Origin of the sequence: Actinopolyspora mortivallis (assembly GCF_003001495.1) — a bacterium.
Classification (GTDB): Bacteria; Actinomycetota; Actinomycetes; order Mycobacteriales; family Pseudonocardiaceae; genus Actinopolyspora; species Actinopolyspora mortivallis_A.
On record NZ_PVSR01000013.1, the window covers coordinates 1 to 57,671 of the forward strand.

The 57,671-nt window shown below is 66.1% G+C and carries 40 protein-coding genes and 3 pseudogenes (1 of these 43 running past the window's edge); 27 read left to right on the forward strand and 16 right to left on the reverse strand.

Annotated elements, in window-relative coordinates; translation table 11 throughout:
- Positions 1-164: 164 nt before the first annotated feature.
- Positions 165-1,259 carry a monodechloroaminopyrrolnitrin synthase PrnB family protein gene (locus tag CEP50_RS09810; RefSeq protein ID WP_106113642.1) on the forward strand — a complete coding sequence of 365 codons (1,095 nt, stop codon included), beginning with the start codon at positions 165-167 and terminating at the stop codon, positions 1,257-1,259.
- A gap of 4 nt (positions 1,260-1,263) precedes the next feature.
- On the opposite strand, the gene CEP50_RS09815 is transcribed toward CEP50_RS09810, so the two are convergent.
- Positions 1,264-2,073, reverse strand: coding sequence for a class I SAM-dependent methyltransferase (locus CEP50_RS09815; RefSeq protein WP_146134782.1), 810 nt, complete (start codon positions 2,071-2,073; stop codon positions 1,264-1,266).
- A 362-nt stretch (positions 2,074-2,435) separates the two neighbouring features.
- Here CEP50_RS09815 and CEP50_RS09820 point away from each other — a divergent pair, with 362 nt between their 5' ends.
- From CEP50_RS09820 to CEP50_RS09865, 11 genes and pseudogenes are all read left to right on the forward strand, one after another.
- Entirely contained in the window at positions 2,436-2,636 is a 201-nt protein-coding gene (locus CEP50_RS09820; RefSeq protein ID WP_019854062.1) for a (2Fe-2S)-binding protein, read from the forward strand.
- Positions 2,637-2,742: 106 nt separating this feature from the next.
- A complete protein-coding gene (gene bfr / locus CEP50_RS09825; protein ID WP_106113644.1) occupies positions 2,743-3,228 on the forward strand; it encodes a bacterioferritin in 486 nt (161 codons plus the stop codon).
- A gap of 307 nt (positions 3,229-3,535) precedes the next feature.
- On the forward strand, positions 3,536-4,936 hold the full coding sequence (locus tag CEP50_RS09830) for an amino acid permease (RefSeq protein ID WP_258175130.1): 1,401 nt from the start codon (positions 3,536-3,538) through the stop codon (positions 4,934-4,936).
- 425 nt (positions 4,937-5,361) lie between these two features.
- Positions 5,362-5,910: an Hsp20/alpha crystallin family protein gene (locus CEP50_RS09835; protein WP_258175131.1), complete on the forward strand. Its 549-nt coding sequence runs from the start codon at positions 5,362-5,364 to the stop codon at positions 5,908-5,910.
- Between the two features lie 236 nt (positions 5,911-6,146).
- Positions 6,147-7,574 (forward strand): APC family permease, encoded by a 1,428-nt coding sequence (locus tag CEP50_RS09840; RefSeq protein ID WP_106113647.1) that lies wholly within the window; start codon positions 6,147-6,149, stop codon positions 7,572-7,574.
- Between the two features lie 85 nt (positions 7,575-7,659).
- Positions 7,660-8,442: a lipoate--protein ligase family protein gene (locus CEP50_RS09845; protein WP_181188312.1), complete on the forward strand. Its 783-nt coding sequence runs from the start codon at positions 7,660-7,662 to the stop codon at positions 8,440-8,442.
- A 259-nt stretch (positions 8,443-8,701) separates the two neighbouring features.
- Positions 8,702-9,060: pseudogene (locus CEP50_RS09850) on the forward strand (GntR family transcriptional regulator).
- A pseudogene (locus CEP50_RS20895) lies at positions 9,057-9,911 on the forward strand (ATP-binding cassette domain-containing protein); the annotation flags it as partial. The pseudogenes CEP50_RS09850 and CEP50_RS20895, both read left to right, overlap by 4 nt.
- Positions 9,912-9,970: 59 nt before the next feature.
- Positions 9,971-10,213 (forward strand): hypothetical protein, encoded by a 243-nt coding sequence (locus CEP50_RS20335; RefSeq protein WP_219905415.1) that lies wholly within the window; start codon positions 9,971-9,973, stop codon positions 10,211-10,213.
- Complete coding sequence (locus CEP50_RS20340) at positions 10,200-10,343, forward strand: hypothetical protein (RefSeq protein WP_219905416.1); 144 nt, start codon at positions 10,200-10,202, stop codon at positions 10,341-10,343. Before CEP50_RS20335 ends, CEP50_RS20340 begins: the two co-directional genes overlap by 14 nt.
- A 228-nt stretch (positions 10,344-10,571) precedes the next feature.
- Positions 10,572-11,450 (forward strand): SDR family oxidoreductase, encoded by an 879-nt coding sequence (locus CEP50_RS09865; RefSeq protein ID WP_106113649.1) that lies wholly within the window; start codon positions 10,572-10,574, stop codon positions 11,448-11,450.
- A gap of 71 nt (positions 11,451-11,521) precedes the next feature.
- Here CEP50_RS09865 and CEP50_RS09870 read toward each other — a convergent pair whose 3' ends face one another.
- The gene (locus tag CEP50_RS09870) at positions 11,522-12,487 is read right to left on the reverse strand and encodes an exonuclease domain-containing protein (protein ID WP_106113650.1); all 966 of its coding nucleotides are present in this window, start codon (positions 12,485-12,487) and stop codon (positions 11,522-11,524) included.
- Between the two features lie 262 nt (positions 12,488-12,749).
- Positions 12,750-13,442, reverse strand: coding sequence for a glycoside hydrolase family 11 protein (locus CEP50_RS09875; RefSeq protein WP_106113651.1), 693 nt, complete (start codon positions 13,440-13,442; stop codon positions 12,750-12,752).
- Between the two features lie 1,090 nt (positions 13,443-14,532).
- Here CEP50_RS09875 and CEP50_RS09880 point away from each other — a divergent pair.
- The 7 genes from CEP50_RS09880 (at position 14,533) to CEP50_RS09910 (ending at position 36,160) form a co-directional block, all read left to right on the forward strand.
- Positions 14,533-16,191: a PfaD family polyunsaturated fatty acid/polyketide biosynthesis protein gene (locus CEP50_RS09880; RefSeq protein ID WP_106113652.1), complete on the forward strand. Its 1,659-nt coding sequence runs from the start codon at positions 14,533-14,535 to the stop codon at positions 16,189-16,191.
- The gene (locus CEP50_RS09885; protein WP_106113653.1) at positions 16,188-22,172 is read left to right on the forward strand and encodes a type I polyketide synthase; all 5,985 of its coding nucleotides are present in this window, start codon (positions 16,188-16,190) and stop codon (positions 22,170-22,172) included. Before CEP50_RS09880 ends, CEP50_RS09885 begins: the two co-directional genes overlap by 4 nt.
- The gene (locus CEP50_RS09890; RefSeq protein WP_106113654.1) at positions 22,162-28,743 is read left to right on the forward strand and encodes a beta-ketoacyl synthase N-terminal-like domain-containing protein; all 6,582 of its coding nucleotides are present in this window, start codon (positions 22,162-22,164) and stop codon (positions 28,741-28,743) included. The genes CEP50_RS09885 and CEP50_RS09890 overlap by 11 nt, the downstream gene beginning before the upstream one ends.
- Before the next feature lie 118 nt (positions 28,744-28,861).
- Positions 28,862-30,061 carry an aromatic ring-hydroxylating oxygenase subunit alpha gene (locus CEP50_RS09895; protein ID WP_146134783.1) on the forward strand — a complete coding sequence of 400 codons (1,200 nt, stop codon included), beginning with the start codon at positions 28,862-28,864 and terminating at the stop codon, positions 30,059-30,061.
- A 33-nt stretch (positions 30,062-30,094) separates the two neighbouring features.
- On the forward strand, positions 30,095-31,471 hold the full coding sequence (locus tag CEP50_RS09900; RefSeq protein WP_106113656.1) for a cytochrome P450: 1,377 nt from the start codon (positions 30,095-30,097) through the stop codon (positions 31,469-31,471).
- Between the two features lie 320 nt (positions 31,472-31,791).
- Positions 31,792-34,866 carry a non-ribosomal peptide synthetase family protein gene (locus CEP50_RS09905; RefSeq protein WP_181188313.1) on the forward strand — a complete coding sequence of 1,025 codons (3,075 nt, stop codon included), beginning with the start codon at positions 31,792-31,794 and terminating at the stop codon, positions 34,864-34,866.
- Between the two features lie 13 nt (positions 34,867-34,879).
- Positions 34,880-36,160: an FAD-dependent oxidoreductase gene (locus tag CEP50_RS09910; protein WP_106113658.1), complete on the forward strand. Its 1,281-nt coding sequence runs from the start codon at positions 34,880-34,882 to the stop codon at positions 36,158-36,160.
- Positions 36,161-36,221: 61 nt separating this feature from the next.
- On the opposite strand, the gene CEP50_RS09915 is transcribed toward CEP50_RS09910, so the two are convergent.
- The 4 genes from CEP50_RS09915 to CEP50_RS09930 all read right to left on the reverse strand — a co-directional run bounded on the left by CEP50_RS09915 (position 36,222) and on the right by CEP50_RS09930 (position 39,974).
- A complete protein-coding gene (locus tag CEP50_RS09915) occupies positions 36,222-37,193 on the reverse strand; it encodes a zinc-dependent alcohol dehydrogenase family protein (protein WP_258175137.1) in 972 nt (323 codons plus the stop codon).
- Positions 37,194-37,198: 5 nt separating this feature from the next.
- A complete protein-coding gene (locus CEP50_RS09920) occupies positions 37,199-37,969 on the reverse strand; it encodes a HisA/HisF-related TIM barrel protein (protein ID WP_106113660.1) in 771 nt (256 codons plus the stop codon).
- Positions 37,956-39,236 (reverse strand): FAD-dependent oxidoreductase, encoded by a 1,281-nt coding sequence (locus tag CEP50_RS09925; RefSeq protein ID WP_146134784.1) that lies wholly within the window; start codon positions 39,234-39,236, stop codon positions 37,956-37,958. Before CEP50_RS09925 ends, CEP50_RS09920 begins: the two co-directional genes overlap by 14 nt.
- 66 nt (positions 39,237-39,302) lie before the next feature.
- Positions 39,303-39,974, reverse strand: a complete 672-nt coding sequence (locus CEP50_RS09930; RefSeq protein ID WP_146134785.1) for a hypothetical protein — start codon at positions 39,972-39,974, stop codon at positions 39,303-39,305.
- A 418-nt stretch (positions 39,975-40,392) separates the two neighbouring features.
- Between CEP50_RS09930 and CEP50_RS09935 the strand changes: the two genes are divergently transcribed.
- A complete protein-coding gene (locus CEP50_RS09935) occupies positions 40,393-41,313 on the forward strand; it encodes an SAM-dependent methyltransferase (protein WP_106113663.1) in 921 nt (306 codons plus the stop codon).
- A 78-nt stretch (positions 41,314-41,391) separates the two neighbouring features.
- Here CEP50_RS09935 and CEP50_RS09940 read toward each other — a convergent pair whose 3' ends face one another.
- Genes CEP50_RS09940 through CEP50_RS09960 form a run of 5 tightly spaced genes read right to left on the reverse strand, consistent with a single transcriptional unit; the run spans position 41,392 to position 46,031 of the window.
- The gene (locus tag CEP50_RS09940; protein WP_106113664.1) at positions 41,392-42,165 is read right to left on the reverse strand and encodes an anti-sigma factor; all 774 of its coding nucleotides are present in this window, start codon (positions 42,163-42,165) and stop codon (positions 41,392-41,394) included.
- Positions 42,162-42,782 carry an ECF RNA polymerase sigma factor SigK gene (sigK, locus tag CEP50_RS09945; protein WP_106113665.1) on the reverse strand — a complete coding sequence of 207 codons (621 nt, stop codon included), beginning with the start codon at positions 42,780-42,782 and terminating at the stop codon, positions 42,162-42,164. Before sigK ends, CEP50_RS09940 begins: the two co-directional genes overlap by 4 nt.
- 9 nt (positions 42,783-42,791) lie before the next feature.
- The gene (locus CEP50_RS09950) at positions 42,792-44,045 is read right to left on the reverse strand and encodes an SAM-dependent methyltransferase (protein ID WP_181188314.1); all 1,254 of its coding nucleotides are present in this window, start codon (positions 44,043-44,045) and stop codon (positions 42,792-42,794) included.
- On the reverse strand, positions 44,042-44,761 hold the full coding sequence (locus tag CEP50_RS09955; RefSeq protein WP_106113666.1) for a DUF1365 domain-containing protein: 720 nt from the start codon (positions 44,759-44,761) through the stop codon (positions 44,042-44,044). Before CEP50_RS09955 ends, CEP50_RS09950 begins: the two co-directional genes overlap by 4 nt.
- Positions 44,748-46,031 carry an NAD(P)/FAD-dependent oxidoreductase gene (locus tag CEP50_RS09960; protein WP_258175133.1) on the reverse strand — a complete coding sequence of 428 codons (1,284 nt, stop codon included), beginning with the start codon at positions 46,029-46,031 and terminating at the stop codon, positions 44,748-44,750. The genes CEP50_RS09955 and CEP50_RS09960 overlap by 14 nt, the downstream gene beginning before the upstream one ends.
- A 247-nt stretch (positions 46,032-46,278) precedes the next feature.
- Between CEP50_RS09960 and CEP50_RS09965 the strand changes: the two genes are divergently transcribed.
- Entirely contained in the window at positions 46,279-47,559 is a 1,281-nt protein-coding gene (locus CEP50_RS09965) for an SAM-dependent methyltransferase (protein ID WP_106113668.1), read from the forward strand.
- Entirely contained in the window at positions 47,556-48,320 is a 765-nt protein-coding gene (locus tag CEP50_RS09970) for a DUF1295 domain-containing protein (RefSeq protein ID WP_106113669.1), read from the forward strand. Before CEP50_RS09965 ends, CEP50_RS09970 begins: the two co-directional genes overlap by 4 nt.
- A 107-nt stretch (positions 48,321-48,427) precedes the next feature.
- Here CEP50_RS09970 and CEP50_RS09975 read toward each other — a convergent pair whose 3' ends face one another.
- The gene (locus CEP50_RS09975; RefSeq protein ID WP_106113670.1) at positions 48,428-49,231 is read right to left on the reverse strand and encodes an IclR family transcriptional regulator; all 804 of its coding nucleotides are present in this window, start codon (positions 49,229-49,231) and stop codon (positions 48,428-48,430) included.
- A 400-nt stretch (positions 49,232-49,631) separates the two neighbouring features.
- On the opposite strand from CEP50_RS09975, the gene ilvB reads away from it, so the two are divergent.
- Together ilvB and CEP50_RS09985 are read left to right on the forward strand one after the other, a co-directional pair.
- Positions 49,632-51,425, forward strand: coding sequence for a biosynthetic-type acetolactate synthase large subunit (gene ilvB / locus CEP50_RS09980; RefSeq protein ID WP_258175134.1), 1,794 nt, complete (start codon positions 49,632-49,634; stop codon positions 51,423-51,425).
- A 419-nt stretch (positions 51,426-51,844) separates the two neighbouring features.
- Positions 51,845-52,887, forward strand: a pseudogene (locus tag CEP50_RS09985) (alcohol dehydrogenase catalytic domain-containing protein).
- Positions 52,888-52,977: 90 nt separating this feature from the next.
- On the opposite strand, the gene CEP50_RS09990 reads toward CEP50_RS09985, so the two are convergent.
- The gene (locus tag CEP50_RS09990) at positions 52,978-53,427 is read right to left on the reverse strand and encodes a MarR family winged helix-turn-helix transcriptional regulator (protein ID WP_106113671.1); all 450 of its coding nucleotides are present in this window, start codon (positions 53,425-53,427) and stop codon (positions 52,978-52,980) included.
- Positions 53,428-53,525: 98 nt separating this feature from the next.
- On the opposite strand from CEP50_RS09990, the gene CEP50_RS09995 reads away from it, so the two are divergent.
- The 3 genes from CEP50_RS09995 (at position 53,526) to CEP50_RS10005 (ending at position 56,326) form a co-directional block, all read left to right on the forward strand.
- Positions 53,526-54,083 carry a quercetin 2,3-dioxygenase gene (locus CEP50_RS09995; RefSeq protein ID WP_106113672.1) on the forward strand — a complete coding sequence of 186 codons (558 nt, stop codon included), beginning with the start codon at positions 53,526-53,528 and terminating at the stop codon, positions 54,081-54,083.
- On the forward strand, positions 54,080-54,976 hold the full coding sequence (locus CEP50_RS10000) for an alpha/beta hydrolase (protein ID WP_106113673.1): 897 nt from the start codon (positions 54,080-54,082) through the stop codon (positions 54,974-54,976). Before CEP50_RS09995 ends, CEP50_RS10000 begins: the two co-directional genes overlap by 4 nt.
- A gap of 183 nt (positions 54,977-55,159) precedes the next feature.
- A complete protein-coding gene (locus CEP50_RS10005) occupies positions 55,160-56,326 on the forward strand; it encodes a beta-1,3-glucanase family protein (RefSeq protein WP_106113674.1) in 1,167 nt (388 codons plus the stop codon).
- Between the two features lie 48 nt (positions 56,327-56,374).
- On the opposite strand, the gene CEP50_RS10010 is transcribed toward CEP50_RS10005, so the two are convergent.
- Both CEP50_RS10010 and CEP50_RS10015 read right to left on the reverse strand, forming a co-directional pair.
- Entirely contained in the window at positions 56,375-57,568 is a 1,194-nt protein-coding gene (locus CEP50_RS10010; RefSeq protein WP_106113675.1) for an FAD-dependent monooxygenase, read from the reverse strand.
- 2 nt (positions 57,569-57,570) lie between these two features.
- Positions 57,571-57,671, reverse strand: partial view of a TetR/AcrR family transcriptional regulator gene (locus CEP50_RS10015; protein WP_106113691.1) — the end only. Its footprint extends 481 nt past the window's final position; only the last 101 of its 582 coding nucleotides appear in the window; its start codon lies beyond the right edge, outside the window; the stop codon is at positions 57,571-57,573.

The following is a 57,671-nucleotide window of genomic DNA, read 5'->3' on the forward strand; positions in this document are numbered from 1 at the left end:
GGGACGCCTTCCCGCTCCCCACACCCCTCCCCCGGCACCCCCGTTCCTCGCCCGGAAGGACCTCTCCGCCAGAACGTGCCGCTCCGTGACGAACACCACGACGGACCGCTTTTCCGTGTCCGGACACACCTCGGGGTCCGCACCACGCGAGTCGAGGAGACGAGATGAACGCTTCCCCCACAGCCGAATACGGATCGCCGGAACAGCTCGAGGCCACCCGGTCGGCCGACCCGCTGGGAGCCGACGAAGTCTGCTCCCGACTGCCGGAGATGAACGCCGAGGCCGACCTCGCCGCCCTGACGGGCGCTCTGCGGGACCTGCTTCCCGGGTTCGAGCGGGTGGCCGAACTGTCGACCGACGAGTGTCTCGCCGCTGTGCGCGATCTGGGCATGTTGCTGGGCTCCATCAAACGCCACGGCAGCGAACCGGCCGTGCTCGTCCCCGAGGTTCTGCCGGTGCTGCTGGAACTCGGCAGGCGCACCGACATGGTTCCCCGGGACACGGTGTTGCACTACTGCGTGTGGAACCCCGAAGGGACCCGACGGCGGATGTACACCGGTGATCCGCAGGAGTGCACCCTCCAGAACGCCGTGCGCCACGTGTTCCCCCACCTGCACGAGGGACTGCGGCTGTGCGCCGAGCTCAACCGCACCTCGCCGGAGGACGAGCGGTTCGCTCAGCTGGCCACGAGGATCGACGGGAACGTGCACACCATGCTCGAGTCCATCGACACGGTGCTCGCCGAGGTCAGCCCGGTGTTCTTCGCCCGTACGCTGCGCCCCTACTTCGAGGAGATCAGCCTCGGCGGACAGAACTACCTGGGGCCGGCAGCTGCTCAGGTGCCGCTGTGGCTCGTCGACGAGGTGGTGTGGTTGTCCGACCGCGGCATCGCCGAGTACGAGAAGTTCCTGCTCGACTCCGTTCCCTACGGCCTCCCGCTGTGGCGGGAACTGCACGCGGGCTGGCGCCACTCCCCCTCGGCGGTGACCCGGCTGCTGGAGTCCTTCGAGCGGGCGGGGGGTTACGACCGTGCGGGAGAGCGATTACGCGACAGCGCCGCCGCTCTCGCCGGGGTGCTCCGCACGGCCGTCACCTTCCGCGGACGTCACTACCGGATAGCCCGGCAGGCCTACCAGGAGGAGGTGCGGTTGTATCCGCTGGGAAGCGGTGGGGGAAGCATCGACCTGCTGCACCGCGTGTTGCTGCTCACCCGGCAGAACTCCCGGATCGCGGAGGAACGGACGAAGCGGGGCGGCTGAGGGGTCAGCTCCTGGTTCCCCACACCGACACCAGTGGAGCGGAAAGAACGAGGAAGTCGGGCTCTGCGAGGGCTTCCCAGGCCCGGTCGAAGGTCTTCTCGTCGACAGGGGTGTGTTCCAGGATCTGCGTGCGCAGTCTCAGGAAGGTGTGCCGGTAGAACTCCGCGGCAGCGCTGCCACCACGCACCAGTTCCCCGTCCGGTGAGGCGTCGATTCCGGTCATCCCGCGCGCCGCGAGAGCCGCGGGCATCCGGTGCGCGAAGCGGGAGTCGCAACCGTTGCGTGCCAGTACCGCCACCACCGCGTCGTGGACCCGCTGGAAGCGTTCGGCGTCGTCCACGGGAGGGGTCCGCTCGGCGAGCGAGGCCCCTTCGGCGTCGAACTCCGAGAGGATCACCCGTCCTCCCGGAGCGCACAGCTCGACCAGCTGGTCCAGCACCTCCTCCCGTTCGGGAAGGTGCGACAGGGTCATCCGAGCGTGCACCAGGTCGAACCGTTCGGCCGGTGGCGGATCGTTCAGCAGGTCGTGGGTGCGGATCTCCACGGTCTCCGGCAACCGGGCCCGGTCCAGAAAACGCGTGTCGCTGTCGAGGGCGACGACGCGTCCGCTGGGGCCCACGCACTCCGCGAGCATACGGCTGACCGAACCCGCTCCCGCCCCCACGTCCAGGCAGACCTGCCCGGTTCCGACCCCGAGTTTGCGCAGTGCCCGCCAGGAGGCGGGGTCCCAGAGCCCCTCCAAAAAGCCCAGACGTTCGCGTTCGGCGTGCCACTCGGGAGCGAAGGTGTAGCTCTCCCCTGTTGTCGTGTCCATCACCGAGTACGCTAGGGCGACCACGCTGCGAGAGCAACAACCCGAGAACGAACACTCGTCCGAGGGATTTTCCTTGCTCGCTCCGTGCTCCGTCGAGGGATCCGCCCCACGACCTCGATCCGCTGTGTTTCCGGCGACGACGGTCGTTCCCGCCGAACTCGCCGAGATCGGAGTGTGAACCGCCTTACCGGGGGTTGCGATCTTCCCCGAACCTCTCGTTTACTTAGGTAAGGCTAAGCGCAATATCGCGAGGCTTACCTAAGAGGTCCTGGTGGCAGGGTTCCGCCCGCCGGAGCACGCGGCAACGGCCCTTCCACGAGGAACGCCGACGACCCCTGGTGGGACAGTGGAGGTCCGCTGCCGTGTACACGTGCATCTGCGCCGGAGTGACCGAACCCGAAGTCCGTGCGTGCATCCGCTCCGGAGCGGACACCGTCGAACGGATCGGTGACAGCTGCCTGGCGGGCACCGGCTGCGGAACGTGCGTGGAGCAGCTGGAAACCCTGCTGGAGGAACACGCCGAGGACGGCGTCCTCGGCGAGGCACAACCCAGCGGGGTCTGAACTTCCGGACACGCCCGTCACGTTCGCCCTCACACCGCCCCGCCGCCCGTACCGTGTCCCGCGTGCGGCCGGATCCGGCGACCCCACGGCAACGGGCGGAGGAGTCATGCGCGGCGACGAAGAAGTCATCTCGTTGCTCAACGAACAGCTCACCAGCGAACTGACCGCGATCAACCAGTACTTCCTGCACTCGAAGATGCAGGCCAACTGGGGATTCACCAAGCTGGCCGAGCACACGCGCACCGAGTCGTTCGAGGAAATGCGACATGCCGAATGGCTCAGTGACCGCATCCTGTTCCTCGAGGCGCTGCCGAACTACCAGCGGCTGTTCAGCCTGCGGATCGGACAGACCATCAAGGAACAGTTCGAGGCCGACCTCGCGATCGAACGCGAGGTGCTGGAGCGACTCAAACCCGGGATCGCACTGTGCCGGGAGAAGAGCGACATCACCACCGCCAACCTCTTCGAGGGCATCCTGCGCGACGAGGAACACCACATCGACTACCTGGAAACCCAGCTGGAACTGATCGAGACGCTGGGGACCGAGCTGTACCTGAGCCAACTCGTGGAGCGCCCCCCGACGAGCTCCTGACCCGGGGCGCACCGGCCCCCGGAACCCCACCGGGGGCCGACCCCGCTCCCGACGCCTCACCGCACAAGATCCGAAAGCGATGCCGGCTGATCACGCAACGTTTTCCGGGTTCGGGCAAAACAGGTGAACTCCTAGTGTTGCCCAATACCCATAACGTCGTTCACAACGTGTTGACAGCACGGCCGCCGACCCGGACTCGCGAGGCCGTCGAGGAGCATCCGTGGAAGACCAACGCACCCCCGAACCCGCCCACGAGGCAGTCACAGCCGCCCGAACCGGGACGAGCCGCCCAGGGTGGGCCTCCAGGATGGGGCGATGCAAACCGATCGACCAGCTGGCCCGGGAAACGGGCCAGCTGCGGCGTTCGTTGGGGCTGGCCCAGCTCACCATGATCAGTATCGGTGCCACGCTGGGAACCGGGATCTTCGTGGTCCTCGGGGAGGCCGTGCCCAAGGCCGGCCCGGCCGTGGTGCTCTCCTTCCTCCTCGCCGGGGCGACCGCACTGTTCTCCGCCCTGTCCTACGCCGAACTGGCCGGTATGATCCCCGCCTCCGGGTCCTCCTACTCCTACGCCTACGCCACGCTCGGCGAACTGGTCGCCTGGGTCTGCGGCTGGTGCCTGATCCTGGAGTACGGGGTCTCGGTCGCCGCGGTCGCGGTCGGATGGGGGCAGTACCTGAACGAGCTGTTACGGCTCGTCGTGGGAGTCACGATTCCCGACGTGCTCAGCCAACCTCCCGGAGAGGGCGGGGTGATCAACCTGCCCGCCGTCGCGGTGGTGGTTCTGGCCATGTTCCTGCTGTTCGGCGGGGCCAGGGAGAGCGCCCGTGCGAACGCGGTGATGGTCGTGATCAAGGTCCTCACCCTGCTGGTCTTCTGCGCGGTGGCTTTCACCGCCGTGGGCGACGGAAACTTCACCCCGTTCCTCCCTCTGGGCATGGCGGGGGTGAGTGCCGCGGGTGCGACCCTGTTCTTCTCCTACATCGGTTTCGACGCCGCCTCCACCGCCGGCGAGGAGGCCCGTGACGCCAAGCGGGACCTGCCCCGGGCGATCGTGCTGTCACTGCTCGTGGTCACCGCGCTGTACTGTCTGGTCGCCCTGGCCGCGGTGGGGGCCATGCCGTGGACCGCCTTCGACGGCTCCGAGGCCGTGCTCAGCCGGGTGTTGACCCGGGCCACCGGATCCGGGGTGTTCTGGTCGGCGCTGCTGTCGGTCGGGGCGCTGGTGGCCATCGCCAGCGTGGTGCTCGCGGTGATGTACGGACAGACCCGCATCCTGTTCGCCATGTCCCGGGACGGACTCGTTCCCCGGGTGTTCGCCGAGGTGGACCGCAGAACCGGAACTCCCCGCAAGAACGTGCTACTCACCTCACTGGCCGTGGCCGTGCTCTCGGCCGTGGTTCCGCTGGGAGCGCTCGCCGACGCCACCAGCATCGGCACCCTGTTCGCCTTCGGACTGGTCAACATCGCCGTGCTGGTGCTGCGCCGCACCCGCCCCGAGCTGCCCCGCCGTTTCCGGGTGCCCCTGGCACCGTTCACCCCTGTGTTGGGAGCCGGGTTCTGCCTCTACCTGATGTCGAGTCTGGGCGCGGACACCTGGGCGGTGTTCTGCGGCTGGATGGTGCTCGGTCTGTTGTGCTACTTCGGTTACGGAATACGGCACTCCCGCCTGCGGGAGCCGCTCCCGCACGGCTCCTCCACCGACTGACCCGGTGTCACCGGTGGTCCTGGCGTACCGGCGCGGAGCCCCGTGACGAACCGAAAGCGGTTCCCGGTCTCCGCACCGGTTCCCTGCGTTTCCGCCAAGCCCCCCTGCCCTACGAGACGCTGGGGAGGGCATGGTGAAATACGGACACGGAATCCGTTGACAGGGACGAACCCGTTCTCGACACGTACCAGGCCCGTCCACGTGTCTCCGAGGGGAATCCCGTTTCGGGACCGATCGAACGCTCTGTTTTCGTGCGGATCCGGACTCGCCCGGAGAGGGGAACTCGGTGTCGCCGAAACGGCCGAGCGGCTCCCGCTTCCGCGGGTGTCGTCCGGAACGCACTTCCTCCCGTACAGGTCTGTACGGGACTTCGGCTCACAACATTCGAGCTGCCCACACACAGCTCGTCACGCAGGTCCTGGGAGATGGTGGGATTGAGCAATCCGATCCGGCCGTTGGTCGCGTCGCTGGTGCTGCTGCTGCGCGACATGAAACGGGGCACAACGACATTCGAGCGCCCGAAACCCGAAGCACAGGGTCCCGAGGGGACCACCCGAGCCGTACTCGCGGAACGGGAGAACCACCGCGCCGAAAAACTCGGCCAAGCCCGTTCCCAACCCATCCGCCGCAAGCAGCAGTGGCTCATGGGACAGGACCTGCCCGTCGAGAACGCCCTCGGACGTTCCTGGGAGCCGGAAGCGACCACCCGGACGAGACCGGACGAGGCGGAGGTCCGGGTCTGCCTGCCCGGTGTCACGGCGGGGGAGGTCGACGTGAGCCTGCGCCGACGCACCGTACTGACCGTGTCGGGAATCAGCGCCGGCCGGGTGTTCTACCGTGAGGTCCCCCTGCCCTCCGGGGTGGACGAACACGGCGCCACGGCTCGGTTGGAGGACGGGATGCTGCGCGTGCACGTCCCGGGCGGTGCCGATCTCGGGGACCAGCCGTCGAGGCTTCCGGTGGAATCCGGCTGAAGCACTGCGCTGTACTCCCTCGTGATGTGAGAATCGACCGAGCGGACGCACCCCGACGTCCGCTCGGCACTCTCCCGGCCTCCCCGTCGTTCTCGTGGCACGGTTGCCTTTCCCGCACAGGGCTTTGCTCCTCGCACGCGTTGCCGTCCTCCGATCCGGCGATGGTGTGACTCCGGCCGCGACGAGCAGGATTATGGGTGCGTGACATCCGACGGCGGTCCCGCGGTGGGGGCGTGATGGACGAGCACGGAAAAGGCGGGTTCTCCCGCGTCCTCGGAGGACGGGACGTACTCGCGATGGCCTTCGGAGCCATGATCGGTTTCGGGTGGGTCGTCCAGACCGGCGAGTTCCTCACCGACGCGGGAACCCTGGGCGCGGCCGCGGCCTTTCTCGTCGGAGGCCTCGTGGTCGGGCTGGTCGGGCTGACCTACGCGGAACTGGTCTCGGCGATTCCGCGGGCGGGCGGGGAGCACAACTACGTGATGCGTGCGCTGGGGGCGCGTCCCGCTCTCGTCACCTCGTGGATCCTGGTGCTCGGTTACGTCTCGGTGGTGGCCTTCGAAGCCGTGGCACTGCCACGGAGTCTCGGTTATCTGCTCCCCGGGCTGGCCACCGGAGGTCTGTGGTCGGTGGCGGGACAGGAGGTCTTCGCCGGGTGGGCACTTGTGGGTGTCCTCGGGGCGGTGGTCATGACGGGGGTGAACTACCTCGGGATACGCCCCGCCGCCGTGCTCCAGGGCGTCGCTGTGCTGTTCCTGGTCACGGTCGGTGCGAGCCTGCTGCTCGGCGCCGTTCTGGGTGGCGATCCCGCCAATATGCGCCCGTTGCTGTCCTCCGACCTCGCCGGCCCCCTGGGGGTGCTGATGGCCGTTCCCTTCCTGTTCGTGGGATTCGACGTCATCCCGCAGTCGGCCGGGGAGATCGGAGTGCCGTTCCGTCGGATCGGCACACTGCTGTTGCTCGCCACCGGCACGGCCACCGGCTGGTACGTCCTGGTCGTGCTCACCGTGGGAGCCGGCCTGTCCGCCGAGCCCCTCGCCACCTCCGAACTGGCCGCCGGGGACGGGATGCGAGCACTGTGGAACAGCGAAGCCATGGGAACCGTTCTCGTTCTCGGTGGGGTGGCGGGAATCCTGACGAGCTGGAACGGTTTCCTGGTCGGAGCGAGCAGACTGATCCACGCCATGGCGACCTCGGGAATGCTGCCCCGCTGGTTCGCAAGGCTGCACCCGAGGTTTCGCACCCCGAGCAACGCGATCCTGTTCGTCGGTGGTCTGTCCGCGACGGCGCCGCTGTTCGGTGAACGGATGCTGACCTGGTTGATCGACGCGGGAGGTTTCGCCGTCGTCGTCTCCTACGTGATGGTCGCGATCAGCTTTCTGGTCCTGCGCCACCGCGAACCGGGGATGCCCCGCCCCTTCCGGGTCGCACACGGACGAACGGTCGGAGGTCTCGCCACGGTCCTCTCCCTCGGCCTGGCCGTGTTGTTCCTGCCCGGTATGCCCAGCGGGCTGGTGTGGCCCTACGAATGGGTCATCCTTGGTGGCTGGTTGCTGCTCGGTGGTGTGTGGCTGCTGCGTTTCGGCCGCGTGCACGCCGGGCTCCCCCGGCAGGACCGTCCCGACGGGTCATCCCTCTCCCCGCCGGAGCGGCGTCCGGGATGACGGAGCCGGTGGGATCACCAACCCCACGATTCTTCCGACGGGCACGGAGGGGACTGGTGGAGGTGGAGACCTCTAGGATGTGTGCGTGGACCTGCTACGTGGCTCGCTCGGCCCCTCCGGCGGCCAGGCACTGGAAGTCGGACTGGCGCACGCGCTGTTACGCCGGGTGGGGCGAGGTCTGGCCGCCCCGGCCGTCCGGGTGTACCGTCCCACCTCCCCGGTGGTCGCCTTCGGCCGCAGGGACACCCTGCGCCCCGGGTTCCCCGCAGCGCTGCGCGCCGTCCGCGAGGCCGGCTTCACTCCGGTGGTCCGCGCCCCGGGGGGACACGCCGTGGCCTACACGGCGAACTCGGTGATCGTCGACCACGTCGGGCGGGACCCCGGTTTCCTCTCCGGCATGGACGAACGTTTCCGTGGCTACGCCGAGCTGTGGGCGGAGCTGTTGCGGGAACGCGGGGTCGACTCCCGGATCGGAGCGGTTCCGGGCGAGTACTGCCCGGGCGAGCACAGTGTGAACGCCCGACAACGGGTCAAACTCGTCGGAACCGCCCAGCGCATGATCCGGGGCGCCTGGTTGTTCAGTGCCGTCGCCGTCGTCGACGACGCGGAGCTGGTGCGACCGCTGCTGACCGAGGTCTACCGCTGTCTGGAACTGCCCTTCGCTCCGGAGTCGGTGGGGGCGATCCGCGAGGAGGCACCGGGGGTCTCGCCCGAGGAGCTGGAGGAAGCCGTGATCGCGGCCTATTCCGAGCGTTTCGGCCTGGTCGCTGCCCGCTACGGCTCGGGCCTGCTGTCCGAGGCCGAGCAACTGCTCGGTGAGCACCTTCCTCCTCCCGTCTCCGGACGGAGCGAGCAGGAACCGGCCTGACGGCCGTCCCCCGGAAAACGCCACCCGGTCACCACCTTCGTTTCAGCGGACGGCGGCTCTCCGCGCCCGTCCGCCCTCCTTTTCGCCCCGGAGCTCGTTCGGGCGAGCGGATGCACCGGCCGGCTTCTCGCGCCTGCCCGCCCCTCCGTGGTCTCCCAGCGCATGTTATTCCGCACTTGACTTTCAGGCACTCTGGTGACGTGGTTAACCACGTGACTAATGAACCAATTACCTGGTTCTTCCGACGGTGGTGGACGTGATGGACGACGGTCGCCCGTTGTTTCTCAGATAGCCGAACAGATCGAAAGTTCGATCATCGATGGTTCGCTGTCCGAGGAAACACGGGCTCCCTCGACCAACGAGCTCGCCGCCTTCCACCGGATCAACCCGGCCACGGCGGCCAACGGGATCAACAAGTTGGTGACCGACGGGGTGCTCTACAAGAGGAGGGGGATCGGGATGTTCGTTGCGGCAGGAGCGCGCGAACAACTGCTGGAACGACGCAGGCAGGCGTTCGGGGAGAAATTCATCGCTCCGCTGGTCGGGGAAGCCCGCAAGCTGGGCATGGATGCTGAGGACCTGAAGAAAATGATCGACGCCTGGCAGGAGGAGCCATGACAGCGGCGAGCATGCACGGGGTGAACAAGAAGTACGGGAACGTGCTCGCCCTCGATGACGTGTCCCTGGAGTTCGAGGAGAACCGCAGCCACGGCCTATTGGGGCGCAACGGAGCGGGCAAGACGACCATCATGCGCATCCTCACCTGTCAGGAATTCGAGAGCTCGGGGCGGGTGGAGGTGTTTGGACGACCTCCCTACGAGAACGCCCAGGTGCTGGACAAGGTCTGCTTCGTCCGGAAGTCCCGGAAGTACCCGGACATGTTCGCCGTGCACCACGCACTGACAGCGGCGGGACTGCTGTACGCCAACTGGACACCGAGTTCGCCGAGAACCTCGTCGAGGACTTCGAACTCCCCCGGGGACAGCGGATCAGGAAACTGTCCCGCGGACAGCTCACCGCGCTGGGCTTGATCATCGGTCTCGCCTGCCGGACACCACTGACCTTCTTCGACGAACCGTACCTGGGACTGGACGCGGTGGCCCGACAACGTTTCTACGACCACCTGCTGGCCGACTACACGCGTCCCCCGAACCGTCGTGTTGTCCACGCACCTCATCGACGAGGTCAGTGATCTCGTCGAGCACGTCACCCTGGTCTACCGGGGACGAATCCTGCTGGACGAGGACACCGAGGAGCTCCGCGCCAGCGCCGTCACCGTGACCGGTCCCGCCCGGGCGGTCGAGGAGTTCGCCGCCGGCCGCACCGAACTGCACCGGGAACGGCTCGGGGGCTTCCTCCGAGTGACCCTCCGTGGAGCGTTTCCCGGGCACAGCCCGGAGAACCTGCGCGTGGAACCGGTGTCGCTCCAGCAACTGGTCGTACGGACCAGTCAACTCGCCGCCGGGGAACCCGTCTTCGACACCATGAGCGGGAAGGAACCGAACCGACGAACCGCCTGGTCAATATCGTGCGCATTCAGCTGGTCAACAAGTTCGTGGTGCTGGGGATACCGTGCGTGGTGCTCGGGCAGTCGCTCGGCTACGGTGTTCTGCTGTATCTGTTGTCCCTGCTCGAACGAATCACGGAGGAGTGGGGACTGCGGTTGCGGCTCTTCGCCCTGCCGTTCCTGACGCAGGACAGCCCGATCGCGCAGGTTCTGATCTACACCGTTCCGTCTCGGAGGGCTCGCCGTCCTGGTGACCTGGCGTGAGTGGTGGCCCGCCGTGGGGCGTTTCCTCGTGGAACAGCCTCCCCTCGCCCTCCTGGGCGGGTATCCGTTGACGTTGTCCGTGATGGCCGCCGCGGCCGGATATCTGAGCTTCCGGCGTGCCGTTCCCTGATCCCGGATCCGTCCCGGGCGGGGACTTGTGGAGACCACCCACAACACCACCGTCTTCGTACCGGGCGTTTCGTCACACGAAGACCGCCTCGCTGAAGCGGGGGCCACCTCTCCGGGCGAAGACCGACGCCCCCGCCTTCGGAGGGATGCTGACTCCTGTCCCGGAGGAGATACTCCACGGCACCGGGGACGCCGACAGGAACCATCCCCCGGAGGAACGGAGACCGAAATGAGCACGACGGTTCAGGACACATCCGGTTCCGCCACGACTCCGGAGATCGCGGTGACCGGGGTGACCGGGCGACTCGGAGGACGTGTCGCCCGACGACTGGCCGAGAGGGGACTGCGGCAGACCATGCTGGCCCGCTCCCCCGAACGGGCTCCCCGGCTGGTCGGAGCCGAGGCCCGGTACGCCGAGTTCGGTGACCACGGTTCCAGCGTCCGGGCCCTGCGGGGAGCACAGCGCGTCCTGATGGTCTCGGCCTCCGAATCCGCCGAACGGGTGAGTCAGCATCGCTCCTTCGTGGACGCCGCCGTGGAGGCCGGGGTGCGGCACCTGGTGTACGTGTCGTTCCAGGGGGCGGCCCCGGACGCCACCTTCACCCTCGCCCGGGCCCACTGGGAGACGGAACAGCACATCCGCGCCAGCGGACTGGACTTCACGTTCCTGCGCGACAACTTCTACGCGGAGCTGATGCCGGAGCTGGTGGAGGCCGACGACGTACTGCGCGGCCCGGCCGGGGACGGTCGTGTCGCCGTGGTGTCCCTGGAGGACGTGGCCGACGCCGCCGCGGCGGTGCTCACCACACCCGACGAACACCTCGGCAGCACCTACGATCTGACCGGCCCCCGGGCGCTCACTCTCTCCGAGGTCGCGGAGGTGCTGTCGGAGGCAGCCGGTCGCGTGATCACCTACCGTCCCGAAAGCGTGGCGGAGGCCTACCGCTCCCGTGCTTCCCACGGAGTTCCGGAATGGCAGCTCGACGCCTGGGTGTCCACCTACACCGCCATCGCCAACGGTGAGCTCGCGGAGACCAGCCCGGCGGTCCCCCGGCTGACCGGTCATCCGGCCACCCCGCTCGCCACGGTCGTCGCGGGACGGATCTGAAACCGGCGGGGACCACCCTCCGAGGCGGAAACGGTCGGCACATCCGATGTGGGCCGCCCGGAGCGGCACCCTCACCCCGACGTCGGGGTCCGGGCCCGCGCCACGAGTGCGCGGAAGTCCTCCTCACCGAGGATGTCGAGCGACTGCCCCGCCTCACGACGCCGGAGCGCCTTGGTCACCTTGCCGCTGGTGACGCTCTCCGGGGACAGCCCGGTGAAACCGTCCCCCACCACCAGGTGGGTGGTGCGTTTGGTGACGTCCTTGTTCGGCGTCCCACCGCAGGCGGCGACGAGGTTCCAGATCTCCTGGCGGGAGACGCCGAAGGAACCGGTGACCACGACCACCGCTCCGTACAGCGGATGGTCGGGGTCCGCCTCGGGGTTGGGGTCGGGAGTGACCAACTCACCACGGGAACCACCCCAGCCCCTGCCGCCGGAGGCGGCTCGGCAGCCGGTCCAGGTGTCGGTGCCCACGTATCCGAGGCGGGTACCGGTGGCCACGGCGAACTCGTCCAGAGTGGTGCTGCCCTTCCGGGAGACCAGCTCCACGAGGATGCCGGCGCACACTTCGGCGTCCTCCCCCGCCTCGTGGTGTCGCCGCTGGGCGACGTCGAGCTCGGCCGCCACCGTGGGGAGTCGGTGGTTGGGCAGGTGGCGCAGTTCGCGACGCGCCCACACCAGGGTGCAGCCGTAACGCAGGGTGGGCCACAACGCGCCTTCCGCGTCACAGGCCCGCCGCAACGCTCCCGTGTCGAAGGCCGCGTTGTGTGCCACCACGGGCAGCTTCCCGACCACGGAGAGCGCGTCCTCCAGCCGGCTGCGGAAGGAGGGCTGCCCGGCGACGTGGTCGGGAGTGATGCCGTGGATGGCGATGTTGTGGGGGTCGAAGTGGTCGAGCGTCTCCGGGGGCCGGCACAACCAGGAGTGCGTGTCCACCACCCGACCGCCCCGCACCACGGACAGCCCGAACGCGCACACCGAGCCCCGGTCCGCGTTGGCGGTCTCCACGTCGAGCGCGACGAAATCCAGCCCCCGCATGTGCTGTCCCTTCCCTGCCTGCCGACGGCGTCGAGGCGCGCGCTCCCCACCGTGTGCTCGACCGCCCCGGCCACGGGCGTCCGGCACGACAGCCAGGACAAGGTGCCTCGACCTCCGTGAGGAGGATATCGCCTCATTCGACGAGCAGGCCCTCCCTCCGTCGGTTTCCCCGGTACCGGCCCGCGTTCCGGGAGGAGCCCTCGGGCGTCGCACCACGACGACCGGACCGGGCCCCTCCCACCAGGTCCTCCTCCGGTCCGGGTCAGCCGCTCACCGTCATGCCGGAACTCCCGCTGCTCCGGTATCCCTCCGTCGCGAGAATCATGTAGTGGTCGAAGCTGCCCAGCCACATGTCGCTGCGGGCCCAGGCGTCGAAGTGGTTGCCGGTGGTGATCGTCCCGCTCGTTCGCTGCTGACGCCGGACGCTCCAGAACTGGGGAAAGGTCGCGGTGCCTTCGACGGAGGGGGCGTCGTACCTCATCGTCCGATAGATGTCGTACGTTCCTCCGTCACTGAAGACCGTCCCCCTGTGGTCGTCGCCACCGGGGCGATAGGTTCCGTAGCTCTCCACGACGTAGTACTCCACGAGCGGATTCGAGGTCCATCCGTAGAGAGTCAGATATCCGTTTCCGGAGGGGCTGAAATAGCCCGAGTAGTTCACGGTTCTGCGTCCTCCGTTGCTCCACCCCTTTCCGCACACGAAATTGCCGCAGTCGGTCCACGTGGTACTGTAGCTTCCTCCGGAGGACAGGGTCATGGAGACCGAACCACCCCCGTCGGTCCAGAAGGAATAGTAGAATCCGTGGTGTGTTCCCGTCTGGTTCTCCGTGATGGTGGTGTCAGCACGGGCTGTTCCGGGCAGTAGCAGCGCGGAAGCCCCCAGTGCCACTGTGGCGGCACCTCCCATGAAGCTTCTGCGTCCGAACGAGCGCGCGGGAAAATCGTCCGTGTACATATTCTCTCCTCGCCTCTCACGACGGGGACCGGACAACGGCACGGGTCCGGTCATTCGTCCGACGTCCCGGATCAGGCGAACAATCCGTGTGGCCAGCTACCGGAATCCGTCGACGTCGAATGATGCTCGCCACGATCCGGCGAGTTGTCAACGCCTCGGACGAATTTTTCCCCAACCGCTCGCGGCACGAACGGATCCGTCCACCGAGGGAAATACAAAATTGTTCCTGCTCGGTCCGTGCCCACCGCTGAACGGTTTCCGAATCATGTCGCCCACCGGAGAGAAGGGGTATCTCCCCGCCGGGGGAAGCCGTCGCGCGGCACGGGGGCAGGCTGTGGGAGCTCCCTGTTCGGTCGTCCGTCCCCAGTGACGTCGAGACGCGGAGGCACCCACCGCAGCCCCCTCACGGCTGGACAGGAGAACATCCTCCCTCCGAGGAAGAATACTCCGTTCGAGTCTTTCACCAGGACGAACAACACAGACGTACAACACAGACGTAGTCCGGCCATCTCCGCCAACGGACTTCCGTTCCAGCTACCAAGGAGCACGTACTTGTACACAGAGTAATCAATCCCGGAGAAACACCTCACCCTACAAAGGACTCCTCATCCAGGAGGGGAGCGGAGAACCACGCGGCGTATCCGATCAAGAACGAACCCGCCCGCCCGGCTCTCGCCGTCGGCAAGACCGGGCAACAAAAACAGCACCGAAGGAAAACTTCTTCCCCCTCGGGACCATGCCCAGTCCCGACGGAAACGACACCTGGCGGCGTGAAGGACGAGCGGAACAGATTCTCCGCACCGCCTCCTGCCCGAGAAAACACCAAAGGGTCTCACGAACAACGCCGTACGAAGGGAACTGCGGTGACGAGCGACGGGAAGTCGATCATGAGTGGTAACCACCACTTCCCGGCGGTACCGCAAGACGACATCGAAGGATCACGGTTCGCGTTCCGCGAGACGGAACGCGGTTTTGCCACGTCCTGATGCGGACAGCAGACTGCTGAGCAACACAGGGGTGGCGCGAGAAAACAACATTCGTCCACGCACCGTCGACGCGAACGGTCGAGGATGACAAGCACGGAGATCATATGCCGGACAGAACTCTGCTTGAACACACCAACGCTGGAGGGGACTCCACAGGTTCCTCGGCACCGTCCGGAGCGCAGTTCCACCCCTACGGTATCGCCTCAGCCGTCCACCAGATCCGTAGCCCTCTGTCGGCGCTCTGTGACCGATCAGGTCGGCGGGTCGGTGTCCTGACTTCGGCAAGAGAGTCGGACAACGATGCTCACGTCCCCTCCGGTACCCACCTGCTGGGGACCTTGCCCCCGCTCTACCCGGAATGGTTGGGAGATCGCTCCTTTTGTGAAGCACACGGCGTACGCTTCCCCTACATCGCCGGAGAAATGGCCAATGGCATCGCCACCACTCGCCTCGTGATCGAGATGGTCCGGGCGGGGATGCTGGCCTTCTTCGGAGCCGCCGGACTCGGGCCGGCTACCGTGGAACGAGCGATCAAAACTCTGCACGAGGAGCTGGGCCCTCGAGGCCCCTGGGGGGTCAATCTCATCCATTCGCCCTACGAACCAGCTCTGGAGGACGGTGTCGCCGAGATCCTGTTGAAATGGAACGTTCCACGAATCTCCGCATCGGCGTTCACCGCACTCACACCGGCCGTCGTGCGCTGCGCCGCTTCCGGACTGCGCACGGATCGTCAAGGCGAAATCCAACGCCCCAGGAAGGTATTCGCCAAAGTCTCGCATCCTACCGTAGCCGAACGCTTCCTCTCTCCTCCTCCCCGTGACGTACTGCGAACATTGGTCGACCGAGAACAACTCACCCCCACCGAGGCGGAACTGGCCGGAAAGATCCCCGTTGCCGAGGACATCACGGTCGAAGCGGACAGCGGTGGACACACCGACAACCGCCCGATGAGTGCTCTGCTGCCGAGCATACTCGCGATGCGCGACTCCATGACGAGCAGTTTCGGTTACACCGATCCGATTCGTATCGGAGTCGCCGGAGGACTGGGAACTCCCCGTGGAGTGGCCTCGGCGTTCGCTATGGGAGCGGCGTACGTGCTGACCGGAACGATCAATCAGGCTTCCGTGGAATCGGGGCTGTCCGAGGACGGGAAATCCATGTTGGCCGAGGCCGACCTGACCGACGTGACCATGGCCCCTGCTGCGGACATGTTCGAGGCCGGTGTCCAGGTTCAGTTGTTGCGTCGTGGCACACTGTTCGCGGCCCGCGCCAAACAGCTCTACGACACGTACCGCGCCTACAACGGTCTGAACGAAATACCGCAGGCGGAACGGACCGACTTGGAACGGCGGGTTCTGCGCTCCTCTCTCGAGGAAGTGTGGAACGAGGTGGTCCGCTTCTGGCACGAACGCGACCCCGCAGAGTTGCGGCGAGCCGAGAACGATCCCAAACATGCTATGGCACTGACTTTCCGCTGGTACCTCGGGAACTCGAGTCGTTGGGCGATCAAGGGAGACCAGCGGCGACGCAGCGATTACCAAATCTGGTGCGGCCCGGCAATGGGGGCATTCAACCGATGGGTCAGTGGTAGCTGGCTGGACCCACTCCGCAACCGTTCGGTGGTCCAGATCGCCCGCAATCTCCTGGAAGGTGCGGCCGTGGCGACCCGGGCACACCAAATACGCACCTTCGGCGCACCGTTACCCGACTCGGCAGGGAACTACGTTCCCCGTCGACTGGTCGCAGGAAGGAACCATACATGACGGAGCCACGGCAGGTCCCGATCGCTGTTGTTGGGCTCGGCGCGATGCTCCCGGGATCGAAGACACCAGACGGATTCTGGCGAGATGTTGTGAACGGACGTGACCTGATCACCGACGTCCCCTCCACTCACTGGCTGGCCGAGGACTACTTCGACCCCGACCCCGCGGCACCGGAGAAGGTGTACACGCAGCGCGGCGCCTTCTTGGATCCCGTTCCGTTCGATTCACTGCTTCACGGAATACCCCCCGCAGCGCTTCGTGCCACGGATACCAGCCAGTTGCTGGCGATGATGGTCGCCGACCAGACGTTGACCGACGCGTTCAGAGGCCGTCCCCGTCCCGACGGGGAACGAACCAGCGTGGTTCTCGGTACTGCTGCCATGGAACTGCTCTCCACCATGAGCAATCGGTTGCAACGGCCGGTCTGGTACAGGGCGTTACGTGAGAGCGGTCTCGACGAGGCGACCACACAACGGATCTGCGACCGGATCGCCGAACACTATGTCCCCTGGCAGGGTGAAACCTTTCCCGGAGTGCTCAGCAATGTCGTCTCCGGCCGCGTCGCCAACCGATTCGATCTGCACGGGACCAACCACACGGCGGATGCTGCCTGCGCCAGCTCGTTCGCCGCCATGACGAGCGCGATGAACGAACTCGCTCTGGGCCAGTCGGACCTGGCCCTGAGCGGCGGAGTGGACACGCTCAACGACATCGTCATGTACATGTGCTTTGCCGAGACCCGGGCGCTCTCTCGTTCCGGAGACGCACGTCCGTTCGCGGCCCGGGCCGATGGCACGATCCTCGGTGAAGGACTGGTCATGTTCGCGCTCAAAAGACTGGCCGACGCCGAACGGGACGGTGACGAGGTCTACGGCGTACTCAGGGGATTCGGGGCCTCCTCTGACGGAAGCGGCGTGGCCATCTACGAACCACGTTCCTCCGGGCAAACCCTGGCGCTGCGGCGCGCTTACCAGGCCGCCGCCTACTCCCCGGACACGGTGGAGCTGGTCGAGGCCCACGGTACCGGCACCGTCGCCGGGGACGCGGCGGAGGTCAAGGCCCTGCGTGAGGTGTTCGGCGAGTCGACCCGACGAGACCGCCCTTGGTGTGCGTTGGGCTCGGTGAAATCACAGCTTGGTCACACCAAATCAGCAGCGGGAGCCGTGGGCCTGCTCAAGGCACTGCTTGCCGCCCATCACGGCGTTCTCCCTCCCACGATCAAGGTCGACCACCCCAATCCCGCTTTGGAACTGGACGAGAGCCCGCTGTACGTCAACACGCGAGCCCGTCCATGGGTCCGGGGGCAAGATCACCCTCGACGCGCCTCCGTGTCGAGTTTCGGTTTCGGCGGCAGTAATTTCCACCTGACTCTGGAGGAGTACCGGTCCACGGAGCACTCCGCGGCACGTCCCGGAAGGCGCCTACGTGTCATGCCGGCAGAACTGATCCTGCTCAGCGCGGAATCTCCGACGGATCTGATCCGGGACGCGGAGCACGTGGCCTCTCAGGAGCACTCGCTGGCCACGATCGCCCATCGGACGCAGCGTTCTTTTCGCGCCACTGACTCAGCACGGGCCTCAGTGATCGCCACCGATCCGGACGATCTGCGTGCCAAGTTGGGGAGAATCGTGGAGCAGCTCCGGAGATCCCCCTACGAAGCGTTCTCCCATCCCGGTGGTGTGCATTGCGACCCCACTCCCGCCTCCCCCGGGGAGCTCGGCCTGTTGTTCTCCGGTCAGGGCAGTCAATACGTCCACATGGGGGCCGACATCGCGATGACGTTCCCCGAGGCGCTGTCGGTGTGGGACCGTCTGGCATCCGAGCGGGTCGGAGACCAGAGGCTACACGAGGTGGTGTTCCCTCCTGCCGCCTTCACCGAACACGAACGCGAGGCACAGCGAACGCTCCTCACCAGCACCGAATGGGCACAACCGGCGGTAGCCGTCCAAAGCCTCGCGTTGTTGTCCGTGTTGGAGCACCTCGGCCTGAAACCCGCCTGCGTGGGCGGGCACAGTTTCGGGGAGTTGAGCGCGTTGTGCGCGGCCGGAGCGATGAGCGCAGAAACGCTTGTCAACCTGGCCCGGATCCGCGGCGAGTTGATGCGTGACGCGCCGGAACGCTCCGGCGGGATGTGCGCCCTGAAAACTTCGACCGAAACAACTCAGGAAATGATTTCCGGAGAAAATGAGTTGTGGATAGCCAACCACAATTCTCCCGGACAAGTCGTCGTCTCCGGCACGGAGGAAGGACTCGTCGATCTGGAACGCCGTGCTTCCGAACGAAACATCACCACACGCAGACTGGACACGGCGACCGGTTTTCACAGTCCGCTGGTCTCCTCGGCACGAACTCCCTTCCGTCAGGTTCTGGACGAAACGGAACTCACCACCCCGGAAATTCCGGTTCTCAGCAATATCGACGCGGAGCCCTATACCTCCGAGATGGACATGCGCCGGCGTCTCGCGGAACACCTGGTACGGCCCGTACGCTTCGTGGACCAGATCGAAGCGATGTATCGACGCGGGATACGTACCTTCGTCGAGGTGGGAGCGGGGGCGGCGCAGACCGGTCTGATCAAGGAGATCCTCTCCGAACGATCCCACTTGGCCGTCTCTTTGGACCAGCACGGCGGCAACGGAGTGTGGAGCCTGTACGAGGCTCTGGGGAAACTGTCCGTACACGGATTCACCCTGGACTTCGATGTGCTTTGGAAGCACTACGTAATTGACGAGGAACCGATGACACACGACCCGAGACGGACCGCCGAAATCACAGGAACCAACTACGGCAAACCCTATCCCCCCTCGGCGTCTGATCCCGCGAACGGGGAAGGGGCGAACGAATCACCGGCCGGAACAAACCCGGTTGCGGAGCCGGAAACAGCTTCCACAGGGTCGATCACCCCGTCGTCTTCCTGGAACTCGACGGAGCAGGATCCTCCCCTTCCGACCAGACCTCCGTCGCTCGAGGACGCTCCTCCGGCCGACGAGAAGTGGTCGTACGCCCTGCAGGAGATGCAACGCTACACCGCTGAGGTCCATGCCGCGTACCAGCGCTCCGTCGCCGAAAGTCACACCGCGTTCCTACGTTTCGCCGAGAACTCCATAGCACACTTGGCCTCGGCCGCCGGAGCAGGCCCGATCGCGCCCGGCGAGAACCAGGCGCCTCCTTCCGCCCCGGACCCCCTTCCACCCGCCCCTTCGTTCGCGGCACCCGCCCCTCGAACAGGGTCTCCCACGTCCGGGACGGGGACACCGCCCTCTCCGCCGCCCCCTCCGGAGACTCGGGATCCGGTCCGGACAGAGCCGGAACCGGGTCCTCCTGTCCAACAATCCCCGGATCCCGCAGAATCATCCTCCCAAGGGCTGGAAGCGACGTTGATGTCCATCGTGGCTGACAAAACCGGCTATCCAGCCGAGATGTTGGAACCAGAAATGGAACTCACCTCGGATCTCGGGCTGGATTCCATCAAGCGCGTCGAGATCCTTTCCGCCTTGCGTGAGCAGGTCCCCGATCTCCCCGAGGTCGACGCAGCAGAACTCGGCAAGATGCGCTCACTGAGCGATGTCCTGACCACATTGTCCCCGGATGGGGATACGGACAACAACGAACGGATATCATCGTTATCGGCACAGGCCGACATCCGTCCACCACCAAGCTCCGAAAAGACCACGGCCACGAGCACGCTCCAAAAGTACGAATCGACTGAAAAGCCTCTGACACGGTTGGCGCGCCGTGTCACCCCCCGAGAGGCACCGGAACTGTGCCTTCCCGGCCTGCCGCACGGCCCGGTGACGATCCTGCGGGAGGGAGGGGGAATCGCCGAGGCGCTGGCGAGCAGACTCCGGGAGCACGGTGTTCCGGCCACCGTTTCCGATACGGTGCCCACGGACGGTGCCCGTGTGGTCTTCCTCGGAGGATTGACCGAAATCACTTCTGAGGAACAGGCGCTCGCCGTCAACCGCACCGCGTTCCGGATCGCACGTCAGGTCGGAAGCGTCTCGGACGAACCCTCTCCTCTGCTGGTCACCGTGCAGGACACGGGGGGCGATTTCGGAATCGGCGGCGGTGATGCTCTACGCGTCTGGTCCGGGGGCATGGCCGCTCTGACCCGCACCTGCGGTCACGAATGGCCCGGGGCGACCACCAAGGCCATAGACTGCGAACGAGGTCGACGCTCCTCCGAACAGATCGCCGAATCCCTTTGCCGGGAACTGTTGGAGGGAGGATCCGTACACGACGTGGGTCTTCGCTCCGATGACCAACGTTTCGTCCTGGAGGTCGCACCGGTTCCGGGCCCCGGCGAACACGCACGGAATCCGATCACCTCGGACTCGGTCCTCGTGGTCAGCGGCGGTGGGCGCGGAATCACGGCGAAGGCGGCCCGCGCGCTCGCCAGGGCACGAGGACCACGGCTGGCGCTGCTCGGGCACACTCCCTTGGAGGAGGAGCCGGAACGGCTGCGGGAATGCAGCACCGAAACGGAACTCAAACGCGTTCTGCTCGAGGAGAGTGAGCGTTCTCCCACACCAGCCGAGATTCGTGAACGGAGTCGACGGATCATGGCAATGCGGGAGATCCGAACGACCGTAGACGCTCTGCGCGAAGAAGGTATCGAAGTAGATTACTGGGATGTCGACGTCACCGACCACGAGGCCGTCGACGTCGTACTGCGGGACGTACGCCGGCGTTGGGGGCGGATCACAGGCGTCGTACACGGGGCGGGGCGTCTTGCTGACGCCCTGGTCACCGACAAGACGGATGATGTCTTCAACCGGGTTTTCGACACCAAGGTGTCCGGACTGCGCTCTTTGCTCGCCGCCACCGAGCAGGATCCTCTCGAACTGCTGTGCGCTTTCTCCTCAGTAGCCGCCGTGTTCGGCAACAGCGGTCAGAGTGACTACGCGATGGCCAACGAGGTTCTCGGGCATGTTCTGCGTGCCCAGCGACACAGGCGTCCGGAGTGCCGGACCGCCAGCATCGCGTGGGGCCCCTGGGAAGGCGGCATGGTCACCGCTGAACTCTCCGCGCACTTCCACGGACGTGGCATCGAGACGATACCGCCCGAACTCGGTGCTCAGGCGTTCGTCACCGAATGCGAAAGAAGTTCGGAACCAGAACCGATCGTGCTCGCCGACTCCGACAGCGAAGCGTGGTCGGGCGATATGCACCGCGCCTCCGAAGGGGAGGTGCGGATCGATACCGCGGCACACCCGCAGTTGTGGGACCATGCCATCGCGAATCAGCCCGTGCTGCCTCTGGCGTTGGCGGCGGAATGGCTGATGTCCATCGCACACCTCCACAGAAGAGCGGGAGGAACCCAGCTCCGTGAAGTAGCCGTCCTCCAGACTGTTCATTTGGACTCCTCCCCCGAGCAACCACGGTGGATGCGGGTCGGCGCGGAACCAACGGAGCAATCCGGGATCGTCCGAGTCCACCTGACGTCACCGGAAGGAACGCACTGTTACCGAGCCACGGCCGAACCCCTGGAGGGAGAGGAGGAAACCCGACCCCTCCCAACCGATCTGGAAGTTCTCGAAGGAGAAATCTACGACGGCACCGTGCTGTTCCACGGTCCGCGTTTTCGGGTGATTGAGGAGGTTGTCGGAATCGGCCCTACCGGGGCCGTGGGTACGGTGACGAGCGTCAGGAACAGTTCCTGGTCATCTCGCCGGTACCGGACCGAGCCAGCGGGGGTGGACGGCGGCCTACAACTGGCACTCCTGTGGGCCGACCACGTACTCGACCGACCGACCTTGCCCATGTCGGTACGCGTATTCCGGGTACACGGGGAGGACATCCGCGCGGACGGGTACCGCTGCGTGGTCCGACACGTCAGGACCGACACCGACTCGGTGGAATGTGACATTACTCTGTCAGCGAACGGAGACATCTATGCCGAGCTCCTCGGTGTACGTCTCGTGAACAGGCCGGACGTCACGAACGGCAGCTCGTCAACAGGAGAACGTCATGTCCTTTGAACCCGTCGCCATCGTGGGCCAGGGATGTGTGCTGCCCGACGCCACCGATCCCACCGCCCTGTGGGAGAACGTGCGGGAGGGACGGATCAGCCTGTCCCCGGTGCCGGACGATCGGTGGCGCGTACCGAAATCCTCGGTTCTCGCCCCTCCCGACTCACCGGAGGCGATCGACCGGGTCCGGACCGACATCGGTGGGTACGTACACGGTGTCGACGGACTCACCGATCCCACGGGGCTCACGCTCTCCCCCGAGGAGCTGTCCCCCCTCGACCCCGTGGTGCACTGGGTCGTGCACAGCGCACGTCAGGCGTTGCGCGGAATCAACACTCCCGAGTTGCTGGCACGAGGGGGGTTGATCAGCGGAAATCTTTCCTTCCCGACCTCCGGGCTGACTCGCTTTGCCGAGGGAGTCTGGCTCCACCAACAGGACCGACCTTTTCCCGGAACACTGTCCACGGGCTTCGACAACTCCACTGACCCGCGCAACCGTTTCTCATCGGGGATGCCCGTTTCCGTGGCCGCCGAAGTTCTCGGTCTCCGAGCAGGAGGCTTCGCGCTGGACGCTGCCTGCGCCTCTTCGCTGTACGCCATCAAGCTCGCCTGTGACCGACTGCACGACCGCTCGTTGGACCTCGTCGTCGCCGGAGGTGTCAGCTGCGCGGACTCCCTGTGTATCCACCTGGGCTTCACCGCGTTGTCGGCGCTCAGTCCCACGGGGGAGTCCCGCCCGTTCCACCGCAACGCGAACGGTCTGGTCCCGGCGGAGGGCGCGGCTTTCGTCGCTCTGCTCCGCCTGTCCGATGCCCTGAGGATGGATCTACCCGTTCTGGGGATCGTACGCGGAATCGGCCTGTCCAACAACGGACGGAACACCGGACTGTTGGAACCGGGCGAAAAAGGCCAGGAACACGCCATGCACCAGGCCTATCGTCAGGCCGAAATCCCGCCCGAAAGCGTGACGCTGCTGGAATGCCATGCCACTGGAACCCCTACCGGCGATTCCGCCGAAATCCGGAGTGCCAGTCGTGTGTTCGCCGACAGCACGGATCTCCCCGTCGGATCATTGAAAGCGAACATCGGACATTCTCTCACGACGGCGGGAGCGGCGGGTTTGATCAAAGTTCTCGGAGCCTTCACCGAAAGAATCCTGCCCCTCTCCCCCTCCGCCGAGGATCCGGTCGAGCCCCCGCGGGGAAGTCCGGTGCGGGTTCTGCAACGCAACGAAGAATGGTCCAAACATCGACGGGCGGGAATCAGCGCCTTCGGTTTCGGTGGCTGCAACGCACATCTCATCCTCGACGCTTGTCCGACCAGTACCGACACCACCGTCGCTCCTTCGTCCCCCGCCCCGAACGCAACGGTGGCCATCGTCGGCGTGAGCGTCCACACCGGATCCCATTCCAACACACGGGATTTCCGGCAAGCCCTGTTCACCGGAACGGCGAGTGCACAAGCGGCTGAGTACTACCCCGTCGGGCTGACGGGACTGCGGTTCCCGCCCCATGACCTGGAACAGGCGCACGCTCAACAAACATTCCTGCTGGAAGCAGCACGCGAAGCGGCCGAGCAGAGCCGACTGCCCTCCGCGAGTACCGCCGTGGTGGCCGGGATGGGCTGTGATCCCGAGTCCGCCCGCTACGCCACCCGAGTACGGGCAGGAGCCCTGGTCGACGGAGCCGATACCGGTGATCCGACTGACCAGGGCGCAGCCGTCCGCGAAGCCTTCTCCCCACCGCTGCGGCCCGCCGGCGTTCTCGGCACCATGCCGAACGTCGTCGCCAATCGGCTCAACGTGCAACTCGATCTGCACGGACCGAGCCTGACCATCTCCGCGGAGGAGGCCTCCGGACTGGTCGCTCTGGAGAGCGCAGCTCGGTCCTTGGGCGCGCGTGAGATCGACGCGGCTCTGGTCGCCGCGGTCGACCTCTCCCACGAACCCGTGCACACCACGGCCATCACGGCGCTGGCTCCGGGAACGGTCCCCGGAGACGCAGCCGTTGTGCTGATCCTCAAACGATTCGAAGACGCGCGGAACGAGGGAGACCGCGTCTACGCCATACTGGACCAGGAAAGCGGGAGCACCGAAAATGCGAGCCTGCTGGTGGGGGACCGGCCCGGTGACGTCGAAGGAACTACCGCGCACTTCGATCCCGGCAGTTGCTTCGGCAGGGCCCACGCTGCCAGCGGCCTGCTCTCCGCAGCGATCGCGACATTGGCCCTACGACACAGGGCGATCCCACGGCACGGCGCCGCCGCGGATCCGTGGCTCGGTGAACACGTGGCCACGGTCAACAGCTCAACGGTGACGGGGCAGCACAACCGCCTTCGGTTGCGAGGCCCGGATCGCAGTCGGGACACAGCCGCCTTCACCGCCCACCCCTCACCGCTAATCAGTGTGTTCTCCGGAAACGATCGCGACTCCGCCCAGCGAGCACTGGAATCCGGGCAGGAGTCCTCCGAAGGACCGGCGAGACTGGTCATCATCTCACAAGCCGGTGAGGATCGCACTGACCAGGCACGACGCTGGTTGGCAGAGGGTGGTCCGCGCCCTTGGGGGATCGCGTTCCGGGAACGCCCCGTCCAGGGGGAGGTCGCGTTCGTGTTCACCAACGGCGCGGCAAGTTACTCCGGCATGGGACGGGAGCTCCTCCTCGCCTTTCCTGATCTGCTCCAGCACACCGAGCAACAAGTGGGGGCACTCACCGAACTGACGGGATGGGCGTACGGGCAGTCTGAAAGCAGCGTCGCCGGATCACTCGAAGCTCTCTGGTCCGCAGCCGTGCTGGCCCACGTCCACAGCGGCATCACTCGGAAACTGCTCGGTCTGCGCCCGAATGCCGTGCTCGGTTACTCGTCCGGCGAGTCGGCAGCGTGTATCGCCCTGGGCCTGTGGACGAATCCCCGGGCGGTGTCCGAACACATACGGTCTTCGCAGCTGTTCCGCAACGAGATCCTCGGCGAGTACCGCGCCGTTCGACAGGTGTGGAACCGTTCCGGGATAACCGGATCCGCCTGGAAAAACTATGCCGTGTGGTGCTCACCACAGATCCTGGAGGAAGCGGTCACTTCCGAACCCGCAGCACATCTGATCGCGATCAACTCACCCACCATGTGCGTCCTGGGAGGTGAAGCGGAGGCCTGTCGTCGAGTTCTGCGGAACTTGGACCAGTACGCGGCCGTACCGCTCGACTACGACATGGCCGCCCACGCCCCGGAACTGTCCGAGGTGCGGGACCAGTGGTGGAGAGCCCACCACTGGGACACCGTCGCCGCCCCTGGACTGCGCTGCTATTCCTGCGGTTCGACCGAACCGTACACCCCCACTTCCGACGCGATCGCCCAGGCGTTGACCACCCAGGGGACAGGTCCCATAGACTTTCCGGCCACCGTGGAACGTGCCTGGTCGGACGGTGTTCGTGTATTCATCGAACACGGTCCCAAATCGACGTGTACGGGATGGATCCGACAAACGCTGGGGGAACGCGACTTCCTTGCCGTCGCACTCGACCGGGAGGACCGTGACGGAACCCGGCAACTCGCCGACAGCACGGCGGAGCTGGTCGCAGCTGGACTCGAGGTCGATTCACACCAGCTGTTCGAACGACTCGGTGACACGGAGCAAGCTCCCGAAAAGGGGAAGGTGATCTCGCTTCGAGCACATCCGGCGCCGGTACTGCTACCCGAGCCGTTTCCACCAGCGGTGGTGATGCCAACAGCTCCCCGTTTGGAACCGACCACCGACGCTTATTCGTTACCACACGGAATCTCGGGAGGAAACGGATCCGCAACCACCCTCACCCGATTGATCCAGGATCAATACCAACGAGCAGCAGCCGTACACAGAGCCTTTCTGAACGAACAGGCCACCGTACACCAGCGATTCCTGGACGGGGCGGCACATGCGTCAGCACTGCACAATCAGTTCGACTCCCCCCACAAAACCACGTCCTCAGCCTCGACGCGGTTCCCCGACAACTCCCGAGCACGTCCGGCGAGCTCCTCCAGACGGAAACCCTCGGATCCTGCCGAGCACCGAGTGCGGGAGGCTCCGCATCCACAGCGGGAACCACTGTTCGACAGGGAACAACTCGAATATCTCTCCTGGGGCCGCGTCTCCGCCCTGTTCGGTCCGCAGTTCCTGCCCCAGGACGAGTACCCGTACCAGACACGTATGCCCCAACCTCCGATGCTGCTCGCCGACCGAGTACTGGACATCGATGCCGAACCAGCTTCCCTGGGCACGGGTTCTGTCAGTACCGAGACGGATGTCCGAACGGACAGTTGGTATCTCGACCACACCGGTCACATGCCGGCGGGATTGTTGGTCGAGGCCGGCCAGGCCGATCTGTTGCTGATCAGCTGGCTTGGTATCGACCTCCGCACCCGAGGTGAACGTGTCTACCGACTGCTCGGATGTGAACTGACGTTCCACCGCCGCCTGCCTGTACCTGGCGAAACCCTTCGGTTCGACATTCACATCGACGGACACGGCGAACACGACGGGATAAGGTTGTTCTTCTTCCGCTCGGACTGCTGGAGCGGTCAGGAACGCCAGTTGTCCGTACGCGAAGGTCAGGCGGGGTTCTTCACCCACGAAGAGTTGGAGCAGGCCCCCGGTCTGATGTGGGATGCTGTCGACGAAGCTCCCGCCCCCGGCTCGATCGCCCCTCCCCTCGTTCGCTGTCGGGACAGCCACTTCGATTTCGAGGCCGTCCGAGCCTTCGCCGAGGGCAGACCCGCCGACTGCTTCGGTCACGGATGGGAAAGGACCCGAGCCCACGTACGCACACCCCGCGTCGGGGACGGGAAAATGCTGCTACTCGAACGGGTCGCCGAGTTCGACCCGGGGGGAGGCCCGTGGCGAGGGGGCTACCTGCGCGCCGAGACAACCATCGAACCAGACGAGTGGTTCTTCGCGGGGCACTTCAAGAACGATCCGTGTATGCCGGGCACTCTGATGTTCGAAGGATGTCTGCAAGCTCTGTCCTTCTACTTGAGCGCCTGCGGATTCACTGTTTCCCGGGACGGATGGCGGTTCGAACCCGTACCCGAGCAACCTTATCGTTTGCGTTGTCGGGGTCAGGTCAGCCCGAACAATCGGAAACTCAGTTACGAGGTCTTCGTTGCCGAGCTGTCCGACGGCCCCTATCCGACGGTGTTCGCCGATGTTCTGTGCTCAGTGGACGGAACCAAAGCCTTCCACGGCCGGAGACTGGGCCTCCGGCTCGTACCGGACTGGCCGCTCTCCCACTGGCGTCACCTCGAACAACCACGCGTTCAGGAAACCGGACAACTGGTCCCCCTGGCGGAACTCGGTGGTCTACGAGGGCACGACGAAACCCGTGCGGCCACCGTCGACGGATTCCGGTTCGGCTACGCGGCCATGCTCGCAGCCGCCTGGGGAGCTCCCAGCGAGGCTTTCGGACCACTGTACTCGGGGTACGACGACGGCAGGACGATTCCACGACTCCCCGGCCCCCCATACCACTTCATCAGCAGGGTCTCGGAGATCAATGCCTCGATGGGGGAGCTCCGTGAAGGAAGTTCGATCGACGCGGAATACGACGTTCCCGATCAGGCTTGGTACTTCGAACAGAACGACACCCCGACGATGCCGATCGCGGTTCTCATGGAGGTAGCACTACAACCGTGTGGATGGCTGGCCTCCTACCTCGGCAGCGTCCGGTGCACGGTCACCGAACCCGTCTTCCGCAACCTCGACGGCACAGCGACACTCCACGACGAGGTCCTGCCCACGGCAGAAACGATACGAACCCACGTGGAATTCCTCAAACTCACCGGATTCGGCGACACACTGATCGAAACATTCGCGATCCACTGCTACGCGGATGAACGACTCGTCCTGGAGGGAAGAACAGTTTTCGGTTTCTTCCCTCCCGAGAGTTTCGAGAACCAGGTAGGTATTCCCGACACCGAAAAACCCCCCGGCCTTGACGATCCGAACAACCGAGATATTGACCTCACCGTGCACAGGAACCAGCGAGGTGAAGGGCCTCGTCTTCCAGGACCCATGCTCGGCATGCTGCACCGAGTCACAGGCTTCTGGTCCGCTTCCGAAGAAGGCGACTCGGATCGAATCCGCGCCGAACAAAGACTGAGAGGGGACGAATGGTACTTCCGTGCTCACTTCTTCCAGGACCCCGTCCAGCCGGGCAGTCTCGGTGTCCAGGCTATGACGGAACTCCTCCAGTACTACGTGATCCTTCAGGGGGTCGGAACCGATCTACCGGATCCCCGGTTCGAGCCGATCGCGCTCGGAAGCGAGTTCACCTGGACCTATCGGGGTCAGGTCGTTCCCACCAACCGGTCGGTGGTCATCGAGGCGGAGATCCGGAACAGCGGTCGAGACGAACGCGGGCACCACGTACGGGGCAGGGCCTGGTTGTGGGCGGACGGGACATGTCTGTATCGAGCGGATCTTGGAATCCGCGTCGTCCCCGGTACTTCGCCGACACGGAGGTACCGGCGTTTCTCCTCCGAGGACCGTTCCGCGAGGATCACCACGCGCGACGGGACACCCGGAGACGAACACCGGCCTCCCAAAGAGTAGGTCTCCGCAACGACAAAACCTTCCACTACCAGGAGGAACACCTTGTCAGCCAACCGAAACACTAAAACCGACAAGAATATTCGACGAATCTCACCGAAAGAAAACAGCAAGAAATGGTGTGAATACCATTCCGGACGTCCCGGATAACATCCAGGAACAAAAGCATCCATTCGCGAACCTGAAAACAACTCACCAAGGATCCATTATGTGGCTTCCCGTCCTGGAATCACGACAGCTCGGCGACGCTCCGAAGCGCGTCCTGTACTGGGGAGTTCCCGTTGTCTTATACCGCACAGACACGGGCAAGGTCGCCGCACTCGAGGACATGTGCGGTCATCGCGGAATACCTCTTTCCCAGGGAAGCGTGCGCGACGGAAAAATTAGATGCAATTTTCACCATTTTCGCTTCGACGAAAATGGGTTTTGCGTAAAAATTCCCGAAGTGTACGATGTCGATCACGAATTCCGCAGACGGTGCTCCGTTCGCAGCTTCCACGTCCGCGAAGAGGTCGGTTTGGTTTGGATTTCCGTCGAGGACGAGCCTTCCGCTCCCTTCCCCGTGGAACGGGACAATCTCCCGAATGATCCGGTGGTCGTCACCAGAACCTTCGACGTTGGTGGAGATATCCGGGTCTGGATGGATCATTTTCTCGACGTACCCCATTGCATCTGGACCCACGCGGAATCCACTTATTCCGGTTCTCCCGAACGGCCGGCAAGGCTCGCTCACTCCTCCATCGGTATCAATCACGACTGCGACTATCCTGTCCGCCGCGCGATCGAGATGACGTTTGAGATCGACGATGACTCTCCTACCGCTACCTATGCCCTACCGATGCGTATGTTGACCATCGTCTCACGCCTGCGTCGTTCACTCAGACGAATTCGGGGAAAACCGAACAAATCTCCCCGATTGAAAGTACGTGCCGACCTGGTCACCCCACTGTGCCAAGAGACCCGGTCCCGTATCGGACGAACAAACATCGCGATGTGGACCTCGATCAACCCATTAGAACGAGGAAAAAACCAGTTCGTCTGCAGCATCGTCGCCGACGGACATGGTAAGAATTTTCTGGAGCGGAAAATACTACGCAACCTCATGAGCGATTTCATCTACCAACACCTCGGGATCGAGGACGCCAACATGCTCGCCCAGGCCAACTACGTCGAGGGGGAACGTTTCCGCGCCACAGACTTCGACAGAACCATCCAATCCATGCGCACCATGTTCACACGCTACGTGGAAGAAAAATCCCATCTTTACCCGAAAGGATCATTGATACACGATCTACACTATCTTCCTGAGTCCACCTCGTAACAAAGAAGCCCACGAAAAAGCGGAGGACAAAGGATGAGCCGAATCCCCGGACCAAACATTTTTTCAGGAATGTTTGCCCTACGTGATATCAGCAAAAACCCCTTGAAGGGAATGACGGACCTGGTCCGAAACCACGGAGACCTCGTTCGCGTCAGAACAGGAAAGAAACCTATCCTGGTGGTCAACGATCCCACGAATGCCAAAAACGTACTTTCAGACGACAGCATCTACGTCCGGACAAACCCTCCGCCGTTGCGTAAATTCCTCAGCGGAAGCCTGCTGCTCTCGCGGGGCGAAGACTGGGAGCAGCGTAAACGGTCGGATGGAGAAGCATTCACGGAGATCATCTCGGAGAAAGCACTCAAGGACCTGGTAGAGAGTGCCGATTACGCTATCGAACGCTTCGGAAGTACCGAGAACGACGGAGGACGTCCGGAAATTCTGGAGGAGTTTCGCAAAATCATGTTCCGGATGACGTCGGAAGCTTTTCTCCGCACACGTTTCACGGAGAGCGAGACAGAAACGATCATCAATGACATCGGGAGAATCGAGGACATCACCGAACGTTGGTCGACCCGACTGGTGAAGCCTTCGAAACGAACCCTCCGACAGGAAAGAAAAGAAACGCACGAGATAAAAAAACGTCACGACTCCATCATTCTTCCGAAGGTAGCAAGCAGGATTCACGAGGTGAACAAGGAAGACAACTTGATAAGTATTCTGCAAAAGAAGAACAAAAAGGACGGAAATCCCCTACCACCACAAGACATCTGCGGTGTACTAGGAAATCTGATCGCCGGCGAACGCGCTTCCTCCATCGTGATGACATGGATACTCCACTGTCTCTCCCTGAATCCGCGAGTACAGCTGGAGGCACGGAAAGAAATCAACCGGACGACAAGCGGGAAACCTATCGAGGAAAAACACTTGAAAGACTTGGAATTTCTCGATCATGTGGTCGAGGAAACGCTGCGCCTCTACCCCCCGACCTGGAAAATATTTCGCGCAACCAACCAGGAAACTCGACTGCAGAACCATCTTGTTCCTCCCGGAACGCTCATCATGATCAGTCCTTACCTCCTGCACAGGAATCCTCGATACTGGTCACACCCGGACGATTTCTATCCGGAGAGGTTCTCCTCGCAGGACGCACGCGATACAGACAGTGGTGCATACATGCCCTTCGGTTTCGGTCCGCGTGCCTGCCTGGGGAAAAACATGGCGTTCCAACAACTGAAAATAATCACCTCCCTCGTCGTCCAAAAATACGACATAAAAGAAGAATCAGAAGAAGAAATCAAACCCTCTCCCGGTTTCTACCTCAATCCGGACTCAAATCCTTGCATCTCGCTGGAACCGGTGCGAACCGAAAAAGGTGATCACATCGAGCATGACGGTTCGGTTCAGTAGCTGCGCAGAACCGTGTAGTACGGTTCACGAAAGAGCGGGTTCAACGGCGGGTCCAGGAAATATGCCGTTTTCTTGGAACCCGACGTCCGTGATTCATCAAACTCGAACATATTTCACTTTGCGAGTGTCAGCGCGAGGTCAGCGTCGGGTCAGCGTTCCATAACAGCATGGTGTTCCCACGCGGGAAACGTTCCGCGCGAAAACTCCTCCCGGGATCCACGGGAGACCGCAACGGGACGAAGCCGTTCTCCGCGCACGGCGACGGAGCCGTGAACGTCGCGCTCCGGAGGAAGGCACAACCGAGCAGCAGAGGAGAACACGTGACCGCTCGCATCGAGACCGCAACGGGAACACCACCCGCCGAGTGGAACGAGACCGCCACCGACTATCCGAAGAACACTCCGATCCACCGCCTGTTCGAGCAGCAGGTCCGGGCCCGCCCGGAAGCGCCGGCCGTGGGCGGCGGAGCCGAGGCCCTGACCTACCGGGAGCTCGACGGCGTGGCGAACGCACTGGCGCACGAGCTGGTCTGCCAGGGGGTCGGCGCGGGCGAGCTGGTGGGAGTCCTGATCAAGTCCTCGGCCGAGGCCGTCGCGGCGATCCTGGCCACCCTGAAAACGGGGGCCGGTTACGTCCCACTGGATCCGGACCACCCGGACCACAGGCTGCGCGGCATGTGCGAGCAGGCCGGTGTCCGCGTGGTGCTGACCACCGAGCCCCTGCGCTGCCGGGTGAGTGACGACCGCACCGTCGTGACGGCACGCCTGGACGCCTCCTCCCCCACACTCCCCGAGAGGGAGGAGGTCTCCGGCTCCGATCCGGCCTACGTGATGTTCACCTCCGGGTCCTCGGGAACACCCAAGGCCGTGACCGTTCCCCACCGGGGGGTCGTACGGCTGGTGCGGGGGACCGACCACCTGGTTCTCGGTCCCGAGGACACGGTGCTGTCCACGATCAACCTGTGCTTCGACATCTCCTGCTGGGAGATCTTCGGCGCGCTGCTCAACGGATCCCGGCTGGTGTTCGTGGACACCGAGACCCTGCTCGCGCCCGACGCCCTGGCCGAACTGATCGCCTCCGAGCGGGCGAGCGTATTGCTCCTGAGCACGGGGGTCTTCCACGAAGTGGCCCCGCGGCGTCCGGACATGTTCGGATCGCTGCGGTGCCTGATGGTCGGCGGTGAGGCGATGAATCCCAACGTCGCCCGGAGCGTGCTCGCCCACGGCCCGCCCGGTCAGTTCCTCAACGGCTACGGGCCCACCGAGAACTCGGTCATCTCCACCGCCTACGACGTCGCGGAACTGGACGCGGAGGCCGAGACCGTGCCGATCGGACGTCCGGTCAGCAACTCCACCGCCCACGTGCTGCGGCCGAACCTGGAACCGGCCGACGTCGGGGAGGAGGGCGAGCTGTGCGTCGGCGGTGACGGGGTGGCCCTCGGCTACCACGGAGCCCCCGAGCTCACCCGGCAACGGTTCGTCCCGGACCCCTTCGCGGAAGAAGTCGGAGCACGGCTGTACCGCACGGGGGACCGGGCACGGTGGCGCCCCGACGGGGTGCTCGAGTACCTCGGGCGCCAGGACCGACAGGTGAAGGTCCGCGGGTTCCGCGTGGAACTGGGCGAGATCGAGTCCGTGCTGGGAGCCCATCCCGAGGTGGACCGGACCGTGGTGGAAACCCGCGCCTCCGACTCCGGGGAGCGACGTGTGGTCGCGTGGGTCTCCTCGGAACGCAGTGGCGCGAACCCGGACCTCAGCGAGAGGGTGCGGGAGTACGCCCGCGACCGCCTTCCCGAGTTCATGGTCCCCGAGGCGATCCGAGCGGTGGAGACCTTCCCGCTCAACCACAGCGGCAAGGTGGACAGGTCCCGACTGCCCGAGATCGAGCGGCAACCGAGGGAGGTGCGCGACCGGCCCGCGACGGAGGCGGAACAGGGCGTGGCCGCGATCTGGTGCGAGCTGCTCGGGCTGCCCGCCGTCGACCGCGAGGACGACTTCTTCGCCCTGGGCGGGCGTTCCCTGCACGCCACCCGCATGGTGGCACTCCTGGCGGAGAGGTGGGACATCCCAGCCTCGCGCGGACGGTTCCTGATCCGCTGCCTGTTGGCCTCGCCCACGCTGCGTGAGTTCGCCGAGCGGGTCGAACAGTCGATCTCCACGGCGGGTTCCCCGGCCAACGAGACCGTGGACTTCTGGGCGGAGACGCGGCTGGACCCGGAACTGCGGTTCGACGCCCCCGCCGTGGAGAACCCGAACGATCCCGGGTCGGTACTGCTCACCGGAGCCACCGGCTTCCTGGGGGCGTACCTGCTCGACCGGCTCGTGCGCCGCACGCGCGCCACGGTGCTGTGCCTGGTCCGGGCCGAGAACGACCAACAGGCGCTGACCAGGATCGCGGCCAACATGCGGCGCTACGGACTGTCCTTCGACGAGGTGGGCCACCGGGTCGTTCCCGTACCCGGGGATCTCGCCCGGCCCGCTCTGGGACTCGGGGACCGTTTCGACGAGCTCGCCGAACGGGTCGACCTCGTGGTGCACAACGGCTCGCACGTCAACTTCGTGTTCCCGTACTCGAGTATGCGCGCGACCAACGTCGGAGGCAGTCACGAAGTCCTGCGGCTGGCCACCACCGCCAGGCTCAAACCCGTCCACTACGTCTCGTCGATCACCACCATCGTCGGTAACGGGGTCGCCGGCGTCCGTCACGTTCCCGAGGACGCTCCACCCGCCCACCCGGACAAGCTGTCCATGGGCTACCAGGAGACGAAGTGGGTGTCCGAGTGGCTCTTCCGCAGGGCCTCCGAACACGGGCTGCCGGTGAGCATCCACCGTCCCTACGAGATCACGGGAACCACCGGGAAGGGGATCTGGAACACCGACACGATGATGTGCGCGCTGTTCCGCACCATCGCCGAGAGCGGTCTCGCCCCGGACGTGGCGCTGCCGCTGGACTTCGTGCCCGTGGACGTCGCGGCCGAGGCACTGGTACACCTGATCACTCACGAACCCCCTCGCGGACACGCCTACCATCTGACCAATCCGCACGACGCCCGTCTCGGTCTGCTGGTGGAGCGACTGCGGGCACGGGGTTACCCGGTGCGGAAACTGGACTACGGGCAGTGGGTGTCCGAAATGGCCCGGTTGGTTTCCAAGGAGCCCGACTGTCCTCTGGCCCCCTATATCCCGGTCTTCGCCGATGCCGCCAACACCGGCGACATGACGGTCAAGGAGATGTACTTCGCCGGGACCTTCCCCACCTTCGGGCGGGAGAACCTCGTCCGCGGGCTGGCCGACTCCGGGCTGGTCATCCCGCCCGTCGACGAACGGCTGCTCGACCTGTACCTCGACTACTTCGAACGCTGCGGCTTCCTCGACCCCACCTCGAAGGACCTCTGAAAGGAGTCGGACCATGCGCGTGGGCATCATCGGCGGAGGAATCAGCGGACTCACGGCCGCGTGGCTGCTCGACGACTCCATCGGCACCGATCTGGAGGGCGTCACCCTCTTCGAACAGCGGCACCGACTCGGCGGCCACGCCGAGTCGGTGCCCGTGGGGGACGGGTTCGCCGACCTCGGAGCACAGCACCTGGCACCGGAGGCGTTTCCCACCCACACCCGCCTGCTGCGGCGGTTGGGGCTGGAGGAGGAACCGGTCGCGGCACCACTGAGCGTCACGGTGCTGTCGGGCGGGAGACCGTTGCTGGTCACTCCGCACCCGGGGCTACGTCCCCAACCGGAAGGGGACGAGGGCGGCGCGTCACTGAACCACCTGGGCACCTTCCTGGCGCGGGCGGCCGACCTCGAAAACGATCCGAACGCCTGGCAGCTACCGGCCGAGGACGTGGTCGAACCCCTCGACGTTCCCGACTCGTTCAAGCGGGAGGTCCTCTATCCCCTGATGGCCTCCTTCGTCGGGTGTTCGCTGGAGCAGGCCCGCGGCCTGTCGTTCCGGGCCGCCGTGGCCTTCCTCGTCCGCAACGCACCCGCCGAGCCGACACAGCCCCCTCCCTGGGTGAACCTGCGGAGCGGTGTGGAAGGGCTCGCCACGACACTGGCCGAACAGCTGCGCAACACCCGTCTGCGCCCCGGAACCGAGGTGGTCCGCGTGCGGCCGCGGGACCATGGTCACGAGATCGTGGAAAGATCCGGGGTCACCCACCGGGTGGAGCACGTGGTCTTCGCGACCCCGCCCTGGGCGATACCGGACATGCTGGACGAACGAGCCGGTTCGGAGACCGCACGGACGCTGCGTCGGTTCCGGTCCGTCCGCGCGGTGGTGGGAATCCACCGCGACCCGACCTACCTGCCCTCGGCAACGGAGTACCGGTCCACGAACACCGTCACCGTCTCCGAACCGCACGAGGGCACAGGATGGGCCGAGACGTCCACCTGGTACCGGCCGATCACCGGCGAGGAGATGTTCAAGAGCTGGATCACCCACCGGCAACGGCAGCCGACGGAGCTCGTCGCCGCGCGTGAGTACCACCACCCGGTTCCCACCGTCGACACCGTCGCGGCCCAGTCCGAGCTGGACCGGATGCAGGGGCGGAACGGAACGCACTTCGCGGGCAGCTGGACCGTGGACGTGGACAGCCAGGAGAGCGCGGTGCGTTCGGCCTGCTCCGCCGTCCGGCGGATCCTGCCCTCCGCACCCCGACTGGCCCTGTTGACCGAGCAGTCCGGGCGGTGAACTCCCGGGCCGTCATGCGAAACCCGCCGATGGCGGCCCGGTCGGACAGCACGGACCCCGTTCAACCGGTCAGCACGATCTTCCCGCGGTGGGACCGACCGGCGAGGGCCACCGCCCGACGGACCTCGGACAGATCGAACCGCTGCCCCACCACCGGACGGCACCGTGGATCACTCAGCAGTGCGAGGGCGCGTTCCGTCAGCCGGGAGCGCTCGGCGCTCGTCAACCGGGCCAGGTGCACCGGCAGCCAGAACCCCTCCACGCGGATGTCGTCGAAGACCAGGCTGTCGGGGGTGATGCGCAGCGGCTCACCCGAGAGCATCCCGTAGGAGACGAACCTGCCTCCGCTTCGCACACACCGCAGCACACTGCTGCCCAGCTCACCGCCGACCGCGTCCAACGCGGCGTCGGCTCCCCCGCCCGTGTGCTCACGCAGGGCGTCCTCCACGGCCTCGCTCCCGCCGTCGACCACGGCACGGGCCCCGAGACGGATGAGCTCCTCCGTGCGCTCCTCACCCCGGACCACGCAGACACAGCGGATTCCGGCCCGCTCGGCCAGCGGCAGGAGCATCCTTCCCACCGTCGAGGCCGCCGCGGTGTGCACCAGTGCCGCTCCGCGTTCCAGGTTCAGCACGTCCAGCAACGACAACGCCGTGACGGGATTGATCGTGGCCTGGCAGGCCACCTCGTGCGGCAGCTCGTCGGGAAGCAACACCAGGTCGTCGTTTCCGGCCAGCACGTACTCTCCCCAGGTTCCCCGAGCGGCGACGGCCACTCTCGCCCCCACGGGGGCGGACGTCCCCCCGCCGACGGCCTCCACCGTGCCGGAGCCCTCGAAACCGACAGCCGTGGGGAAACGGTCGGCGCGTCGGCCGTACCGCCCCTCGACGTAGAGCAGGTCGGCGGGGTTGACCGGACGGGCGTGCAGGCGAACCAGCACCTGCCCGTCCCCCGGCCGGGGGACGGGCAGGTCGGAGAGCACGTCCAGCACCTCCTCCGGAACACCGTGTCGGTGGGCGAGCACGGCACGCATCACGTTCACCCCCGCGTCTCCTCCGGAACTCCCCACCGCCGTCGCAGCTCGGACCTCGGCAACCTCCCGGCGTGCAACGCCTTGTTGGCCAGCACGTAGTCGGCAGTGCCCGACTCGAGCGCCTCGACGAGATGGGCGACCGAACCGCACCCTCCGGAGGCGATCACCGGCGCTGCCGAGGACACGGCCACCTTCCTGGTGAGCCTGTGGTCGTAGCCCGCTCCCGTGCCCTCGCGTTCGGCGCTGTTGGCCAGGACCAACCCCGCGCCCAGCTCTCCGAGTCGGCGGGCGAACTCCGCCGCGTCCATCCCGCTGGGGACACGACCGCCGTGGACGTGGGCCGTCCACGCGCCGAGCGGACCGGTTCCGGCGTTCACCGCCCCCATGAGCCGTCCCGTTCTCCGGGAGAAGTCCTCCACCACACGCGGGGACTCCACGAGGGCGGTGCTCACCGACAGTGCCGCCGCCCCAGCCCGCAGGAGACGTTCGGCCTCGGCGACGGAGCGCAGCACGCCGTGCCCCACCGACACCAGCACCGAGACACCGGTCTCCCGCACCGCGGAGACGACGGGAGTGACCGTGTGCAGCTCGTCCCAGTCGTCGAGCACGTCGAGGAAGACCCGTCGCACGCCCCACGCCGCGTAGCACCGGGCGATGTCGACGGGATCGTGGGGATCCCCGACGCCGGGCAGCCGCACGGGATCGGTCGCCCTGCCCCTCGCGAGGTCCACACACGGGATCAACACGTCCACGACCCTGGTGTCATCGGTCGTCATGGGAGCCCTCCTCGGTGCCGAGCAGTCGCGCCACCCGCGGACTGGAGGGGGCGAGTCTCCGAGCGACCAGCGCGGCCGACTCCACCGTGGTCTCCTGGGAGTCGATGCCGAAGGCGTAGTGCCCGGCGAAGTACAGGTTGTCGGTGCCCTGGTGGGCGGCGAGCCGTCGCTGCGCCCGGACCACCTCGGGGGTGGGAAGCAGCTGCCGGAAACTCTCCCGGGCCAGGACCTTGCTCGGCTGTCGGGAGCGTCTGCTCACCTGGCTGCGGAACACGTCGACACCGTGCACGGGTCCGTACCACACGGTCGTTTCGCTGTGGTTCTCACCGAGAGTGAGGTTGTTCGTCGACCAGTGCTCGAGCCTGTCGGGCATGCCCACCGGGTCCCGGTGCAGGGCGTAGTCGACCCGCCGGTACGGGAAGGCGGTCAACGTCGCCCCGAGATCCCGGAGCCCGTCGAGCGAACCGGCGAGCTCCGCCGTCACCGGCGGGGGCACGGCGAACACGACGGCCTCGACCCGGGTGACCTCCCCGGTCGTGTCGACCAGCTCGTAGCCGGACCCGCTCTGCCGCACCCGCACCACTCCGGTGTCCGGACGGATCCGCGCCACGTGGAGGTCGGTGGCCAGTGACCACGCCAGACTCTCCAGGCCACCGCGCACGTTCTCCGTGACCGGGGCGTGGTCACTGCGCTGCCCACCGAGGAAGGCCGCCGTGGCGGCACGGGCGGACAGGGTTCCCGCCTCACGCGGCTCACAGCCGAACAGTGCGGCGGGCAACGCGTACAGCAGGGGACGGTTCCGCCGGTCCGTGCCGAGCGAGTCCAGCATCTCGTCCAGCCGGACCTCCCAGTCCAGCCCCGTGTTGTCCCACTCCTGCGCCCGCGTCAGGAACTCGGCCAGCCGGTCCCAGTGTCGACCGAGCACCTTCGTCCGGGGCCATCCGGGATCGGGCTCGTGCGGTCCGACGAGCAGCGGGCTCTCCTCTCCTTCCCGGAGGACGGTGCGCGAGGCCGGGACCTCCACGAAGTCCTCGTCCCCGAAGCCGTGCAGCCGCATCAACCGCGTGTTGAGCGGATAGTCTTCAGTGGACATCTCCTGGGTGCCGAGGTCGAACCAGACCGGTCGTCCTCCGAGTCGGACCGCGACGGAACGCGCGTTGCCACCGATGCGTCGTCCGCGTTCGAAAACCACCGCCTCATGGGTTCCGTCGATCAACCAGGCCACGGTGAGGCCGGCCATGCCCGCCCCGACGATTCCTACTCGCAACGTGGGTTCCTCCGAAGTGCTCGGTGACGTGACGACGCACCGTTCGTGGTGCCGCGCCCCGGACGGTCATTCGAGACGCAGGTCCGCCGCCGCCTTCCAGAACCGCCCGATGCTCTCCTCGAGCAGACGAGCGCGGAACACGGCCTCGTCCGGGTCGTCGCCCCGGTCCAGACCGTCCTGGACGGTTTCGAGGGCCTGCCGCATGAGTTCCTCGGGATGGCCACCGTCGTAGTAGGTGAAGAACTCCTCGGGAACGGGCAGCTGTTTCTCGCGCACCCCGGCGGCGATCTCGGCGCAGCCGGAGAAGTAGATGGTCATGTCGGTGTGCAGCGCGAGCGCACCGCTGGCCTGACTTCCCGTCAGCGCGATCCACGACAGGGTGCTGTTGAAGGCGTAGGCCTCCCACTCGGCGGGCCAGCGGACGAGGTCGCGCTCGGCCATGCCCAGAGCCCGGGCGCATTCGAGCAGCTTCGGCAGCGCTCCGGTGATCAGCTCGCTCAACCGCGCGTAGAAGTCCACCACCGGACTGTGCGGAAAACGGGTCATGAACAGCCCGTAGACGGCGAGTTCGGCATGGTGGGCCTTCTCCTCCACGGCCACGAAGCGTTTGAGGTGTTCGACGGTGAGCGTGTTCTGGTTGAGTCGTTCGAGCAGCGCGTTGCCCACCGGACGTTCGGTGCGCATCTGGCGCACCCGTTCGACGAGTTTTTCGGCCTCGGCGGTCCTTCCGTCGCTCATGGCATCCTCCCGACCAACGCGTGGTGCGTCCTCGTCCTTCGCGTTCACGAGGAATTCCGCGAAAACCGGAGCCACACCGATTCCGATCCACGGGAATTCCCTGCCCACCTTTGTCCCCGTCCGAACTGACACGACGCTGACGCGGCGCTGACATCTCCGTTCTCGGTGGGAACGCCCCGAAAACGCGGAGATCACGAGAGGAGACAACACTGTCTCGACCTGTGGTGCGTCGCCTTCCGACGGAGTTATGGTGTGGCCGTCGCACCCGGAAACGAGCCGTGTGGGAACCACGGTCCCCGGACATCGGAATCGGAAGAGCGCGAAATTCCCCTCTTTCCGCACCGGCACAGGTGCCTCGTCCGCGCCGGAGGCCTCAGGGAGCACGGCCCATCGAGTTCCCCTCGTCACGGAGGCAACCATGTCCGAACGGACAGCGGCGATCGAACCCGTCGTGATCCGAACGCGGAACACGGATCCGCAGCAGGAACGACTCGTCAACGCCTACGAGTACGACGTCGACACCTGGCGCAGAGTACTCGGGCACAACCTTCTCTTCGAATGGGGTGTGTACGACCACCCGGCCTCCCCGCGTCCGGTGTCACTGGACGAGGCGGGAATCCGCTTCTTCGATCGTCAGCTCGAACTGGCCGAGCGGAACGCCTCGAAACCCCTGGACCCGCGCAGGATCCTCGACCTCGGGTGCGGCTGGGGGTACTGCCTGCTGCGCCTGGCCCAGTGGTTCCCGAGATGCCCGCGCCTGGAAGGGGTGAACATCAGTCGCAGCCAGCTGGAGCACTGTGGATCCCTGCTGGCCGGACACGGCCTGGAGCAGCGCACGAACCTGTACCTGTGCAACGCCCGTGACCTCCGCTCGTTGCCGGACGCCGACCTCGGCCACGACCTGGTGGTGATGCGCGGAGTGGCCACGCACTTCCCTCCCGAGCTCTACGAGAGTGCGGTGGCAGCGTTGGCCGACCGGGTCACCGCAGGAGGAATGCTGGTCATATCCGACACGCTCTACGACAACGCCGCCGACTCGACGGCGGCGATCACCGAGGACGAGAACGATCCCTTCGAGCTGCGGCACCGGAAGAGCCCCGAGTACTTCGTCCGCGTGTTGCGGGAAAACGGTTTCGCGATCCGCGACATGCGGGTGCTGCCGTCCAACACCGACGTCGCACACTGGCTGCTGGAACTGCGTTCCAACATCGAGACCCATTTTCCCGAGGGAGTCACGGGTGCCCTGGAAGAGATCCGGGTGGCGGCCGTCCACCTGTCGGTGATGATGTTGTGCGGGCAGGCGGGTGCCTACAACATCATCGCGGAGCGAGCGGAGTGAGCTCTCCCAACGCCTCGTCGAAAGACGGGTTCCGCGTGCCGTCCGTCGCGTCGGACACCACGCGGAACCCGCCCCACCTCAGACCGGCATGTCGAGAACCATCACCGGTTCCGTGGTGGGTCGTGCCGAACCGCCCTCGGGTTCGACGGTGACCGCCATGCGTTCGGCTCCCTCCGGAGCCCGGCTGACGACGCTGGACTCCGCCATTCCCGCCGCCGGTTCGAACACTCCCGCCGACACCGGCCTGCCCTCCTCCAGGAACCACAGTTGGTACACCCGGTTCGGCGGCGGCTCGGCCATGTCCGAACCGAGGAAGGCCACGCCTCCCCTCCGTTCCGAGATCACGACCGCGGCCCGGTTCTTCCCCTCGGAGCTGCGGACCACGCGCGCGTCGGGAGCCCGCAACAGCCGCATCACCCGCGTGGCGGTGTCGACCCGGTCGACCCCTTCGTCCTGGCGGGTGACTTCGGCGAGCTGCCGCTGGGTGTGCCAGGCGACTCCCCCGAAAACACCCGCCAGCACGACGCCGAGCGCGGCGGCGGCCACGGCCAGACGGGTCGTCCACGGATGCGGGGGTAGGAAGGCCGGAGCGCCCCGTCCGCCCCGGCCGCCTGTGCGGGGAGGACGTTGTCGCGTGCGGGCTACCTCCTCCAGCACCCGTTCCTTGAGCCCCTCCGGTGGGGAGGCGGCGGCGTCCGTCCCCAACCGGGCTGCCGTCTCACGCAGCTCCCGTACTTCCCGGGCACAGTCCTCGCACACGGCCATATGGCGCTCGAACCGTGCGCGCTCCGTCCCCGTGAGGGCGTCCAGCGCGTAGGCTCCGGTCAACGTCGACATCTCGGTGGTGCTCACCGGCTCACCCCCAGGCAGTCCCGGAGACGGATCAGTCCGTCCCGTAGCCGGGTCTTGATCGTCGCGGTCGGTGTTTCGAGCAGCCCCGCCGCTTCACGATAGGTGTAGCCGCGGTAGTAGGTGAGCATGACCGACTCGCGTTGCAGGTCGGTCAGGGTGGAGACACACCGGCGCAGCTGTCGTTGTTCGAACTGGGACAGCACCGCCTCGCTCACCTCGTCGAAGGGCCTTCCGAGCTGCTGCCGTCCGGTTCTGGTCTCCCGGTCGGCCGTGGCCTGGGAGGACCGCACCCGGTCCACCGCCTGCCGGTGGGCCAGGGTCATGATCCAGGACAGGGCACTGCCCCGTTCCGGTCGGAAGCGAGTGGCGTTGCGCCACACCTCGACCAACACCTCCTGGGTGACCTCCTCCGACTGGGCCTCGTCCCGCACGATACGCCGGACCAGACCGAACACCGGCCCCACGACCACGTCGTAGAGTCCGGAGAAGGCCTGCTCGTCGCCTCTGGCCACGGCCAACAGCAGTTCCTGTGGATCCGAGCTCGCCGTTCCCTCCTGCCCGGAAGTCGGGGAGGTCCTCGACGTCCCGTCCGTCTCTCGTTCGGTTCCGTGCTCCACGACGCCTCGTCACTTCCCTCCTGGTTCGAGGAACCCGAACTGCCCGACGTCCAGGTATCCGGCGCGGAACCCCGCCTCGCTGTAGGCGAGGTAGAATTCCCACATACGGCGGAAACGTTCGTCGAACCCGAGCCGTGCCAGTTCCTCCCAACCTCGCAGGAAACGCTCGCGCCACTGCCGCAGCGTCTCCGCGTAGCCGTCACCGAAGAAACGTCGTCCGGTGGGAACCAGACCGGTACAGCGGGTCACGGCCGTGTCGATGGCCCGCACCGAGGGAATCAACCCGCCGGGAAAAATGTACTTGTGGATCCAGGTGTAGCTGTTCCTGGTGGCACGCATCCGGGAGTGCGGCATGGTGATCGCCTGCAGACCGACCCGTCCTCCGGGCACCAACAGGCGGTCCAGGGCGGAGAAGTAGGTGGGCCAGAACTCGTGTCCGACCGCCTCGATCATCTCGACGCTGACCACCGCGTCGTAGCGGCCGGTGACGTCACGGTAGTCGCACAGCAACACGTCCACCCTGTCGGACACTCCCGCGGCGGCGACACGTTCCCGCGCCAGCCGCTGCTGTTCCGCGGACAGGGTCACGGTGGTCACCACGGCACCGCGTTCGGCGGCCCTGATCGCCAACGATCCCCAGCCCGTCCCGATCTCGAGCAGGTTCGTCCCGGAACCGACGTGGGCGAGGTCGAGAACTCCGTCGATCTTGCGTCGTTGGGCGGCGGCCAGGTCGTCCCCGGGAAAGAACCACCCGCCGGAATAGGTCATGGTCTCGTCGAGGAAGGCCGCGAAAACGTCGTTGGACAGGTCGTAGTGTCGTGCGATGTTGCTGCGGGCTCCCGGTCGGGTCCCGCGTTCGGCGGCGGGCTGCCGTCGTTCCACCCAGTGCCGGGCGTGCTGCAACGGTGCGGGGACCAGTGTCGACATCCGCTCGGCGAAGGGGGTCAGCAGCGCCGCCGGGTCCGGGCTGGACCAGTCTCCGGCCATGTAGGCCTCTCCGAAACCGATCTTGGCGTCCGCACCGAGCCGGTGGAAGAAGGCGTCGGGACGTTCGACACGCATCAGCGGTGTTCCGGTTCCGCCCGCCCCGAGTCGTTCTCCTCCGGCGAGCACGATGCGTACGGGAAGATCCCGTACCGCGCGTCGGAACAGCCGCTCGGCCGCGAAGGCCCGCACCGGGGCGTGGGGGGCCGGTCCCAGCCTCCTCCACGGAGGTGTCGGTTCCGTGTTCTCGGGACACCGAGAAACGACACTGGTGGTCATCGAACTCCTTTCCGCCGGACCGCGGGGCACCCGGATCCACGTGGTGCTCCCGCCGACCAGAGCGCGATTCCGTGCAGCCGGATCAGTGCGGCGACCCGGTGCGGGGTGAACGGACGGAACAGTTCGGTGCGCAGCATTCCCGCAGGGGTGCTGGGACGGCCGCGTCCGACCATGGTGGCTGTGAGCAGGGGGCTCCCGTCGCGCACGAGTTCCACCCGGATCGACAGACTCCGTCCCGGCGGTGTCAACGTCATCCGGTAGTTGGCCCGGTTCGGCAGGAACGGGGAGACGAAGAACGCCTTCTCCGTGTGGCAGTTCCCGTTCTCGTCCGGGTCGAGCAGGTAACGATGACGCCCTCCGTAGGTGTTGTGCACCTCGGCGACGACGCACGCGAGTTCCCCGCTGTGCCGGTAACACCAGTAGAGGCTGATCGGGTTGAACACGTAGCCGAACGTGCGGGCGTGGGCGAGCATCCACACGCGGCCACCCCCCAGGTCCACGCCGCGCCACCACAGCCAGCTGTCCAGGTTCTCGCGGATCCCGCGCTCCGGATCGTCGAAGTGATCACGAGAGTCGAAGGAGGCCACCGTGCGCAACGGTCCGGGAAGTCGCGGCAGCTCGTCGAGATCGACCAGCCAGGTGTGCAGCCGGTGTCGGAACGAACGCCGTGGCCGACCGTGCCTGTGGTGTCCCACCACCACGTCATAGCGGTACACGTGACTCACCTCCGACGCCGAGGGCCATGGCGGCGCGCATCCCGGACAGGCATCCGTCCTCGTGGAAACCCCAGCCGTGGTACGCCCCGGCGAAACGCAGGCGAGCATCCCCCAGTTCGGGTAACTGTCGTTGGGCGGCCACGGACTCCGGGGTGTAGACCGGATGGCGGTAGCGCATCCTGCGCACCACCCGATCCGGGTGGATCTGGTCGGCCGCGTTGAGCGTGACCACGTAGTTCTCGGGTTCGGCCAGTCGCATCAGCCGGTTCATGTCGTAACTGATCCGCGCGCCCATGGTCTGCTCCGCACACGTCTCCTTGAGGTAGTTCCAGCTCGCCCGTGCTCCCGACCGACGAGGCAGCGGGGAGGTGTCGGTGTGCAGCACGGCCTCGTTCTCGGAGTAGCGGAAGGCCCCCAGAACCCGGCGCTGCCGTTCGGTGGGGGCGGCCAGCAGGCGCAGGGCCTGGTCGGCGTGCGTGGCCACGACGACCCGGTCCACGCTGTGCGTCCGCCCGGTGTGATCCCGGATGTCCACTCCGTCCGCGTGGGGCTCCACCGCACGAACGGGAGTACGCCGGTTTATCACGGACAGGCGCTCGGCGATCCGACGGACGTACTCGTGCGAGCCACCGACCACGGTTCTCCACTCGGGAGATCCACCGACGCTGAGCATGCCGTGGTTGCGCAGGAACTCGAAGAGGTAACGCGCCGGGTAGTGAGCGCCGAGGGCGGGGTCGACCGACCACACCGCCGAAACCAGGGGAAGGGCGAAGTGCCGGACGAAGTACTCCGTGTACCCTCCCGACTCCAGGAACTGCCCGAACGTGGTGTCCTCCCCGTTCCGGGGGTGGTCGAGCAGCCGGCTGGCCTGTCGGTGGAAACGTCGGACCTGGGTGAGCAGACGCAGATAACGAACGTTGTTCAGATTCGCGCCGCCGGGGAACAGTCCACGTAGTTTCCTCGCTCCGGCGTACTCCAGCCCGCATTCCCGACAACTCACGCTCAGGGACATCTCGGTGTCCCGCGTGGTCACGCCGAGTTGGTCGAACAATCGGCACAGCCTGGGATAGTTACGTGGGTTGTGCACGACGAACCCGCTGTCGACCGCGACATCACGCCCGTCCTCGGCACTCAGGTGGTGGGTGTGGGCGTGCCCGCCCAACCTGTCCTCGGCCTCGAACAGCACCACGGTGTTACGCCCACTCAACAGATAGGCGGCCGTCAGTCCGGAGACGCCCGAGCCGATCACGGCCACCCGCGGCTGGCTCACCACGGCCCCTCCTTCCGCTGCGGGGCCGCGAACACCGACCGTCGGCGTGGCGGATGTCCGTGGGAAACGGGCGCAGCGCACGTCCCCGGACGAGGAAGCGGTGCGCACGGTTCGTTCGGTTCCATGCCCTCCATTCGGAGCGGCCGGAGACGCGGCTTGGTTGTTGTGACCGTGGACACACCCGGCAGTCCGGCGCGTCGAGCGCGCCGAATCACAACTCGGCGAAACCCGTGTCACGGAGGTGTTGGTGTCGCGAACCAGGGAAAACGAAGCCGGGGTGGCCGGGCTCGTGCGGAGCACCGTCGAACGAGCACTAGGAACACCTCTTCCCGTGGGCGTGAGCGCCTGGGACGGCAGCCGGGCGGGACCGACGCAGGGCCCGCGTGTGGTGTTGCGGCGTGCCCGCGCTCTGCGGCATCTGCTGTGGAGTCCGGGAGAGCTCGGTGCCGCGCGAGCGTTCGTCTCCGGCGACCTCGACGTCGAGGGGGACCTCGTGGAGGGGCTACGTCGCTGCTGGGAGGTAGCCCGGCAGTACAGTCCGCGGAGGCACTTCCCGCCGTACCGACACTGGTGGGAGCTGGGCAGGGCCGCCGTGCGGCTGGGAGCGCTCGGCCCCCGCCCCCCGGTTCCCACCTGTGAGGCACGACTGTCCGGAACCCGGCACAGTCGAGCACGGGACCGTTCGGTGATCAGTCATCACTACGACCTCGGCAACGAGTTCTACGAACTGCTGCTGGACCCGACACTGACCTACTCCTGTGGATACTTCACCGACGAGCGGGACGATCTGGAAACGGCCCAGTACAACAAGCTCGACCTGGTGTGCCGTGAACTGGGACTGCGCCCGGGGCAACGGCTGCTGGACGTGGGGTGCGGCTGGGGTTCTCTGGTCGTTCACGCCGCACGGAACCACGGTGTGCGCGCCAACGGAATCACCCTCTCCCGCCAGCAGTACGAGTACGCCAACAACAGGATCGAACGACTCGGGCTCGGTGATCTGGCCTCCGTCAGACTGCTGGACTACCGGGATCTCACCGACAGGCCCTACGACGCGGTGGCGAGTCTGGAGATGGGCGAGCACGTCGGTGCCGACAACTACCCCACCTATCTGGCGAGTCTGTTCCGGATGCTTCGTCCCCACGGGCACCTGCTGCTGCAACAGATGTCGCGCGGTTCGAAAGCGCCGGGCGGTGGAGCGTTCATCGAGTCCTACATCGCTCCGGACATGACCATGACCCCCGTGGGGCACACCCTCGACCGCCTCGAAACGGCCGGGTTCGAGATCCGCGGAGTGCGAGCTCTCCGGGAACACTATGCCCGCACCGTGCGATTGTGGGAACGGCGTCTGCACGAGCACGAGTCCGAAGCTCTCCGGATCCTCGGTGCGCAGCGGTATCGGGTGTGGCGGCTGTACCTGGCCGGGGGCGGGTTGGCCTTCGCGGAGAACCGGATGGGTGTCGACCAGATCCTGGCGACCCGTCCTGAGCAGGACGGTGGGCACACCCTCTTCCCGGGGGAAGGGAAATGACCGCCACGGAACTCCTCACACTCGCTGTCACGCTGGGAACTGCCCTCGTTCTGGTGTCGGTCACCTTCCTCGTGGCCCGTGCCCGGGGCAAGTACGACACGGTGGACACCGTGTGGGGGCTCGGATTCGCCCTGATCGCGGTACTGTCGTTCCTGATCACCGGAACCGGCCTCGTCGCCGGAGTCATGACGGTGCTCTGGGGGCTGCGGCTGGCCGTGCACCTGCACCGACGCAATCGGAACAAACCCGAGGACCCGCGCTACGCCGCGATGTCGCAGCGGTACGGATCCCGTCCGGCGGCCCGCATGTACACCAGGGTCTACCTGACCCAGGCGCTGCTCATGTGGTTCGTTTCGCTGCCGGTTCAGCTGACCGGTTCCGAGGTCGGGGTGTTCACCGCGCTGGGTGCCGTGGTGTGGGCGGTGGGACTGTTCTTCGAGACCGTGGGGGACGCCCAACTGCGACGTTTCCGGAACGATCCCGCCTCGCGAGGTGGAGTGCTCACCACGGGACTGTGGCGCTACACGCGACATCCGAACTACTTCGGCGACGCCTGCGTGTGGTGGGGGTTGTACCTGGTCTCCTGCCAACAGTGGCCCGGTCCGCTCACCGTGCTCTCCCCCCTGGTGATGACCTGGCTGCTGGCGCGGGGAACGGGCAAGCCCCTGCTGGAGGAACGTCTGCGACAACGACACCCCGAGTACGCGCGCTACGTGGCCCGCACCAGCGGTTTCCTCCCCTGGCCTCCGAGGAGGTCGTGACGGGGGGCGGGGTCGTCCGGAAGCACGGCTGGACAACTGATCAACTCCTGTTCGCCGCTCGGGGTCGGCCTCCGCCCTCGAGGAGTTCCGAACGTTCCTTCGCCCGTTCACCGTGAACCATGCACGGGCACGGGGTTTCGTCGCAGAACCGCGCTGGCGTGTCTGGCGGTGCTCAACAGCGCTCTCCTGGCCAGTGCCTCCCGGAACACGGAGGAGCCCGCCGTCACCGACAATGCCGCGACGGGAACCCGCGAAGTCCCCCAGACCGGGGTGGCGGCCGACCGCCTCCCCGACGGCGTGTCCACTCCGTCGAAAGTGACCGAGCACTGTCGCGCCTCGTGGAACTCGCGCAACAGGTCGGCCTCGGACGCGGCTGTGGTCGGGTTGGTGGCGTGGAAGTATCCGGTACCGATGTAGCGCTGGGCGGCGTTGCTGTCGTGGGCCAGCAGCACCTTGCCGGCGGCGGTGGTGTGTGCCGGAACCCGGTCGGAGCGTTCGGTGTCCTCATGCTGGGAATCCCGACCTCCCAGGCGGCACACCGCCGTGACCTCCGGTCCGACGAGTACGGACAGCTCGACCGTGTACCCCGTCACCTCGCGCAGCCGGGTCAGATACGGAAGGAGCCTGCTCCGCAGGACGTGGAACCTTCCCGCCTCGTCTCCGAACTCGATCGCGCACCCGCTGATCCGGTAGGTGGCACCCACCCGTTCGACGAGCTCCCGGTTGATCAGGGCGTTGAGCAGACGATGAGTGCTCGACTTGGGGATTCCCGAGTACTCGGACAGTTCCTTGAGGGTCAGGGGGAAACCACGGGTGTTGAGGATCCGCAGGAGAGTGAAAGCCCTGTCGAGCACCCGCAGTTCCGCGTGTTCCACGGCACCGTGGCCGCCGGTCCCGGTCTTCTCGGTCATCTGCCACCCTCTCCGTCGAGCCGGGGAGATCACGTTGTGCGGTGTCGGTTCCGCCCGGTTCGTCGGTTCCACACGCCCAGTCCGGGGAACCCGTCCACACGATCGCCTTCTCCGCTGACATGGCGCTGACACGGAGATGACGCCCGTAGCGCCTTCGCCGAACCGGCGAAACCGTCTCGTCGACGAAGCCACACCGAAGCCAGTGAAAACCCGATGTCAGCGCCGTGTCAGTGCCAAGTCAGCGGAAACCCGCACAGTCGAGGAAACACGAGGTCGAGATCTCGGACACGGAAGGAAGACGGAAAAACCACCGCAACCAGGGGAATTCTGCCTGACCAGCACGAAACGACGCACGTGAATTCGTTCCAGTCCGTAACCAGTTCGAACAACGGGATCCGCATTGAACACAGGAGCATCGATCAGGGACGCCGAAGAGCAGCGCACCGGAGCGGGATCTCGAGCACCGACCGGGGCCGCAGCGGCGGTCGAGGCACTCGAACACCACGGCGTCAGCACGGTGTTCGGCATTCCGGGTGGGGCCATTCTTCCGCTGTACGACGAGTTGACACGGTCCTTCGACATCCGTCATGTCCTGGCCCGCCACGAGCAGGGGGCGGGACACGCGGCGGAAGGGTACGCGCGTGCCACGGGCAAAGTCGGAGTCTGCCTGGCCACCTCCGGCCCCGGAGCGACGAACCTGATCACGCCGCTCGCCAACGCCTCGATGGATTCCACGCCCCTCGTGGCGATCACCGGACAGGTACCGAGCTGGTTGCGCGGCACCGCCGCGTTCCAGGAGACGGACATCTGCTCGGTGGCTCAGCCGCTCGTGAAACGAAGCTTCCGAGTCACGCGACCCGATGAGGTCCACGAAGCCATGCGGGAAGCGTTCCGCACCGCCCTGCACGGGCGACCCGGTCCGGTGTTGGTCGATATCACCAAGGACGCGCTACAAGGCCGAGCGGAACCAACGAATGTCTCCCTCCGCGAGGACGAGCTCCCGCCGCGATCTGAACGGAGGCTGCCGTCAGCGGATCGTCTCCATGCCGCTGCCGAGCACCTACGACGGGCTCGGCGTCCCGTGCTGTACGTGGGAGGCGGAGCGGTGGCCTCGGGAGCCCGCGAGGAAGTGTTGGACCTGCTGGCAATCACCCGAGCCCCCGTGGTCACCACGTTGATGGCGAAGGGAATCGTGCCGGAGAACCACCCCCAACATCTGGGGATGCCCGGTATGCACGGCACGGTGTCCGCCGTGGTGGGCCTGCAACACAGTGATCTGATCGTCGCGGTCGGTGCTCGCTTCGACGATCGGGTTACCGGGCGAATCGACACCTTCGCTCGGGATGCCCGGATCGTGCACATCGACGTCGACCCCTCCGAGATCAACAAACTCCGGCGCGCTGATGTCGCTCTTCAGGGTGACGCGTGTGCCGTGCTCACCGCCCTGAACGAACACCTGCGCGAGCAACCACCGACCTCTCGGAACGACTCGTGGTGGCAACGGCTCTCCCGCTGGCAGAAGAGGTACGACGTCGGCACTCCCTCGTCTTCCCGGAACGGAGTCTTGCACACCCGGGACGTCCTCACCACCATGCGGGAAAGGTGCCCGGACGGGACCGTGTTCACCACGGGAGTCGGTCAGCACCAGATGTGGGCGGCCCAGCTATTGTCGTTGACGGATCCACGCTCATGGATCACCTCCGGTGGAGCCGGAACCATGGGCTACGCCGTCCCCGCCGCCATGGGAGCCAAACTCGCCAGGCCGTGTGATTCGGTGTGGGCGATCGAGGGCGACGGCGGGTTCCAGATGACCTGCCAGGAGCTGGCCAGCTGCGCAGCCGAGGGAATCGCGATCAAAGTTGCCGTGCTCAACAATGGAACGCTCGGCATGGTCCGACAGTGGCAGGACGTGTTCCTCGAACAACAGTATTCGGCCACGACACTGGACCGTGACGTCCCGGACAACGCGGCACTGGCGCGCGCCATGGGATGCGTCGGTTTGCACTGTGCCCGACCCGAGGAGGTGGGGACCGTTCTCGCCGAAGCGGAGGCAACGAGCGACGCGCCCATGGTGATCGATTTCCGTGTCGACGCCACGGATCTGGTGTGGCCCATGGTTCCGGCCGGGGCGTCCAATGACGACATTCTGGTTTCCCGGAACGAGTATCCGAATTTCGATCATGTCGAGGGGTGACACCACTTTCTTCGCACCACCCTGTTTCCTTCCCGCACGATCAACCGGAGAAGCGCCATGATTCACCAGTCGGTTCCTCCACTGCGTGAATTCGCTGAACGGATACTTCCAGCCCCCGGGGGGGACACGACCCTGGGTGAGGGTGCCGTGACCACAGACTGCTCGTGCTGTACGTCCTGCCGAAGGACACGACCACGATTAGTATCCCGGCGGAACCATCCGAGTCACAGAGTTCCACCCGGAACGGATGAGGACATCACCGCCAGCTCCGTATCAGCTTCGTCAAGAAAGTCGACCGAACAACATATTTCCCGAAAACAGTTTCGAAACGTGCCGGATTTCACTGGTTCGAACGAACAGAAAGCTCCGGCGACCATCAGGAAACACACAGTGACAACCTCGGTGTCAGGAGAAGAAGGATGAAAGCACTGGTTTTTCACGGAACAGCACGTTTTTCCTGGGAGAGCATCGATGATCCTTCCCTTCTGTCCCCCACCGACATGATCGTCCGAGTGACAACGACGACCATCTGCGGAACGGACCTGCACATCATCCACGGCGATGTCCCCGATGTCGCAGCCGGTACCGTACTGGGCCACGAGGCCGTCGGCGAGGTCGTCGAGGTCGGAAGCGACGTTCGAACGGCGAAGCCGGGCGACCGTGTCCTGGTTTCGTGCATCACCTCGTGCGGACGCTGCGGCTACTGCCTGAAGGAACATACAGTCAGTGCCTCGGTGGGGGAGGCTGGAAGCTCGGGAACGCGGTTCACGGCACACAGGCCGAGTACGTCCGCGTCCCCTTCGCCGACACCTCCACCCATGTTCTCCCCGACGAGGCAGCCAACAACGAGGCGATCCTGGTCTCCGACGTCTACCCGACCGCCTACGAGACAGGGGTACTCAACGGCGGAGTCTCTCCCGGGGACACCGTGGTCATCGTCGGACCGGGCCCCATCGGGCTCGCCGCCCTCGGAGCGGCCAGACTCTACTCCGCCGGTCGGATCATCGTGGTCGGAAGGTCCGCACCCCGTCTGGAGGTGGCGCGACGTCTCGGAGCCGACGCCGCGGTCAGCCACACGGAGAACCCCGAGCAGCTGGTACGTGAGATAACACGGTCACGGGGCGCGGACGTGGTGATCGAAGCGGTCGGTTCCGCTGAGACCTTCGAACTGTGCACCCGTCTCGTCAGACCGGCGGGACGGATCGCCAGCATCGGTGTGTACGGAGAACCGGCGACACTGCATCTCGAGGAACTCTGGAACAGAAACATCACGATCACGACGGGGCTCGTCAACACCCACAGCACTCCCAGACTGCTGTCCCTACTCACAGCGGGACTGCTCCCCGTTTCGGAACTGGCCACCCACACGTTCGCGCTCCCGGACATCATGGAGGCCTACGACACGTTCGACAAGGCCTCGGAGAATCGTGCCATGAAGGTACTGCTGAACAACCCCGAGTGACCCCTCCGAGTTCTGGCACGGGGGCACGGCTTCGAACTCAGCCGAGGACGCACCGAGCACCAACCGGCTGTCCCGCGACGGGAAGGCACGTCAGTTCCCGCTCTCGTCCACGTTCGGCGGCTCGCCCCAGGAAGCCTCCAGGGCCGTACGCAGCTGCTCCACCGTGTCGCTTCCGATGCGCCGGGCCAGCTCCCGTTCCAGCTCGTCGAGGACGGCCTCGGCCTCGCCGTGCAGCTGCCGCCCCAGTCGGGTGCGCCGGATCAGCCTCCTGCTGGCCGACTCCGGGTGGGGGGACTGCTCCAGCAGTCCCGCGTCCATCAGACCGTGCACGGCCTGATGGGTGGTCTGCCGGGTGACTCCCATCCACTGGGCCAGTTCGGAGATCGTGGCCCCTCGCTCGTCGAGCACGGAGAACAGCTGGAGCTGGGTCGGCGATACCGGAGTCTGTCCTCTCTTCCGCAGCGTCTCCAGCAGCGCCTCCTCGAACCAACGACGGGCCTGACCGAGCAGCTGGGGGAGGTTGTGACCGGTGGTGTGCATTCGTCCCTTTCGCAGAGTTCCCGGAGGGGGTTTGTCGGACCACGAACACGTATGTCAGGCTACCTGACAGACAGAGTTCGCCGGCTCAGGAAGCAGACATGACGATCGAGTACGCCACCCGCTATCGGACAACCTCCCACATCCCGGCGGAACCGGGCAGGCCCTACTTCATCCGGAAGGGGGAGGGAGACCGCGCCCACCTCTTCGGAGACCTGGTCACCGTCTACGCGGGCGGGGAGCAGACCGAGAACACCTTCAACTTCTTCACCTGTGAGGGCCCCAAGGGCGACATCATCCCGGCCCACGTGCATCCGGACACCTACGAGGTCTTCTACGTGACGGCGGGAGCCGTGCGCCTGTTCGTGGAGGACACCGAGGGCGAACAGCAGGAAAGGCTGCTCGGCGAGGGCGACTTCGGTTTCGTCCCCAAGAACTGCCCCCACGCCTACCGCATGGAACGCCACCACAGCCGTGTCGTGGGGGTGGCCGCCGGTCCCGGCGGCACGTTCGAGCGTTTCTTCGAAAATCTCGGAGCCCCCACCGAACGACTCGGCCTGCCCACAGAACCCGTCGTCCCCCCGGCGGAACGGTTCGAACGGGTCGGTCACCAGTACGACGTGCGTTTCCTGCCCGAGCACCGGTGGCACACGGAATGAACGAGGCGAACGAAGCACGGCCAACTCTGCGGAGTCTCGTTGTCGCCCCGCATCCGGACGAGGCCGCCCTGCCTGCCGCCGCCGTGCGGGATGCGGGAGTGCGGACGCTGCGCGGCGTCCCCTACGCGGAGGTGAACGGCAGCAGGCCCCTCGAACTGGACCTGTGGCTACCCGCGCGGACGAACACCCCTGCTCCGCTGGTGCTGTTCGTCCACGGCGGAGCCTGGATGCGGGGACGCCGGGACGACATGGGACCGCGTACCCGTGACTGGAATCCCGGCCCGTTCGCGCGTCTGGCGGCGGAAGGACTCGCGGTCGCCTGCCTGGACTACCGTCTCAGCGGCGAGGCGGTCTTCCCGGCGCAGGTGGACGATCTCCACTCCGCACTGCGGTGGTTGACCCTGCGTCGCGACGAACTCGGGATCGACACCACACGAACGGTGGCCTGGGGCGAGTCCGCTGGCGGGCACCTGGCGGCGCTGCTGGCACTCACCCGTCCCACGCCCCCGCTGCGCGGGGCCGTGATCTGGTACGGCCCCGGTGGGGACCTGACCGCCGAACGGGAGAACTACTCACCGTGGGATCCGGACACCCCGGAAGCCCGCATGCTCGGTGCCGCCCCGGCCTCCGACCCCCCGTGGGCGCACACGGCCAGCCCCTCGGCACGGGCACATCCCCAGGCCCCGCCGTTCCTGCTGGTACACGGCGAGCGGGACACGATGGTGCCCTGCTCGCACAGTCGCGAACTCGCCGCCGCCCTGCGGCACCAGGGAGTCTCGGCCGAACTGCGGACGCTTCCCGGGTGCGAGCACGGCTGGTACGGGGCCTCCGAGGAGGAGGTCGAGGACGTCTTCGCCCGTTCACTGGCCTTCGCCGCACGGGTCCTCGGATGAGCCTCCGACAGTGACAACCGGGTGTCCGAAAGGGGTGGAAAAACCCTCCTCAACCGTGGTGGCTGCACCGGACGGACCACCGGAGGAGCGGAGAACAGCGGAGTGCTTGATCGGTCAGGTCACCAGCAGACTGGTCTGGACCCCAACGGGCCGAACCGGCACCTCGGCCCTCGAGGAGGAATCGTGTTCACCAGAAGGTCCTTCCTGACCGGACTGTCAACCACGGCCCTGGCGATTCCGACGCTGGCCGCCACTTCCGTGGCCTCCCCCGGAGCCCGCGAAGCACGTCCGGCCGTCCCCGCGCTGCCGCTGACCGTGGTCAACGACACCGGCGAGTTCGCCAACACGTCGATCACGCTCTACATCGTCGGAGTGGACCCCGGCGGCCGCCAGTGCCACGTCACCGCCGACGGACGGGCGGTTCCCGTCTCGTTCTCCGACAACGGCTCGGACGGATACGCCCACTACGGAATCCCGCTCAACAGCAACGGAAACACCACCCTCTCGCTGCCGCCCATGTCCGGGCGGATCTACTTCGCCCTGGGAGATGAACTGAAGTTCAGGGTCGTCGAAAGCGGTACGGGCGAACCCGCGTTGCAGTACCCGGCCGGATGGGTGCCGAGCGACCCGAGCAACACCGTGCCGCACGACACCTTCGAGTTCACACTCAACGAGCGGGGGATGCACTGCAACACGACCATGGTGGACATGTTCAGCGTCCCCTCGTCCATCCACCTTCTCGGCGCCGGCAACCGGACCACCGGTCGTATCGAGCCCGGAGGGCGGCAGCGAATACTATCCCAGGTCGCGGCCCATCCAGGGTTCGAGAACCTACGTCAGGGGGATTATCGGGTCATCGCACCCGGACACGCTCTGGACCTGGGGAAGTTCTCCCCCACCTACTTCGACCCCTACATCGACCGGGTCTGGGAGAAGTACCGCTCGACGAACATGACCGTCGACATCGGAACGGGCGTGTACACCGGAAGAGTTTCCGGGGACGAGTTCGTCTTCGACGGCGAGGTGGGCAGTTTCCCCCGCCCCACCACCCGCGACGTGCTGTTCTGTGACGGGGCGCTGCACGCCGGTGCCGCGCCCCGAGGGCCGGTGGCCGCGATCCTCGGGGCCGGACTCAACCGCTCCACACTGCACACCGTCACGAACCAGCCCTCGACCGACCCCGCGCGGTTCTACCGAGCGGAGATCTCCAACCACTACGCGCGGGTGATGCACGCCAACACCGTCGACGGCCGGGCCTACGGATTCGCGTTCGACGACGTGGCCGGTTTCGCCTCCTACGTCGAGGACGGCGCGCCCACCTCGGTGACGCTCACGCTCACCCCGTGGTGACCGTGACGAGCCACCCGGCCCAGGCGGACTCCTCCCCGGGCCGGGTGGTCACTCGAGAAGGTCGGCCAGTTCGGGGGCCTCTCGTCCCTCCGCCCTCGCGGCGGGGCGTCTGCCGAGCAGGAACTCGCCGACACGACGGTTCACCGCGGAAAACCGGGTCATCCCCAGTACCGTGCGCCGCAACCACAGTGCCCAGGACGACTCCGGCAGGAACCAGTCCGCCCCCGCACGGCCGGCCCGCTGCTTCTCCTCCACCACCGGTCGCCACAGTCTCTCGTACTCGACCAGGGCCCGTTCCGGTTCGGACTCCTTCGCCAGCCGCTCGGCCAACAGGTACGCTCCGCCGGACGCCAGGGAGGCACCCTGCCCGGCGAGCAGGGAGACCGCGTAACAGGCGTCGCCGAGCAGTACCACACGGCCGTTGCTCCAGCTCGGCACGAGACTCTGTGCGACCTGGTCGTAGTAGATCTCCTCGCTCGGAGGGCACTGCCGCAACACCTCGGGAACCACCCAGCCCAGTCCCGCGTACACCCGCCGCACCGCGGTACGGGGATCCTCGGGCAGGCCGGAGTTCCGCGCCCGGTGCACCCCGAAAACGGCCACCCGACCGTCCCGGAGAGCGTAGAGTCCCAGCTGCCTTCCGAGGGTGTCGGTGAGACAGAACCTCTCGCCGAGACGGTCCCGCACCTCGGGGGAGTCGAGGAGGAACGCCGTCGTGTGCAGCCCCAGGTGACGCAGGAACCGGGACTCCGCACCGAAGACCAGCCGCCGCACCGTGGAATGGATCCCGTCCGCTCCCACGAGCAGGTCGGCCCCGATCTCGGTGCCGTCCTCGACGGCGACGCGAACCCCGCCGTCCTCCTCCCGCACGGCGACGGGACTCGTCCCGAAACGCGTCTCGACCGTCGCGGGAAGACTCTCCCACAACACGCTCTCCAGGTCCGGGCGCATCACGTTCAGGAAGTCTCCCGAGGTGAACTGTTTGGGATGGGCCCCCGCGCGACGCCGCCCGTGCCGGTCGAGCAGGCTGGCCTCCTCGAACTCGTAGGAGATCCGCTCGACGGCGGGTAACAGTCCCATCGCCTCGACGGCCCGATAGCCGGGACCGAAGAAGTCGATCATGTATCCCTGTTCCCGTGGACGGGGGCTGCGTTCCAGCAGCACGACGTCCCCACCGAACGCGGCGATCCGGTTCGCCAGGGTGAGACCGGCTATTCCGGCCCCGCAGACCACCACTCTCATGGTCACTCCCTCGTCGTGGAGTTCTGACTGAGCATCCCGCGCAGCACGACCGACACGGAGCCGGGATCCGGAACGGAACCCAGCCCACGCTGCAACAACAACC

Bases quoted from the DNA above. Each gene is read 5' to 3' on its own strand.
- CEP50_RS09810 (WP_106113642.1), top strand. From the start codon at position 165: ATGAACGCTTCCCCCACAGCCGAATACGGATCGCCGGAACAGCTCGAG.
- CEP50_RS09815 (WP_146134782.1), bottom strand. From the start codon at position 2,073: ATGGACACGACAACAGGGGAGAGCTACACCTTCGCTCCCGAGTGGCAC.
- bfr (WP_106113644.1), top strand. From the start codon at position 2,743: ATGCGCGGCGACGAAGAAGTCATCTCGTTGCTCAACGAACAGCTCACC.
- CEP50_RS09830 (WP_258175130.1), top strand. From the start codon at position 3,536: ATGGGGCGATGCAAACCGATCGACCAGCTGGCCCGGGAAACGGGCCAG.
- CEP50_RS09835 (WP_258175131.1), top strand. From the start codon at position 5,362: ATGGTGGGATTGAGCAATCCGATCCGGCCGTTGGTCGCGTCGCTGGTG.
- CEP50_RS09840 (WP_106113647.1), top strand. From the start codon at position 6,147: ATGGACGAGCACGGAAAAGGCGGGTTCTCCCGCGTCCTCGGAGGACGG.
- CEP50_RS09865 (WP_106113649.1), top strand. From the start codon at position 10,572: ATGAGCACGACGGTTCAGGACACATCCGGTTCCGCCACGACTCCGGAG.
- CEP50_RS09870 (WP_106113650.1), bottom strand. From the start codon at position 12,487: ATGCGGGGGCTGGATTTCGTCGCGCTCGACGTGGAGACCGCCAACGCG.
- CEP50_RS09875 (WP_106113651.1), bottom strand. From the start codon at position 13,442: ATGTACACGGACGATTTTCCCGCGCGCTCGTTCGGACGCAGAAGCTTC.
- CEP50_RS09880 (WP_106113652.1), top strand. From the start codon at position 14,533: ATGCCGGACAGAACTCTGCTTGAACACACCAACGCTGGAGGGGACTCC.
- CEP50_RS09885 (WP_106113653.1), top strand. From the start codon at position 16,188: ATGACGGAGCCACGGCAGGTCCCGATCGCTGTTGTTGGGCTCGGCGCG.
- CEP50_RS09890 (WP_106113654.1), top strand. From the start codon at position 22,162: ATGTCCTTTGAACCCGTCGCCATCGTGGGCCAGGGATGTGTGCTGCCC.
- CEP50_RS09900 (WP_106113656.1), top strand. From the start codon at position 30,095: ATGAGCCGAATCCCCGGACCAAACATTTTTTCAGGAATGTTTGCCCTA.
- CEP50_RS09910 (WP_106113658.1), top strand. From the start codon at position 34,880: ATGCGCGTGGGCATCATCGGCGGAGGAATCAGCGGACTCACGGCCGCG.
- CEP50_RS09915 (WP_258175137.1), bottom strand. From the start codon at position 37,193: ATGCGTGCCGTGCTCGCCCACCGACACGGTGTTCCGGAGGAGGTGCTG.
- CEP50_RS09920 (WP_106113660.1), bottom strand. From the start codon at position 37,969: ATGACGACCGATGACACCAGGGTCGTGGACGTGTTGATCCCGTGTGTG.
- CEP50_RS09930 (WP_146134785.1), bottom strand. From the start codon at position 39,974: ATGAGCGACGGAAGGACCGCCGAGGCCGAAAAACTCGTCGAACGGGTG.
- CEP50_RS09935 (WP_106113663.1), top strand. From the start codon at position 40,393: ATGTCCGAACGGACAGCGGCGATCGAACCCGTCGTGATCCGAACGCGG.
- CEP50_RS09950 (WP_181188314.1), bottom strand. From the start codon at position 44,045: ATGACCACCAGTGTCGTTTCTCGGTGTCCCGAGAACACGGAACCGACA.
- CEP50_RS09970 (WP_106113669.1), top strand. From the start codon at position 47,556: ATGACCGCCACGGAACTCCTCACACTCGCTGTCACGCTGGGAACTGCC.
- CEP50_RS09975 (WP_106113670.1), bottom strand. From the start codon at position 49,231: ATGACCGAGAAGACCGGGACCGGCGGCCACGGTGCCGTGGAACACGCG.
- CEP50_RS09990 (WP_106113671.1), bottom strand. From the start codon at position 53,427: ATGCACACCACCGGTCACAACCTCCCCCAGCTGCTCGGTCAGGCCCGT.
- CEP50_RS09995 (WP_106113672.1), top strand. From the start codon at position 53,526: ATGACGATCGAGTACGCCACCCGCTATCGGACAACCTCCCACATCCCG.
- CEP50_RS10000 (WP_106113673.1), top strand. From the start codon at position 54,080: ATGAACGAGGCGAACGAAGCACGGCCAACTCTGCGGAGTCTCGTTGTC.
- CEP50_RS10010 (WP_106113675.1), bottom strand. From the start codon at position 57,568: ATGAGAGTGGTGGTCTGCGGGGCCGGAATAGCCGGTCTCACCCTGGCG.